Genomic DNA, 54,684 nt, shown 5'->3' with positions numbered 1-54,684 from the left:
CGCCGGGATGACCGGAGAGCAGCTGAAGACCGTGCTCGACGCGCTCGTGGCCAGGCACGACATGCTGCGCGCGCGGCTCGACCGGTCGGGCGACGGCTGGGTGCTCCGGGCGGCCGAATCGGCCGAGACGCACGTCGAGCGGGTCGACGCCGAGGACGGCGATCTGTTCGCTCTGATCGAGAAGCACGCGGTGCCGACTCGTTCCCGGCTGAACCCGGACGACGGCGTGATGCTGAGCGCGACCTGGTTCGACGCGGGCTCGTCGGGACCAGGCCGGTTGCTGCTGATGATCCATCACCTGGCCGTCGACGGCGTCTCGTGGCGGATCCTGCTGCCGGACCTCGCTTCCGCGTGGGAATCGGTCGCCCGCGGTGAAGCGCCGACGTCGCCCTCTGTGGACACCTCGTTCCGGCGATGGTCGCGGGCACTGTCCACACAGGACCGTTCGAGTGAGCTGGGCCGGTGGAAGTCGGTGCTGGGCGGCGGGGATCCCATCCCGCTGGAGCGACCGCTCGACCCGGCTCGGGACGTGCAGGCGACCGTGCGGAAGGTGTCGCTGCGGCTGCCCGCCGAGCGGACGGCCCCGCTGCTGTCCCGGGCGACGATCAACGACGTCCTGCTCACCGGTCTCGCGCTCGCCGTCGCCCGCTGGCGCCGGGATGGGGGACAGGCGGTGCTGGTCGACGTCGAGGGGCACGGCCGCGAAGAGGAACTGGCGGACCTTTCGCAAACCGTCGGGTGGTTCACCAGCGTCGTCCCGATGTGCCTGGACCTGGGCGACGTCGACGTGGAGGACGCGTTCGCGGGCGGGCCCGCCGCCGACCACGCGCTGAAGCGGGTCCAGGCTCACCTCGATGGGTTGCCGGACGGCGGCATCGGGCATGGCGTGCTCCGCTACCTCGACCCTCGTACCGGGCCTGAACTCGCGAAGTTCGCGAAGCCGCAGATCGAGTTCAACTACCTGGGCCGGATCGGCGTCCCCGAAGCGACCGACTGGTCGTACGCGGCGGAGGCCGAGGCGGCCGAACTCGGCGCCGACGACGGCATGCCGGTCTCGCACGCGCTGACGGTCAACGTCGTGGCCGAGGACCGCCCCGGCGGTCCCGAACTGAGCGCACACTGGTCGTGGCCGGAGGCCGTGCTCACCGAAGACGCGGTGCGGGAACTCGCGGAAGGCTGGTTCCTCGCGCTGGACGCGCTCACTCGCCGGGCTGATTCACCGGCCGTACAGAAGGAGAACAAGGAATGACGAACCCGTTCGAGAACCCCGACGGCACGTACCTGGTGCTCGTCAACGACGAGGGGCAGCACAGCCTGTGGCCCGAGTTCGTCGAGGTCCCGGCGGGCTGGACCACGAAGTTCGGCCCGGCCTCGCGTCCGGAGTGCCTCGAATACGTCGAGACCAACTGGACGGACCTGCGGCCCGCTTCGCTCGTCAAGGCCATGGAGTCCTGACCCGCTTCGGTCCGTGAAGGCCTCCTTGAGGGACTCCGGGTCCCTCAAGGAGGCCTTCACGGACTTGCGTTGTTCAGAAGCGCGACCGAATCCGGCCATAAAACGTGAGTAGCGTTCGGGTTATGGATCGAAGAGCGTTCATGGTGGCCGCCGGTGGCGCGGCGGCGGGGGCGGCGATGCTGCCGGGACAGGCCGAGGCACAGGAGAAGCGGGGTCCGCGCGGGCCTGTCGTCCGCTTCAACATCCTGAGCGACATCCAGGGTGACCTCACCGACTTCGGCAAGGCGCTCGACGACCTGAACGCGGTCAACCCGCGCAGTGCGGGACTCGGTATCGCGGGTGATCTCACCCCGCGCGGCTACGACTTCGAGTACGCCCAGCTTCGCTCGACCTTCGACAAGCATCCGCATCCGCGCGAGGTCGCGTGGGCCATCGGCAACCACGAGTTCTACGTCCCGAAATGGCGGGATCCCGACACGCTCGCCCAGGAGACCTGGCCCAACGGGACGACCGAGGACTCGCTGTTCCGCAGCTTCTACCGGTTCGCGGGCCGCAACACCGTCTACAGCGAGACGTCGTTCGGCGGGGTTCCGGTGCTGTGTCTCGGGACCGAGCGGTACGCGAAGTACCACGACCCCAAGCTGTGGGACGAGGTCTGGATGAGCGACAGCCAGTTCACCTGGCTGGAGCAGCGGCTCCGGTACTGGTCGAACCGGCGCAGCCCGGTGATGGTGCTGACCCATCATCCGTTGCCCAACACGGTCTCCGGTACGCACAACAAGCTCTACCGGTCCGATTACCTGCAGCCCGACAGACTGCTTTCGATCCTCGGCCGTCACCGCGACGTGTTCCTGTTCTCCGGGCACACGCACTGGGATCTCAACCTGTCGGACTGGGTGGTCCGCCGGGTGGTCCCGGGCACCGGCAACCTCGAAGGGTTCACCGTGGTGAACACCGCGGCCGTCCAGACCGGCTGGACGGACGACGGCAAGGGTGGGGAAGTGTCCCTCGGCGGCGCGTTCAATCAGGGACTGCAGGTCGAGGTCTCGCCCGGCTCGGTGGTGATCAAGGCGCGCGACTTCACGACCAAGACCTGGCTGAAGCAGATCACCGTGCCGCTGCACAACTCCCGGGGTTTCCCGCACTGAGCGAGCACGTGAAGGCCCCCTTCCCTCGGCTCAGCCGAGGGAAGGGGGCCTTCACGCGCAACCGCCAGACTCAGCTGGCCGGCTTGACCTCGGTCTGCGGGTTACCGTCGACCGCGGCGGCCAGCTGCGGGACGATCCGGTCGATCACGTACGGCAGGCTCAGCACGGTCACGAAGGAAACCGCGCTGCCGTAGTTGCCCTCGTTCTCGATGAAGACCTCGCGCTTTTCCTTCGCCACCTTGAGACCGGTGTAGAGCGCGTCCTTGCCGAGGATCTCCTGCGCCTTGGCCGGGGTGTCGATGAGCCACACAAGCGCGTCGCGGTCGAGCAGGTCGGTCCGTTCGGCGCTGAGGCTCTTGCCGAACTTGTCACCGATGACGGCGTCGAGGTCGGCGGGCAGCTTGAAGCCGAGCGATTCGAGGATGTGCGAGCGGCCGTCCTGGCTGCCGTAGACGAAGTAGCCCTCGTAGGTCGACGCCATCAGCGCCGACTTGCCCGCGAACTCCGGGTGCTCCTTGCGAGCCTGGGCGAACTTGTCCTCGACGGCCTTGACCAGCTCGTTCGCCTTGGTGGCGCGCCCGACGGCCTGGCCGACCTTCTTGGTCGCCTCGTTCCACGGGATGCCGTAGTCGTTGTACTCCTTGGGCTGCGCGACGACCGGGACACCGATCTGGCTCAGCTTGTCGTACTGCTCCTTGGTGAGCCCGGAGTACAGCGCGATGATCAGATCCGGCTTCAGCGCGGCGATCTTCTCGTACTGCGGCCCGTCCACGTCCTTGAGGACCTCGGGCAGCGCGGCGCCGCCGAGCTTGTCGGTGGCCCAAGGTCCGATCGTGCCGGGGAACTTGCCGAGCCACTCGGTGACCCCGACCGGGACCACGCCGAGGGCGAGCAGCGCGTCCTGTTCGGTCAGGCCGACCGTGACGACGCGCTTGGGCTCCTGGGTGATGGTGGTGCTGCCGTACTTGTGCTCGATGGTGGTCGGGAACGCGTTCGCGTCGACCGCGGAGCCGGCGGAGTTCTGCGCGGCCGGGCTGGCCGACTCGCCGCCTCCTCCGCACGCGGTGAGCGAGGCGGCCAGCACCAGGGTGGACGCCAGCAGGCCGGCGGTCTTCAGGCGCCCGCGCACGGCGGAGAGGGTGGGGATTCGGGCCATCATCCGTCCTTCGTGATCGGAGGTCCGGCGGGATGCCGGATTAATCGAGAATCAGGTTTGGCTAACCTAAGACGCCGACGGGTCGATTGCAACCGGTGACGGTGCGTCCCGGGTCACGTCTGTGAACGGTTGTCCGACCAGGCCGCCCAAAGCGTTGCGTATTGACCGCCCGAGGCCACGAGTTCGTCGTGTGTCCCGCTTTCGACGATCTCGCCCGCGTCGAGCACGACGACGCGGTCCGACGCGGCCGCCTGCGTCAGCCGGTGCGCGACGACGAGACCGGTCCGCCCCTCCAGAGCGGCGGCCGCGGCGGCTTCGAGGACTTTCGCGCCCGCGCTCCCGGCCTCCGCGGTCGCCTCGTCGAGGATCGCGATCGGCGGATCCGCGAGCACCAGCCGCGCCAGCGCCAGCTGCTGCGCTTGGGTGACCGTCAGCTGATGGCCGCCCTCGCCGACGATCGTCGCGAGACCCAGGGCCTCGGCCCAACCTCGTGCGCCGACCTTTTCCAGTGCCGCCAACAGATCCGAGTCGGACGCGGCCGGGCGCGCCAGACGGAGGTCGTCCGCCAGCGAACCGGCGAAGACGTGCACCTCCTGGCTGATCAGCGCGACCGCCCGCCGCGTCTCGGACGGCCCGAGCTCGTCGAGCGGGACACCGCCGACAGAGATCGTTCCGGAAGCCGGGGCGTGGATCCCGGCGATCAGCTTGGCCAGCGTCGTCTTCCCGGCCCCGCTCGCCCCGACCAGCGCGACCCGCTCACCGGGGGAGAGGTCGAGGTCGACGTCCCGCAGTACCGGGTGTCCGTCCACATAGGAATGAGAGATCCCGGCCGCCTTCACCGACGCGTCGACGGGCCTCGCGGGCCGCTCGGGTTCGCGTGGCGCGGGCAGGTCGGCGACCCCGATCAGCCGGGCGAGGCTCGCGGCGGCCGCTTGCGCGTCGTCCACCAGCGCGAGCGCGGTGTTGATCGGGCCGAACAGGCTGTGGAAGTACAACGCCGCCGCCGTCGCGGCACCGACGGTCACCGCGTCCGCGCCCACCAGCAGGAAACCGGCCGCGAGCACGGCCGAGAGACCGATGAACTCGGCGAGGTTGAGGCGGGCGAAGAACTTCGTCATCAGCCGGACACCGCGCAGCATCAGGTCCATCGCGCCCTCGGACCGCTGCCGGACGCGCTCCACGTGGGCGTCGGCGAGCCGGAACGCGCGGACGGTCTTCGCGCCGCCGATCGTGTCGAGCAATTGCTGCTGCTGCGAGCCCGTCGCGATCCGCTGCTTCGCGTACAACGGGACGGCGTTGCGGACGTACCAGCGCACGGTGTGCAGCTGAATCGGCGCCGCCAGCAGCGCGGCGAGCAGGAATCGCCAGTCGAGCACGGCGAGCGCGCCGAGGGTCAGCACGATGGTGAGCACCGAGCGGCCCAGTTCGGGCAGGGCTTCGCGGACCGCACGCGCGACCACCGTGACGTCGTTGGTGACGCGGGCGGTCAGGTCGCCGGAGCCCGCGCGTTCGATCTGCTCCAGCGGGAGCCCCAGCGCGCGGTCGACGAACCGTTCACGCAGTTCCGCCAGCAGGGTTTCGCCGAGCTTCGCGGTGAGCGAGACACCCAGCGCCGTCGCGATCGCCTGTGCGACGGCGACCAGGACCAGCGCCACCACCGGCGTCGCCAGTTCGGTCGCGGGCCGTTTCTCGATGACCAGGTCGACGATGTGGCCGAGCAGGCGGGCGGTGAGCAGCCCGATCGCGGTGGCGCCGACGAGCAGCGTGAGCGCGCCCGCCGCGCGGGCCTTCGACGTGCGGAGCAGTTCGCCGAGGACCGCCCGGATCCGTTTGCCGTCGGCGGTGGGCAGGAGTTCGCGGGTCATGACAGCACCGCCGCGCGGTAGTCGGCGCGATCACGGACGAGTTCGGCGTGGCCGCCCTCGCCGGTGATCCGGCCGCCGTCGAGGACGACGACGCGGTCCGCCACGGCGAGCAGGGCAGGGCTCGTGGTCACCAGGATCGTGGTCCGTCCTCGTCGTAGCCGGGCGAGCCCGGTGGCGATCTTCGCCTCGGTCACCGTGTCGACCGCCGTCGTCGGGTCGTGGACGACGAGCACCGGCGCGTCCGCGGCGAGCGCGCGGGCGAGCGCGACCCGTTGCCGCTGGCCGCCGGAGAGGGAACGGCCGCGTTCGGTGACCGCGGTACCGGTGCCGTCCGGCAGCGCCGCGGCGACCTCGTCCGCCGCCGACGCGGCCAGCGCCTCGTCGAGCGGGCGATCCCCGGCGCGGACGTTCTCCGCGAGCGTCCCTTCGAACAGGTCCGCGTCGTGCGCCGCGACCAGGACGACCTCCCGTACCCGTTCGGGGTCCACAGTGGACAAATCCACGCCGTCGACGTGTACGCGGCCCTCGGCGGGATCGGCCGCGCGGCCGAGGCAGTCGAGCAGATCGGTCGCCGCGGCCGGATCCGCGGCGACGACGCCGATCAGCTGCCCGGCCGGGACGTCGAGGTCGACACCGCGAAGGCTGCCGTACGAGACCGCGTCGAGCCGCACGTTCCCGCCGGCGGGTGACGGGAGTTCGCCGTCGCCCGGTTCCACCGCCGCGGGCGTGGTCAGCAGATCGGCGACCCGGGACGCGGACGCGCGGCCCTGTGCCAATTCGCCGTTGACCCACGAGAAGATCAGGAACGGCGTGAGCAGGAACTGGGCGAGCCCGACGGCCGCGACGAGATCGCCGACGCTGATCGACCCCGACGACGCGAGATGCCCGCCGACCAGGGCGACGATCGCGATGAAGACGCCGGTCAGCGCGAGCACCGCGCCGTCGTGCCAGGCCTTGGCCCGCGCGGCGCGCAGTGTCGCCTTGAGCGAGTCCTGGCTCGTGTCGCGGTAACGGGCGACGGCGGCCGGTTCGGCGCCGATGCCCTTGAGCACCCGCAACCCGGAGACCAGATCCGTGGCGACCCCCGAGGCGTGCGCCGACCGCTCCTGCTCCGCCTCGCTGCGGCGTTCGAGCGGTTTGCCGATGAGATGCGCGAGATACAGCAGCGGTGGCGTGCCCAGCAGCACGAGGAGCCCCAGCGGAAGCGAGATGCGCAGGAGGGCGACCGCGCTGACCAGCACCCCGGCCAGCGCCGCGATCCCGAACGGCAGCACGGCGTTCACCACCCCGACGCGTTGCGCGTCGCTGGTGCCGATGTTGACCAGTTCCCCGGCGAGCTTGCCGTTCTCGGCGCCGCCGCCGGGATGCAGGACGCGACGGCTGATCGCGATGCGGAGGTCGTGCGCGGCCCGCAGCGACGCGCCTTCGGCCGCCCGCGCGGCGAAGCGGTAGCTGTAGGACAGTCCCGCGAAGACCACGGCGAGCACGGCGAGCCAGAACACGAGCGTGCCCACGGACCCGCCGTCGACCGCCTGGTCGATCACCACGCCGATGATCACCGGAACGAGTGCTTCGCCGCCTTGGTGCCCGGCCGCGAGCACGGATGCGAGCGTGACCTGCCGTCGTTGCCCGGAAATCGCCTGGCGCAGGACGCTTCGGCTGGTGGTGGCCGTTGCGGTCACCGGCGCCTCCGATTCTCTTCGTCAGTTCGTGAACCCGCGTCCGCGATCGCGTCGACAGGGCGTTCACGCGTCGGTCCGTTGTCCGTGCGACCTCAGCTCCACCCATGGGGTTCGGGGTAGGTAAGGCTAGTCTAAGTAGGTAGCTCGTTGAGGTGAACTCCGGCGTTCGGTTAGCCTCGCCTCACTCGAAGGAGGTCCCGTGGTCGTCACCGAACGCCCGCCCGAAGCGGCGTCCCCGCCCAGCACGGCGGCACGGACGTTCCGCGCCGGCGGTCTGGTGGTCGGGCTCGCGCTGCTGGCGCTCGTGTTCCTGCTCAGCATCTGGGTGGGGTCGAAGAGCATCCCGTTCACCTCCACCTGGTCGGTGCTGTGGCACAACGACGGCTCGACCGACGCGGTGATCATCCACGACCTCCGGATCCCGCGGACCCTGCTGGGTGTGGTCGTCGGCGCGGCGCTCGGGCTCGCGGGCGCGGTGATGCAGGCGCTCACCAGGAACCCGCTCGCCGACCCCGGCCTGCTCGGCGTCAACACCGGTGCCGCGGCCGCCGTCGTCTCGGGGATCGCGTTCGTCGGTGTCACCAGCGTGCTCGGCTACATCTGGTTCGCCTTCGCCGGCGCCGCGATCGCCTCGATCGTGGTCTACGTCCTCGGCTCGGCGGGCCGCAGCGCCACGCCGGACCGGCTGGTTCTCGCCGGTTCGGCCGTGATGGCGGTGCTCCAGGCGTACATCGTCGGTGTGCTGCTGCTGATGCCGGAGACGTTCAACCAGTTCCGGTTCTGGAACGTCGGCTCGCTCAGCGGCCGCAAATGGGACGTCTTCCTGCAGATCTCGCCGTTCGTCGTACTCGGCGTGATCATCGCGCTGCTGCTCGCGCGCCCGCTCAACGTCCTCGCGCTCGGTGACCAGACCGGCAAGGCGCTCGGCGCCCACGTGGGCCGCACCCGGGTGCTGGGCGCGGTCGTGGTGATGCTGCTCTGCGGCGCGGGCACCGCGGCGATCGGGCCGGTCCTGTTCCTCGGGCTCGCCGTGCCGCATGCCGCGCGGATGCTGGTCGGCCCGGATCAGCGCTGGGTGCTGCCGTATTCGATGCTGCTCGCGCCGATCGCGCTGATCGGCGCGGACGTCGTCGGCCGCGTGCTGAACCCGCCGGAGGAATTGCAGGCGGGGATCGTCGTCGCGTTCCTCGGGGCGCCGGTGTTCATCGCGCTCTGCCGCCGCCGGAAGCTGGCCCGCCTGTGACCGCGATCAAGGAGCACCCACGGATGAGCACCCGCGTCCTGCGCACCCCGGGCGGCGGGCTTTCCCTGCGCGTCACGCCGCGGGCCGCGATCGTCGTCGCCTTGCTGGCGGTCGCCGTGTTCTTCGTCGGCGCGGTCAGCATGACCACCGGCGACTACCCGCTGTCCGTCGGCGAGGTGATCCAGACGCTGTTCGGCTTCGGCGACCGGGCCACCGAGTTCATCGTGACCACGCTGCGGCTGCCCCGGCTGCTGACCGCCCTGCTCGTCGGCGGCGCGGTCGCGGTCAGCGGCGCGATCCTGCAGAGCCTGTCCGGGAATCCCTTGGGCAGCCCCGATTTCATCGGCTTCACCGAAGGCGCGGCGGCCGGTGCGCTGCTGACGATCATCGTGGTGCACGGCGGCATGCTCCAGGTGTCGCTGGGCGCGCTGGTCGGCGGCGTCGCGACGGCGGCGTTGATCGCGCTGCTCGCGCTGAAAGGCGGCGTGCACACGTTCCGGCTGATCCTCGTCGGCATCGGCGTGAACGCGATGCTCATCGCGTTCAACTCCTACCTGATCACCAGGGCCTCCTGGCAGGACGGGCTCGCGGCGCAGGCCTGGCTGGTCGGCGGGCTCAACGGACGCGGCTGGGAGCACGTCGTCCCGGTCGCGATCGCCCTCGCGGTCCTGCTTCCGCCCGGGTTCGTCTACGGCAGAAGGCTTTCGCTGCTGGAGATGGGCGACGACTCGGCCATGGGGCTCGGCGTGCCGGTCCAGCGGAGCCGGATCGTGCTGCTCGCCGTCAGTGTCGGGCTGTGTTCGATCGCGACCGCGGCCGCCGGGCCGATCGCGTTCCTGGCCCTCGCCGCACCTCAGCTTTCGAAGCGGCTCACCCGCTCTTCGGGACCGGGGCTCGCCGCCGCCGCGCTGATGGGCATGCTCCTGCTGGTCACGAGCGATCTGGTCACGCAGCAGTTCTTCGCGGGACTGCCCGTGGGCCTGGTGACCGGGGCGATCGGCGGGCTGTATCTGGCCTGGCTGCTGGTGTCCCGGCGCGGGGTCAGCCCGGCTGCGCGCTGACCGGCTCGATCGGCGCGGGCTCGCCGAAGCGGGCCAGCGCGAGCGCGGCCGAAACGGCGAGCACGAAGCCGACCGCCGCCACGGCCGCGAAACCCGGTCGCGTGGTGTCGCCGAGCACCAGCACGCCGATCAGGGACGGGAAGACGGTCTCGCCGATCACCATCATCGCGGTCGAGGTGGTGACGCTGCCGCGCTGCAACGCGGTGGCGTAGAACAACATCGCCAGCGCGCCCGCCACACCCAGCGTGTACGTGGCCGGGTCGGTCAGCAGATCCAGCGGGGCGAGGCTGGTGAGCGCGCGGCCGGAAAGCGCGACCACGCCAAAGCACAGTCCGGCGATCAGGCCCAGCGACGGTGTCCGGATCCGCCGCGACGCGCGGCCGGCGAACATCCCGGCCGTGCCGAGGACGACCACCGCACCGATCAGCACGAGCCGGAAGCCCAGGCCGGTCGGCTCCGAGCCCTCGCTCTCCGCCGACATCCCGAGCAACGCGAGCCCGGCGCAGACGACCGCGACCGCCGTCCATTCGCGACGGCCCAGCCGGACACCGAGGGTCCGCGCGGCGACCGCGGTCACCGCGAGACTGCCCGCCAGCGCCGCCTGGACCACGAACAGCGGCAGCACGCGCAAGGCGGCCACCTGGGCGACGAACCCGATGACGTCCAGCGCCAGTCCCGCGACGAACTTCCACTGCCGCAGCACCCGCACGAGCAGCCGGGGATCGACGCGGTCTTCGGCGCCCGAAGTCGCCTTCGCGGCGATCGCCTGCATCACCGAAGCGACGCCGTAGGCACAGGCCGCGAAGAACGCGCAAATCAATCCCCACCACATGGATCCTGAGCCTAGCCCTGCGGCGCCCACCCCGAGATTTCGCGAGTTCCGCCTTCAATCACGCGAGATCGCCGCTCAATCACGCGAGATCGCCGTCTGATCACGCGAGATCGCCGTATGTGTAGAGTGAGTCCATGTCGAACACGAGTTCGAGTCGCGCCGAGCCGGTGGAGCGGGCCTGGCCGGACGGGATCGCCGAGGACGAAACCGGGATCCAGTGGGACTTCCTGCGTTTCCTGCGCGCCACGGCGGTCAACAAGGTCGCCGGGCTGACCAGGGAGCAGGCCGCTGCGACCCCCTTGCCGTCGTCGCCGCGGATGAGCGCACTGGGGGTGCTCAAGCATCTGACCGCGGTGGAACGCTGGTGGCTTTCGATCGAGGCGGGCGGTGCCGATCTGCCGTCGCTGTGGGAAGGCTCACCGGATCCGAGCTGGGACCTGGCCGAGGACGACGACCCGCGCTCGGTCGTCGAGGCGTACCGCGCCGAGTGGGCGTTGTCGGAGTCGTCGCTGGCCGGCGTCTCGCCGGACGACCGGGCGCGCAGGTCGGGGAAGTTCACCGTGCGCTGGGTGCTCGCCCACGTGCTTCAGGAGACCGCGCGCCACGTCGGGCATCTGGACGTCCTTCGGGAGCTGGCCGACGGAACCACGGGGGAGTAGCGCCGTAAGGTGTGCGCCATGGCTGACAGGCTGTACTTCCGGCAGTTGCTCGCGGGCCGTGACTTCGCGGTCGGGGATCCCATCGCGACGCAGATGGTCAACTTCGCGTACCTGATCGGCGATCGGGAGACGAACGAGGCCGTCGTCGTCGACCCGGCGTACGCCGTCGGTGATCTGCTGGACCTCCTGGAAGCCGACGGCATGCGGTTGACCGGCGTCCTCGCCACGCATCACCACCCCGACCACGTCGGCGGCGAGATGATGGGGTTCTCGCTGCCGGGGATCGCGCAACTGCTGGAGCGTGTCCAGGTGCCGATCCACGTCAACGGCGCCGAAGCGGAGTGGGTCCGCCGCACCACGGGCGTGTCCGGCACTGATCTGCGTTCGCACGAGCACGACGAGGTTCTCGAGGTCGGCGCGGTGCCGATCCGGCTGCTGCACACGCCGGGCCACACCCCGGGCAGTCAGTGCTTCCTGGTCGACGGGAAGCTCGTCTCGGGGGACACGCTGTTCCTCGAAGGCTGCGGCCGGACCGATTTCCCCGGCGGCGACGCGGAAGCCATCTACCGGAGCCTGCAGTGGCTTGCCGGGCTGGACGGGGATCCGGTCGTCTATCCGGGGCACCAGTACTCCGCCGATCCGTCGGCGAACCTGTCGCGGGTGAAGGGCACGAACTTCGTGTTCCAGCCGAAGTCGCTGGAGGAATGGCGGCTGATGTTCGGCGGCTGAGGCGCATCCAGAGGACTAAACGCGTCCAGATCGCGGGACGCCGAGCCCGCCGATTGACCCGGCCCGCCCCGGAAGCCGAAGCTCGGAACCGTGACGCTCAAGCTGCATTGGTTCCTGCCCACCACCGGGGACGGCCGGACGATCGTCGAGCACTTCCACGCCAGCCGCGCCGCCGGGGCGTCCTCCGCGCGTGAGCCGAGCCTCGACTATCTCGCGCAGGTCGCCCGCGCCGCCGAGGCCAACGGTTTCGAAGGCGTCCTGACGCCGACCGGCACCTGGTGCGAGGACGCCTGGCTGACGACGGCCGCGCTGATCCGCGAAACGCGAAGCCTCAAATTCCTGGTCGCGTTCCGTCCCGGGACGATCTCGCCGACGCTGGCCGCGCAGATGGCCGGGACGTTCCAGCGGATTTCACAGGGGCGTGTGCTGCTCAACGTCGTGACCGGCGGCGACGCCGTCGAGCAGCGCCGGTTCGGCGATTGGCACGACCATGACGAGCGGTACGCCCGCACCGGCGAGTTCCTCGAGATCGTGCGCGGCGTATGGAGCGGCAAGCCGTTCGATTTCGACGGCGAACATGTCAAGGTCGAAGGCGCGACCACGCGCGAGGCGCCGGATCCGGTCCCGCCGATCTACTTCGGCGGGTCGTCCGCGGCGGCGCTGCCGGTCGCGGCGAGGCACGCCGACGTCTACCTGACCTGGGGCGAGCCGCCCGCGCAGGTCGCCGAGAAGATCGCGAAGGTCCGCGAACTCGCCGAGGAGCAGGGTCGCAAGATCCGGTTCGGCATCCGGCTGCACACGCTTTCCCGTGACACGTCGGCGGAAGCCTGGGCCGAGGCGGGAAAACTGCTGGACGCCATCGACCCGGAGCGGATCGCCCACACCCAGAAGCAGTTGTCCGCCAGCGAATCCGTCGGCCAGCGACGAATGGCCGCGCTGCACGGCGGGAAGACCGACGGTGGTGTCCGCGGCCTGGAGGTGTACCCCAACCTGTGGGCCGGCATCGGCCTGGTGCGCGGCGGGGCGGGCACCGCGCTGGTCGGCAGCCACGGCGAGGTGGCTGACCTCATCGAGGAGTACCACGCGCACGGCATCGAGGAGTTCGTCCTGTCCGGATACCCGCATCTGGAAGAGGCGTACTGGTTCGGCGAAGGGGTGCGGCCGGAGCTGGTCCGCCGCGGGCTCGTCGCGTAAAGCCCTTACAGGGTGCGGGAAAGAGCCAAGGCCGCGGTCCGGACCGCCGGCGCGACGCGGTTGGTGTGCATGCGATTCGCCCAGCCGGAGATCGACAGCGCCGCCACCGCGACACCGTGCGCGTCGAGCAGCGGGCTCGCGGCGCAGACGACGCCGACGCCGGACTCCTCCCGCTCGAACGCGATTCCTTCGCCGTGGATCTTGGCCAGCTGGCGGCGGAGCAGGCCGGCCGCGGTGATCGTCCGCACGCTGACGCGAGGCAATCCGGCTTCGATCACTTGTGTCACCACGGATTCCGGCGAGAACGCGAGAATCGCCTTGCCGACGCCGGTGGCGTGCGCGGGGAACCGGCCGCCGATCCGGGACGGCAGTGACGGCGCGTCGGGCCCTCGCAGGATGTCGAGGTAGACCACCTCGGTGCCTTCCAAGACCGCGAGGTGCACGGTGTTGCGGGTCGCCTCGCGCAGATCCGCGAGATACGGCCGTGCCGCCTCGACGAGACCCCGGCGCCGGACCGCCAGCTGGCCGATCTCGAACAGCTTGAGCCCGAGCCGCAACGCCGCGCCCTCGCGTTCGAGCAGACCGGTCGCGACCAGATGCCCGGTGAGCCGGTGGACGGTCGACTTCGCCAGCCCTGTCCGCCGTGCCAGCTCGGAGACGCCGAGCGCGTCGTCGCCGGGGCGGAAAGCGGAGAGCAGCGCGGAGATACGGGCGGCGACGAGGCCGTCCGCTCCGGTTCGTTCCGGGTCGTCGTTCCGCCCAGCGGCACGCATGGGTTGAGTATGCCCTATCCGCTCGGGGAGCGTCACCTGGCATGGCGCAACGGAAAGCGGTGGCCGCGATCGTCGGTCCCGGGAACATCGGCACCGACCTGCTCGCGAAGCTGAGGCGCAGCGAGCACGTCGAGGTGCGGTACATGGTCGGCGTGGACCCGGAGTCGGACGGGCTGGCGAAGGCCGCGGAGCTGGGGTTGGAAACCTCCGCCGGGGGTGTGGACTGGCTGCTGTCGCGGGACGAGCTGCCGGACCTGGTCTTCGAGGCGACTTCGGCGAAGGCGCATCTGGCGAACGCGCCGCGCTACGCCACCGCCGGGATCCGCGCGATCGACCTGACCCCGGCCGCGGTCGGCCCGTTCACCTGCCCCGCGGTGGGCCTGCCCGAGCGGCTCGACGTGCCCAACGTCAACCTCATCACCTGCGGCGGCCAGGCCACGATCCCGATCGTGCACGCGGTGTCGCGGGTGACGCCGGTGCCCTACGCCGAGATCGTCGCGTCCGTCTCGTCGCGTTCGGCCGGGCCCGGCACGCGCGCGAACATCGACGAGTTCACCGCGACGACGGCGCGCGGGATCGAACTCGTCGGGGGAGCGAGCCGCGGCAAGGCGATCATCATCATCAACCCGGTCGAGCCGCCGATGATCATGCGTGACACCGTGTTCTGCGCGATCGACCCGGACGCGGACTTCGACGCGGTGAGCGAATCCATCCACCGGATGGTCGAGACCGTCCAGGGTTACGTGCCGGGCTACACGCTCAAGGCGGATCCGCAGTACGACCCGCCCCGGCCTGGCTGGAGCGGGCAGGCGCGGGTCGCGGTGTTCCTGGAGGTCGCCGGGAACGGGGACTTCCTGCCGAAATACGCCGGGAATCTCGACATCATGACGGCCGCGGCCGCCCGTGTCGGCGACCTTCTGGCCACTCAGGAGGTGGCGGCATGAGCTGGGACGACGTGAGCCGTGAGGTCCGGATCGTCGACACGAGCCTGCGCGACGGCAGCCACGCGATGGCGCATCAGTTCACCGAGAAGAACGTGCGCGACACCGTCCGGGCGCTGGACGACGCCGGGGTCTCGCTGATCGAGGTCAGCCACGGCGACGGGCTCGGCGGCTCGACGTTCAACTACGGGTTTTCCCTTGTGGACGAACGGAAGCTGATCGAGGCGGCGGTCGACGAGGCGCGGCACGCGAAGATCGCGGTGCTGCTGCTGCCGGGACTCGGCACGGTCGGCGACCTGCGGGTGGCCGCGGACCTCGGCGCGGGCGCGGTCCGGATCGCGACCCACTGCACCGAGGCCGACGTCTCCGTCCAGCACTTCGGCGCGGCGCGCGAGCTCGGGCTGGAGACGGTCGGTTTCCTAATGCTGTCGCATATGTCCACGCCCGAGGCGCTCGCGAAACAGGGCCGGATCATGGTCGACGCCGGATGTCAGTGCGTCTACGTCGTCGACTCGGCCGGGGCGCTGATCCTGGAGGACGCGAGTGAACGCGTCGCCGCACTGGTCGCGGAATTCGGGGACGAGGCGCAGGTCGGCTACCACGGGCACCAGAACCTGAGCTTCGGCGTCGCGAACTCGGTGCTCGCCTACCGGGCGGGCGCGCGGCAGATAGACGGTTCGCTGGTGGCACTCGGCGCGGGCGCGGGCAACTCGCCGACCGAGGTCCTCGCGGCCACTTTCGAGCGGCTCGGGATCCGCACGGGCGTCGACAAGGACGTGCTGATGGAAGCGGCCGAGAACGTCGTGAAGCCCTACATCACCCGGCTGCCGGTGATGGACCGGTCGTCGATCGTGCAGGGCTTCGCCGGGGTGTACTCGAGTTTCCTCCTGCACGCCGAACGCGCGGCGGAACGCTACGACGTCCCGGCGCACGAGATCCTCTACCGCGTCGGCGCCGCGAAGTACGTGGGCGGGCAGGAGGACATGATCATCGACATCGCCCTGCAACTGGTCGCCGAACGCGGTCAAGGTTGACGGTCGGCGCCGAGCACGAGGCGGACGCAATGCTCGATCAGGCGCTCGCGGCTCACCTTGAGCGAGCCGTCGAGGTAGGCGATGAACACGTTGCTCAGCGCGCCCACCAGCCCGATCGAGGTCATCTGCCGCTCGGCCGCGTCACCGTGCGACAGCTGACCGCTGACCAGCTCGGCGAAGGAGGGGAGGAGCGCGATCCCGCGCGTCGTCAGCGCGGGATCGGTGATCGGCGCGAGCAGGAGCACCCGGCCCTTGCGCGGGTCGTCGAGCATCAACTCGACGAACGCGCGGACGGCGGCCTTGGCCCGCTCGGCGGGTTCGGCCGTGTCGCTGACCGCGTCGACGAGCGCCTGACGCGCCTGCTCGCCGATGTGCTCGTAGACCGCGACGACCAGTTCCTCGCGGTCGGTGAAGCTCTCGTAGAAGTACCGCTCCGTCAGCTTGGCGTGGCGGCACACCGCGCGGACGCTCACCCCCGCGCTGCCCTGGGTGCCGAGCAGGTCGAGGCCCGCGTCGACGAGTTGTCCCCGCCTCGCGGCCTTGCGGTCGTCCAGGGTCGTGCCTGCCCAGCTTCGGCCGGCCATGATCGGCTCCTCTTGTTGACTACGGCCGTTGTCAACTTTAACCTGACAACAGTTGTGGTCAATTTAACCAGCTCATTGAGGAGACCGGGGATGACGCAGCCACGGCCGCTGGGACCGGATTCGCTGACCTGGAAGTACTTCGGCGACTGGCGCGGGCTGCTCATCGCGCTCTGGGCCGGATCCATGCAGAACATGCACCCCGAGCTGGGTGCGGGCGTCGAAGAACACTCGCGGTTCTTCGAGGAGCGCTGGCAGCGGCTGTTCCGCTCGCTGTACCCGATCGGGGGAGTGATCTACGACGGCCCGCGCGCCCGGCAGACCGCGCTGGAGGTGCGCGGCTACCACGATCGGATCAAGGGCGTCGACAAACACGGGCGGCGCTACCACGCGCTCAACCCGGACACGTTCTACTGGGCGCATTCGACGTTCTTCGTGACCGCGATCCTCATCGCCGACAACTTCTGTGGCGGCATCGGCGAGGCCGAGAAGCGGAAACTCTTCGACGAGCACGTGCAGTGGTACGAGATGTACGGGATGAGCATGCGCCCGGTGCCGGAGTCGTGGGAGGACTTCCAGCTGTACTGGAAGCGCATGTGCGAGGACGTGCTGGAGGACAACAAGGCCACGCGCGACGTCCTCGAGATCGGGGACATCGCCAAACCGCATTTCCTGCCCTGGCTGCCGGATTTCGCGTGGAACCTCGTGCGCGGGCACGTGGCGCGGAACTTCGTCTGGCTGACGATCGGCCTGTACGACCCGCCGATCCGCGAGCGGCTCGGCTACACCTGGACCGAACGCGACGAGCGACGGCACCGCCGGGTGGGGAAGCTGATCAACGCGGCGTTCAAGCTGGTCCCGCGCGATCGCCGCTACCACCCGCGGGCCAGGGCCGGCTGGCGCCGCGAGCGTGGCGAACTGGCCCCGGACGCGCCGTTGGTCGAGACTCCCGTGAGGAACCTTCCGCCGCTTTCGGAGCGGGGCAAACCCGAGCACTACTCACCGAACGTCTGACGAGGAGCCTCGATGAAGCTTGGTTACCACCTCGGTTACTGGTCCTCCGGCCCGCCGGAAGGCGCGCTGGACGCGATCCTGCGGGCCGAAGAACTCGGCTTCGATTCGGTGTGGACCGCCGAGGGCTACGGCTCGGACGCGTTCACCCCGCTCGCCTGGTGGGGCGCGTCGACCAGCCGGATCAAGCTCGGCACCAATATCGTCCAGATGTCGGCGCGCACCCCGACCGCGACGGCGATGCACGCGCTGACGCTGGACCATTTGTCCGGCGGGCGGTTCGTGCTCGGGCTCGGCGCGTCCGGGCCGCAGGTGGTCGAAGGCTGGTACGGGCAGCCGTATCCGAAGCCGCTCGCGCGCACCCGAGAGTACGTCGACATCGTGCGGAAGGTCGTCGCGCGTGAGGCGCCGGTGACGCACGACGGGCAGCATTTCCAGTTGCCGTTGCAAGGCGGCACCGGGCTCGGCAAACCGCTGAAGTCCACAGTGCACCCGTTCCGCAAGGAGATCCCGATCTTCCTCGCCGCGGAGGGGCCGAAGAACGTGGCGCTGTCGGCGGAGATCTGCGATGGCTGGCTCCCGTTGTTCTTTTCTCCCAAGAGCGACGCCTTCTACCGGACGGCGTTGGAGGAAGGCTTCTCGCGTCCCGGTGCCCGGCACGGTTTCGACGACTTCGAGGTCGCCGCGTCCGTCCCGGTGCTCGTGCACGACGACGTCGAGGAGGCCGCGAGCTGGATCAAACCGTCGCTCGCGCTCTACATCGGCGGTATGGGCGCGAAATCGGTCAACTTCCATCACGACGTCTTCGCCCGGATGGGGTACGAGGACGTCGCCGACAAGGTCCAGGAGCTGTACCTGGCCGGGCGCAAGGACGAGGCGACGGCCGCGATCCCGACGTCACTGGTGGAGGACACGTCGCTGATCGGGCCGGCGGAGAAGATCCGCGACGAACTGGCGGCGTGGGAGGAGACCGTGGTGACGACGCTGCTGCTGCGGGGGGATGCCGCGACGCTCACGAAGGTCGCCGAGACCCTCGGGTAATGCCCGGCATGCATTTAGTCCTCTAAATGCGAAAGGTTGTGTGGAGGATTTGGGACGTCGAGTGTCCCCACTGCTCCGTTGATCAAGATCGAGACGCGAGCGTCCCCTTGACGATGTGGGAATTGGGACACTGAACGTCCCGATTCCCACATCGTCAACACTCGGCATGCCGAGCAGTCGGCCCTCGTGCCGGTCAGGTGACTCGAGTGTGGAGGATTTGGGACATTGAACGTCCCAAATCCTCCACACTCGACCGTGCCCGCGGCGCTAGTCCGATGCCATCGAACTCTGAGGCCTCACTAACGACCCGACATGGACTCCTGCATATCAGGAAATTAGTTGCTCAACCGTCGTGGAACGTCCTTTGTGGACACGCCGAGCAGGGTTCGCGGGTGCGAGGCACCCTCGCATCCCGCATGGACAATCCCGGGGTCGCTTCGCCACTGGCCCGCCTTTCGTGGGGTTGCGGCAGTGAGCCCCATCACGTAGCGTCCCGGCCACGAACATGAAGTCGGTTCATGTTCGTGGCCGGGAGGTGCGACTCATGACGGTGAGCCGGAGGCGGGTTCTCGCGGGTGCGGCGGCGTTGCCCGTCGCGGCGAGCGTGCTCGGCGCCCAGCAGGCGCAAGCGGCGCCGGCGAGGGGTTTCCGCGTCGGCGTCGGCCTTTCCGACGTCACCGGCCCGGCGGCCGAGAACGGCATGATGGGCTACTCGATGCCGCAGCAGCAGACCGCCGGCATCCACCTCCGCACCCGGGCGCGGGCGTTCGTGGTCGACGACGGGGCCAAGCGGATCGCCTTCGTCACCGCCGACCTCGGCGCCCTGTTCCAGTCTGTCCACCAAGGCGTGCTGCGCAAGCTCCAGGCCGAGTACGGCGACCTGTACACCGAGCAGAACGTGCTGCTCAACGCCACGCACACCCACTCCGCGTGCGGCGGGGATTCCCATTACGCCGCTTACGATCTGGCGATCCTCGGCTTCCAGCAGCAGGTGTACGACGCGCACGTCGACGGGATCGTCGAGGCCATCGGCCGCGCGCACTCGGACCTCGCGCCCGGGTCGATCCGGCTCGGCCGCGCCGAGCTCACCAAGGCGAGCGTCAACCGGTCCCGCAAGGCCTTCGACCTGAACCCGCAGGCCGACAAGGAGCACTTCCCGCAGGCGATCGACCCGGCCGTCACGGTGCTGCGGTTCAGCCGGAACGGCGTCGACGTCGGCGCGATCAGCTGGTTCGCCACGCACGGGACGTCGATGAGCAACGGCAACCACCTGATCAGCGGCGACAACAAGGGTTACGCCGCCTACGAGTGGGAGCACGACCACGCCGGCGTGCGCTACCTCGACGGGAACCCGCGGTTCGTCGCCGCCTTCCCGCAAACCAACACCGGCGACATGAGCCCGAACCTCAACCTCGAACCCGGCACGCCCGAGACCGAGTTCGAGAACACCCGCACCATCGGCGACCTCCAGTTCCGCGCGGCGAAGAGCGCCTTCGACGCCGCCGCCGAGGCCTTGACGGGCGGCGTCGACCACCGGATGTGCTACGTGGATATGTCCGACGTGGCCGTCGACGCGAAGTACACGCCGAACGGACGGCCGCAGCGCACCTGCACCGCCGCGATCGGCGTCTCGATGCTGGCGGGCAGCCGCGAGGACGGCCCCGGCCTGCCGCTGCCGGAAGGGGTCAAGAACCCGTTCATCGACTGGCTCGGCGGCATCGACGCGCCGATCCCGCAGGCACTCGCCGACGCGCACGCGCCGAAGGTGATCGCGGTGCCGTTCGGCGCGATGAAGCCGTATCCGTGGACGCCGGAGGTCCTGCCGCTGCAGCTCGTCCGGATCGGGCAGCTGCATCTCGTTGCGGTGCCCGCCGAGCTGACCATCGTCGCCGGGCTGCGCCTGCGCCGGACCGTCGCCGCCGAACTCGGTGTCCCGCTGGAGAACGTGCTCATCCAGGGCTACGCCAACGCCTACAGCCAGTACGTCACCACGCCCGAGGAGTACGACTCGCAGCAGTACGAAGGCGCGTCGACCCTCTACGGCCGCTACACGCTTCCGGCGTACCAGCAGGAATTCGCCAAACTCGCGGTGGCGATGAAGGCGGGGACATCGGTCCCGCACGGCCCGACGCCGCGTGATCTGCGCGGCAAACTGATCAATTTCCAGCCTGGCGTCGTCTTCGACAGCCCGCCCGCGTTCAAGAGCTTCGGTGACGTCCTGACCGACGCGAAGAGCACCTACGCGCGCGGCGAACAGGTCGCGGTCGAGTTCGTCACCGGGCATCCGAAGAACGATCTCCGGCGCGGCGGCACCTTCCTGGAGATCCAGCGGCTGGTCGACGGCAAGTGGGTCCGCCACGCCGACGACGGCGACTGGGACACGAAATACCACTGGGCGCGGACGTTCGTCGCCGAATCGAAAGCCGTCGTCCACTGGAAGATCCCCGCGAACGCCCCGATCGGCAAATATCGCGTGGTCCACTTCGGCAACTGGAAGAACGGTTGGAACGGGGCGATCTCCGCGTTCAGCGGGACTTCGCGGACATTCGTCGTTTCCTGACACCGAAAGGGGCTTTCGTGCGGAAGCTTGCCGTACTCGCCATCGCCGCCGCCCTGTTCGCCGGATCCGCCGTCCCCGCCCAGGCGGCGGTCTCGGTGAAGGTCATGGCGTTCAACATCTGGCAGCTGCCCTGGATCGCCAGCCCGAACACTTCGGACAAACAGGCCAGGGCTCGCGCGGCGGAGGATGTCATCCGCGCGAACGATGCCGACGTCGTCGTCCTGGACGAGGCGTTCAGCGCCCAGGCGGAGGAACTGCGGAACCGGCTGAAGGACGTCTGGCCGCATCAGACCCCGCTCGTCGGCCAGTACTGTTCCACGTCACCAGGCTGGACCACGGTGAACGGCAACTGCTCGAATTCCCCGATCGTGGTCAACGGCGGCGTCACCGTGCTGAGCAAGGCGCCGGTGACCGAACAGCACCAGCTGGTCTTCCGCAATTCCTACTCCGGTACCGCGGACTATCTGTCGAACAAGGGTGCCGCGCTCGCCCGTCTGGTCGTCGCCGGGAAGCCGGTCTGGATCGCGGGCACCCACATGCAGGCCGACGAGGAGCCGGAGACGCTGCCGAAGGCGCATGACGTCCGGATGGCGCAGCTCGGCGAGATCCGGGACCTGGTCACGAAATACGCCCCCGCCCGCGAGCCGGTCGTCATCGCGGGCGACCTGAACATCGAGTACTGGGCGGGACAAACGCGCAAGGATTCCCTCGGCCGGACCCAGGTCCAGCAGGGCGAGGCCTTCCTCGACGGCGTTCTCCGCACGACGGGCGAAGGCGCGTACACCTTCGACGCGGCGACGAACTCGAACGCGGCGAAGTCCGTTCCGGCGACCTACCGCGACTCGCTGGACTACGTCGGGGCCGTACGCGCGGGCGGCCGTCCACTCGCCGCTGTCGGCCCGGTACAGCTCGTGCATTACGACGGTGGCACGATTCCCTCCGACCACTACCCGGTGGTGGCCAAGATCCAATACTGAGGCCTTCATCGGGAGAACCGCCTCGAGGAGGATCATGGCAGCCCTGCCAGCACGGACGAGGTACCGCTACTCGCTCGGCTCGTTCGTCACCGGCCCCTTCGGCACGGTTCCCGGCCTGCTCCTCCTGAAGTACCTCACCGACACGATGGGTGTCGCCGCGGGCGTCGCCGGCGCGATCGTGTTCATTCCCAAGGCGTGGGACGTGCTCTTCAACCCGATCGCGGGAAGGCTGTCGGACGCGGACATGGTCCGCACCGGCAGCCGCCGCCGGTTCCTGCTCTTCGGCGGTATCGGCGTGTCGATCCTCTTCGCGGCCCTGTTCGCCCACCCCGGCTTCGGCGGCCCGGTGCCCGACGCGATCTACGTCGTCGTCGTGTTCCTGTTGTGCGCCACCGCGTACGCGTTCTTCCAGGTGCCGTTCAACGCGTTGCCCGCCGAACTGACCGACAACGCCGACGAACGCACGAAGCTGACCAGCATCCGGATCGGCTTCCTCGCGGTCGCCATCCTGATCTGCGGCGGTGGGGCCCCGGCGATCACCGAACTCGTCGGCGGCGTCACCGGCTACCGCGTCATGGGCGTGTTCATCGCCGTGATCATCCTGCTGGCGACGCTCGGCGTGTACTTCGGGCTGAAGGACGCGCCCGTCGGCGCACTGCGGCCGAACACGGTAAGCCCGCGTGAACTGCTCCGGACGCTCGCGCAGTGGCGGCCGTTCCGCTGGCTGCTCGGCGTCTACTTCGTGCAGGCGCTCGGTATCGGCACGGTGCTGGCCGCGATCCCGTTCTTCGCCGAGCGGATCCTCGGCAGTTCCGGCTACGCCACGGTCCTGTTCGTCGGTTTCGTCGGTCCGGCGCTGCTGACGATGCCGTTGTGGCCCAAGCTCGGGGCGAGTGTCGGGAAACTGGTCGGGTTCCGGCTCGCGACCGCCGCGTTCGGCGTCGGTCTGTTCGGGCTTCTCGGCGCGAAGGTGTTCCCGTTCCCCGTCACGATGGTGTTCGTCGCCTTCTGCGGCGTCGGCTACGCGGGGATCTCGGTGTTCCCGCTGGCGATCCTGCCGGATCTGATCAGCGACGAAGAGGAGCGGACCGGGGAGACCAGGGCCGGGGTGGCGGCCGGGGTGTGGACCGCGTCCGAAACGCTGGGACTGGCGCTGGGCCCGGGGATCTGGGGACTGGTGCTGCAGTTCGGCGGCTACCAGTCCAGTCTCGCCCCGGGGGCCGCGCAGCCGGACAGCGCGCTGACGGCGATCCTGCTCGGCGCGTCGATCCTCCCGGCGGTGCTGATCCTGTTCGGCATCCCGCTCCTGCGGAGGTCGGTCCTGGAGCGCCGGTCGTGACCGCCGAGGACATCCTGAAGGAGCTCCGGGAACTTCGGGCGGGCGACCTGCCGACCCACGGCGGCCGGACGCTCGCGTACGTCTACGACAGCGGTCTGTCCGAAGTGGACGAACTCGGCGCGGCCGCGCACGCGCTGGCCTCGTCGGCCAACGGGCTCGATCCGACGGCTTTCCCCAGCCTGCTGCGGATGGAGAACGACCTCGTCGGCACCGCCGCGCGGCTCCTGGGCGGCATGGCGGAGACGGTCGGTTCGGTGACCTCGGGCGGTACGGAGTCGTGCATGCTCGCCGTCCTGGCCGCGCGCGACGCGCGTCCGGAGGTGACCTCGCCGAACATCGTGCTGCCCACGACCGCGCACGCAGCGTTCCACAAGGCGGCGCATTTCTTCGGTGTGCGCGTGGTTGCGGTGCCGGTCGATCCGGTGACCTTCCGCGCCGTCCCCGAGGCGATGGCCGCCGCGGTCGACGAGAGCACGGTGCTCGTCGTCGCGAGCGCGCCGTCGTACGCCCACGGCGTCCTCGACCCGATCCCGGAGATCGCCGCCCTGCTGGACGGCGTCCGGTTCCACGTCGACGCCTGTATCGGCGGCTGGGTGCTGCCGTACCTGGGGCTCGGCCCGTTCGGCTTCGACGTTCCCGGTGTCACCAGCGTCTCGGTGGACCTGCACAAGTACGCGTACTGCCCGAAAGGCGTGTCGGTCCTCCTGCACGCCGACGCCGGCCTGCGCCGTTCGCAGTACTTCGCCAGCGCGGACTGGCCCGGCTACACGATGCTGAACACCACGCTGCAGAGCACGCGCTCCGGCGGACCGCTCGCCGCCGCGTGGGCCGTCGTGCGTCATGTCGGCGAAGAGGGTTACCGGACGCTGGCTTCCGCGGCGCGCGAGGCGGCCGTGGACCTCCGTGCCGGGATCGAGGCGCTGGACGGGTTGCGGGTCCTCGGTGATCCGGTGTCGACCCTGCTCGCGTTCACCGTGGCGGATGACGCCGGGTTCGACCTGTTCACCGTCGCGGACGAGATGCGCGAGCGCGGTTGGTACGTCCAGCCGCAGTTCGCCCACGAGTCGTCGCCCGCGAACCTGCACCTGACCGTGACGGCCGCCAACCGGGGGAGCGAGAAGGAGTTCCTGGCCGATCTCGCTGGTTCGGTCGCGGCCGCCCGGGCGGCCGGGCCGGTCGTCGTCGATCCGCAGGTGGCCGAGTTCGTCGCCGCGCTGGATCCCGCGACGCTGACGCCGGAGCAGTTCGCCGGACTGCTGGCGGCGGCGGGTCTGGGCGGCGGCGCGGGATTGCCCACCCGGATGGCGGAGATCAACGCCCTGCTGGCCACGGCGCCCGGTCCGCTGCGGGAGCGGCTGCTGCTCGAATTCCTCGGCGCGCTGTACACGGCCTCCTGACCTCCCCTTGACGCAATCAGTCGGTTGCTATACAAATTTATAGCAACCGATTGATTGCTACTTGAGGAGGCTGTCGTGGGATTCCCCGACCGGATCGAACGCACCGTCGAGATCGCCCACCCGCCCGCGAAGGTCTGGGCCGCGCTGACCACGGCCGAAGGGCTGGGCACCTGGTTCGGCAACCAGGCCAGCATCGACCTGCGGCCCGGTGGCGACGCCGAGATGAAATGGGACGAGGGGCACAAGGCGACCATGCGCGTCGAGCGCGTGGAAGAGCCCGAGATCTTCGGCTTCACCTGGAACATCTACGGTCTGCCCGACGACGACCCTCGTCGTACCTACGTCGAGTTCACCCTCGCCCCGAACGGCGGAGGCACGCGGCTCACCGTCGTCGAGACCGGTTTTTCCCAGCTGCCGGACGACGTCCACCAGGTCGCTTTCGAGGGAAACACGAAGGGGTGGGCGGCCGAAATGGGCGAACTGATCGAATACCTCGATGCCGCCTGACATCGAAGCGATCGCCGAACAGGTCTTCGTCGCCTTGGCCGACCCGAGCAGGCGGAGCATCCTCGCCACGCTCGCCTCGGGCGGCCCGGCCACGGCGACCGACCTGGCCGAACGCCTGCCGATCACTCGGCAGGCCATCGCCAAGCACCTCGCACTGCTCACCGACGCCGGCCTGGTGACCCCGGAACAAGGGGAGCGGCGCCGTGTCCGCTACCGGCTGCACTCGGCGCCGATGCAGGTCGCCCAGCAGTTCCTCGCCGCGCTCGCCCGCGATTGGGACGGGCCGCTCGCGGCTCTGAAAGACCATTTGGAGGGTTCAGCATGAGCTTCACGACGAGCTTCACCGTGGACCGGACGCCGCAGCAGGTCTACGACGCCTTCACCGACGTCCGCCGGTGGTGGCCGGAAGAGATCGGGTACAGCCTGCGGGACCTGATCACCACCGCCGGGGGACAGCCGAACCGGCAGAGCGTGCTTCCCGCGGAGCTGGCGCGATGAACACGGTGTCCGCGGCCGAATGGGAGGAAGCGCGCCTTCGGTTGCTGGTGAAGGAAAAGGAGCTGACCCGTGCCCGCGACGCGCTCGCGGCCGAGCGGCGGCGGATGCCGTGGCTCGCGATCGAGAAGCCGTACGAGTTCGAAGGACCGTCCGGGACGGTGAACCTGCTCGACCTGTTCGAGGGACGCCGTCAGCTGATCGTCTACCGGGCCTTCTTCGATCCCGGCGTGGAGGGCTTCCCCGACCACGCCTGCAAAGGCTGCTCGCTGGTGGCCGACCAAGTCGCGCACGTCGCGCATCTGAACGCCCGCGACACCACGCTGGCCTTCGCCTCGCGAGGCACGCAGCCGGACATCGCGCGGCTGAAGACGCGGATGGGCTGGACGATGCCGTGGTACACGATCACCGGTGACTTCGACGTCGATTTCGGCGTCGACGAGTGGCACGGCACCAACGCCTTCATCCGCGAGGGCGACCAGGTGTTCCGGACGTATTTCGTCAACGATCGCGGCGACGAGACGATGGGCAGCACCTGGAGCTACCTCGACATCACCGCGCTGGGGCGGCAGGAGGAGTGGGAGGACTCGCCCGAGGGCTACCCGCAGACGCCGCCATACGAATGGTGGAACTGGCACGACGCGTACGAGGAACCCGCGTCGTCCGGCGGCGGGTGCTGCTCGGGGTCGTGAGCCTGGGCTAGGGTCCGGCCGGTGGAGAGTCTGTTTCTGACCCGGGTGCTGGACGCGCTTCGATCGGGTGGCGACGAGGTGCTGTTCGTCCAGGACGGTGTGGAGACCGGTTACGGGCAGGCGCTCGAACTGGTACGCCGGATGTACGCGGGGCTGCCGGAGGGCGGGGTGGTCGCCATCGACGCCGGCAACCGGCCCGAAACCGTCCTCCTGCAGATCGCCGCCCAGCTGCGGGGTTCGACGGTTCTGCTCGTCGCCGCGTCGGTGAGTGCGCCGGATCGCCTCGCCGCGGTCGAGGCGGCCGGGGTCACGACCCTGGTGGCCGAGCGCGCGGCGGACTGGCCCGCCGGCGACGCGAGGGTGACCACGCTCGGCGAACTGGTGGATCGCGACGGTACCGACCCGGCGGAACTGCCGGCGTCGGTCACTGTCGTGTTCCCCACCGGTGGCACCACCGGAACGCCGAAACTCATCCGGCACAGCGGGATCTACGACGGGATGGCCCATATCTTCGCGCCGGATCCGGCCGGGCCGGGACGTACCCTGCTGATCGCGCCGATGACGCATATGACCGGCAACGCCACCGTGCTGGGCGCGATCCTGCGGCGGGAAAGCGTGGTGCTGCTGCGGGGTTTCGACGCGGGTGCCGTGCTGGAGGCGATCGCGGAACACCGGATCACCTCGTTGTCCCTCACCCCCGCGCGGCTGGCCGCGGTGCTCGACCATCCGGTCATGACGTCGACCGACGTCGGCAGTGTGCGGCAGCTTTCCCTGGGCGCCGCCCCGCTGCCGCCGCGGCGGCTGGCCCAGGCGCTCGACGTGTTCGGGCCGGTGGTCGGGCAGGGATACGGGCTCACCGAGGCGCCGATGATCGCGAGCATCTCCGCGGCGGAACTCGACGGGCGGCCGGAGCGGCTCGAGTCCGTCGGCCGGATCGTCCCCGGCATGGAGGCGCGGATCGACGACGGGGAGGTGCTGGTGCGCGGACTGTCCATGATGGACGGCTACCACGGTTCGGCGCCGATCGGGGACGGCTGGCTGCGGACCGGCGATCTCGGGCGGTTCGACGACGAGGGCTATCTCTACCTGCTGGACCGGGCGAACGACGTCATCATCACCGGCGAGCACGGCACCAAGGTGTACTCGACCGTGGTCGAGAACGCGCTCGCACGGCATCCGCTGATCCGTTCCGTGGCCGTGTTCGGCGTGCCGGGCGACGACGGCGAGGGCGAACGGGTCCACGCCGTGGTGGTCGCCTCGGGAGAGCTGTCGGCCGAAGAAGTCCGGGCGCATGCCAGGGAGTTCTTCGGGCGGGAGCATTTCGTACCGTCCGATGTGGACTTCACCGGCGCGCTGCCGCTGACGGCGATCGGCAAGATCGACAAGCGGGCGTTGCGGGCACCGTTCTGGAGCGGGCACCGCCGCGGTATCGCCTGAGCCGGGAAGGGTTGCGAAAGCCACTTTCGCAACCTTCAACGTTGCGGAAGTGGCTTTCGCGACACACCGCCGGCAGCAGAACCGGCCTCACTCACGAGGCGTACTTCAGTGGACGTGTACCGCTTCCCACTCCGGGAACGGATCCGCGCCCGCCGGGCCGCCCGCCAGACAGGCCTGAAGCGAGTCCAGCAGCGCGTCCTTCTCCAGCCCCACGCCGATGAACACGAGTTCCTGCCGCGGCGCCTCCTCGACCCCCTGCGGCTCGAACCGGGCGACCGAACCGGCCTGCGACCACAGCCCGGTCACCCCTGGCCGTGACGCCAGCGAGAAGAATCCCTTCGACCGCAGGACCGTCCCGAACTCTCCGGTGTCGAGCCGCCCGACGAAATCCCACAGCCGTTCCGGATCGAAAGCGAGCGAGGCACGGAACACGACGCTGGAGATCCCGTACTCCTCGGTCTCCGGCACGTGATCACCGTTGAGCTCCGCCACCCACCCGGGTGCTTCCTGCGCCTGCTCGACGTCGTAGCGCCCGGTGCCGAGCACCCGGTCGAGCGGGACGCGGCCGTGCGTCGAAACGACGACCTCGGCGGCCGGGTTGAGCCGCCGCAGCACCGCCGTCAGCCGGTCGAGGGAGGGAGCCGGGACCAGGTCCGCCTTGTTCAGCAGGAGGACGTCCGCGAACTCGATCTGGTCCATCAGCAGGTCGCTGACCGTCCGCTCGTCCCCGTCGTACTGGTCCAGCCCGCGTTCGGTCAGCCCGTCCCCGGCGGCCAGTTCCCGCTCGAAGTTCACCGCGTCGACCACGGTCACCATGGTGTCGAGCCGTGCGGAGTCCAGGAACGAGAACGTCGCCGCCACCGGCATCGGCTCGGAGATCCCGCTCGATTCGATGAGCAGGTAGTCGAACCGGCCGTCCTCGCCCAGCCGCGAGACCTCCTCCAGGAGATCGTCGCGCAGGGTGCAGCAGATGCAGCCGTTGGTCATCTCGACGAGCCGTTCCTCGGTGCGGGACAGGCTGTTCCCGTCCCGCACCAGCGCGGCGTCGATGTTGACCTCGCTCATGTCGTTCACGATCACCGCCACCCGCAGCCCGTCGCGGTTGGCGAGGACGTGGTTGAGCACGGTCGTCTTGCCCGCACCGAGGAACCCGGACAGCACCGTGACCGGCGTCGTCACTTCCCACCTTCGTGAAAATGCTTCATCAGCTTGCGCGGCACGAGTTTCGTTTCGCCGTTCACCTTGATCGGCACCAGATCCGGCACGGCCGCCTTCCACTGCGAACGCCGGGACCGGGTGTTGCTGCGCGACATCTTCCGCTTCGGGACGGCCATTACTTCGACCCTCCGCGACGGCCGTAGCGGCGGTGGAACTTCTCGACCTGTCCGGCGCTGTCCATGATCCGCTGGTTGCCGGTCCAGAACGGATGCGACCACGAGCTGATCTCGACGTTCACCAGCGGATAGGTGTTGCCGTCGGTCCACTCGATGGTCTGCTCCGAGGTGGCGGTGGAGCGGGTCAGGAAGGCGTCCCCGGTGGAGAGGTCCTTGAACACCACAGGGTGGTAGTCGGGGTGGATACCCGGTTTCACTGCGTTTCGTCCTTTCGGTTCGACGCGTTCACGTCGTGCTTCTCGGGGTCGGTTTCCGTGTCCTCGCACGGTTCTTCGTGCCACTCGCCGAACGGATCCGGATAGCGGAGCCATTCCTGCTCGCCGGCGGCGAGTTCCTCCTCGGTCAGCAGCGCCCCGTTCAGGGCGGCTTCGATCTCGTCGGGGGTGGCCTGATCGGTGACGACGACCAGTTCCTGCGCGCGGTCGCCGAACAGCGGGTCCCAGCGCAGGGACGCGAGGGTGCGGCGTTCGGGGGAGACGGCGGCCCAGTCCGGGCCGTCCGGTGCGGCGAGCCACGGCCCGGCGTGCCCGACGCCGAGGCCGCCGCCCGCGGATTCGATCCACAGCGCCATGTCCGGCTGGCTCGCCACCCAGAGCCGTCCCCGGGTGCGGACGACGCCGTCGAGCAGGACGTCGATCGCGTCGTGGAGGCGTTCCGGGTGGAACGGGCGCTGTGAGGTGAAGGTGAGCAGCCCGATCCCGCAGTCGGTGTGCAACGGCGGCTGGCCGCGCAACAACGGTCCGTGCATGTCGGTGACCTCGCCGCGCCGGGCGTCGGCGGGGACGGCGTCGAGCACGGTCTTCCCGTCCACTGAGGACAGTTCGACGCGGGGGATCGACGGCGCGACCCGGTCGAGCACGGCCGAGGCCTTCGCCGCGGACCACGCGTCGGTCGCCGCTCCGGCGAGGACGAGCAGATCGGCGAACTCGACCTGGGACAGCGCGACCTGCGCGACGGTGCGCTCGTCCTCGGGGCTGGCGAGCAGGTTCCGCTCGGCCAGCGTGTCGTCGCCGGTGCTGTCGGCCAGCCAGCCCGCGCAGTCGACGACCGTCAGCACGGCACGCAGGTCGACGTCCTCGATCACCGGCCGCTCGCCGACGAGGACGTTGTGCAGCGCCCAGCTGACCGGCTCGGGCTCCATCGCCTCGTCGAGCCGCACCACGATCCGCCGCACCTGCGGCATCCGGGAGAGCTTGCGCAGCAACGGCAACAGGTCTTCGCGCAGGGTGCACGAGACGCAGCCGTGCGCCAGTTCGAGAACCGTCAGCTGGTCGCGGTCGGCGAGCCGGATGCGCCGCCGGACCACACCGGAGTGAATCTGCCTCAGGTCGTGATGCACGACGGCGGTGCCGGGTTCGGCGAGGCGCAGCCGCTCGGCGAGGTCGGCGTTCGGTCCCGGTGCGAGGCCACTGATCAGGACGAGGGGCACGCGGGGGTTGTCGGTCACTGAAGCTCCGGGGCGTCGAGGGCGTTCGGGTTCGGCTGTGTAGAGTAAATGAAAACGACAACCGATATCAACTTGGGAGGGTATATGTCCGCCGTGTGCCAGGTCACCGGCCGCAAACCGGGTTATGGGAAGCAGGTGTCGCATTCGCATCGGCGCACGTCCCGGCGCTGGGAGCCGAACCTGCAGGCCAAGCGGTACTTCGTGCCGAGCGAAGGGCGCTGGGTCCGGCTGCGGGTCTCGGTCAAGGGCATGAAGACCATCGACAAGCGGGGGATCGAGGCCGTCGTCGCCGAGCTCCGCGCGAAAGGGGTGAAGCTCTGATGGCCAAGAGCACCGACATCCGGCCGATCATCAAGCTCCGCTCGACCGCCGGCACCGGCTACACCTACGTCACCAAGAAGAACCGCCGGAACGACCCGGACCGCATGGTGCTGCGCAAGTACGACCCGATCGCGCGCAAGCACGTCGAGTTCAAGGAGGAGCGCTGATGGCCAAGAAGTCGAAGATCGCCAAGAACGAGCAGCGCAAGGTCGTCGCCGCCCGCTACGTCGAACGTCGTCGCGAGCTGAAGGCCACCATCGCCTCGCCCTCCGCGTCGCCGGAGGAGAAGGCGGCCGCCGTGTCGGCCCTGCAGGCGATGCCGCGGGACGCCAGCGCGACCCGGATCCGCAATCGCGACGCCGCCGACGGCCGTCCTCGCGGTTACCTGCGGAAGTTCGGGCTCTCACGCGTCCGGATGCGGCAGATGGCGCACAACGGCGAACTGCCCGGCGTCACGAAGTCGAGCTGGTGAGCGCGATGGGCAAGCCGAACCGCGACCGTCCGTACAAGCGCAAGACGAACCTGTTGCACGCCAACAAGATCACCGAGGTGGACTGGAAGGACGCCGATCTGCTGCGGAAGTTCATCTCCGACCGCGGCAAGATCCGCGCCCGCCGGGTCACCGGGCTGACGCCCCAGCAGCAGAAACAGGTCGCCACGGCGATCAAGAACGCCCGCGAGATGGCGCTGCTGCCCTACCCCAACGCGGGACGCTGACGCCGCCGGTCCGGGTGGTGCGACGCGCCGCCCGGACCGCGGCCCTGTGGGAGAATCGGCCCCATGACGGAGAACCCCGGACAGGCCGAGGAATTCGATCCCGAACTGCTGGAGTTGTGGGCCAAGGTGTTCGGCTTCGCCCGCTCGGGCGCGACGGCCGAGCTCGCCGTGTACGTCGACGCGGGGATCTCGCCGAACCTGACCAACGACCGGGGCGACACGCTGGTCATGCTCGCCGCCTACCACGGCCACGCGGACACCGTCGCGGCGCTGATCGAGCGCGGCGCCGACCCGAACCGCGAGAACGACCGCGGCCAGAGCCCGCTCGCCGGCGCGGTCTTCAAGAACGAGCCCGAGGTCGTGAAGGCGCTCCTCAAGGGCGGCGCGGACGCGACGGCGGGGGAGCCGTCGGCGATCGACGCGGCCAGGATGTTCGGCAACACCGAACTGCTGGCGCTGCTGGAGAGCTGAGGCGGTTCTCACTCGGATCGCGGTCCGGGGCGCTGAATCCTTACACTGCCCCGCATGGATGACCCGCATTACCTCTCCGGCCTCGACCTGGCCGGCCGTCGTGTCGTGATGATCGGTGGCGGGACGGTCGCCCAGCGCCGCCTGCCCCGGCTGATCAGTGCCGGCGCGCGGGTCGAACTGGTCTCGCCGCACACCACGCCGTCGGTGAGCGCCATGGCCGACGCCGGCGAGATCGTCTGGCACGAACGCCGCTACACCGAGGGCGACCTCACCGACGCCTGGTACGCGCTGGCGTGCACGAACGACCCCGAGGTCAACGCCGCCGTCTGCGCCGAGGCCGAACGCGCGCGGGTGTTCTGCGTCCGCGCCGACGACGGGGACCTCGGCAGCGCGGTCACCCCGGCCTCCGGCAGGCACGGCGGGCTCCTGGTCGGCGTCCTTTCCGGCGGTGAGCCGCTGCGGTCGGCCACCGTCCGGGACAGCATCCTCGACGGCCTCCGGGCCGGCACCGTCGCCGACGGGCGCGTGCCGGACGCCCACGACGACCTCCCCGGCGTCGCCCTCGTGGGGGGAGGCCCCGGCGACCCGGAACTGATCACCGTCCGCGGCCGCCGTCTCCTCGCCAGGGCCGACGTCGTCGTCGCCGACCGGCTGGCCCCGCGCGAACTGCTCGACGAACTCGCGCCCCATGTCGAGATCGTCGACGCCGCGAAGATCCCGTACGGCCGTGCCGCCAGCCAGGACGTGATCAACTCCACCCTCATCGAACGGGCCAAGGCCGGGAAGTTCGTCGTGCGGCTCAAGGGCGGCGATCCGTACCTATTCGGCCGCGGCTTCGAAGAAGTCCTCGCCTGCGCCGAAGCGGGCATCCCGGTGACGATGGTCCCCGGGATCACGAGCGCGTTCTCCGTCCCCGCCGCGGCGGACGTCCCGGTGACCCACCGCGGTGTCGCGCACGAGGTCGTCGTGGTGTCCGGTCACGTCGCGCCGGACGACGAGAAGTCGCTGGTGGACTGGGATCAGCTGGCGAAGATGCGCGGCACGATCGTGCTGATGATGGGGGTCGAGCGGTTGCCGCTGTTCGCCAAGGCGCTCCAGGCGGGGCGGCCGGGTGACACGCCGGTGGCCATCATCGAGGACGGCACCATGCGCACGCAGCGGGTTCTCCGCTCCACTTTGGACAAGGTGGTCGAGGACGCGGCGACGGCCGGGGTGCGGCCGCCCGCGGTGATCGTCTTCGGCCCGGTGGCGGGGCTGGCTCAGCCTTCGTAGCCGGGGTCCGAGACGAAGAACCAGTCGGTCCCGTCGTCGCCGGGGGTGTCGAGGTGCTCCGCGCGGACCAGCCCGGCCCGCAGCGCCACCCGCTGTGACGCGAGGTTCTCCGGCCGGACGCGGGCGATCACGAGGTCGTCCGGCCGGTGGGCCCGGGCCCAGTCCACCGCCGCGGTGGCGGCCTCGCCGGCGTATCCGGAACCCCAGGAAGCGGGGAACAGGCGGTAGAAGAGGTTCAGCACCGGGCGGCTCCGGAAGCCGACGATCTTGATTCCGCAGAACCCCAGCGGCTCCGCCGAGTCGTGGCGACGGACCGTCCAGTACCCGAAGCCGTACCGGTTCCACTGGTGCGACCAGCGGAGCAACAGCAGCTCCGCTTCCTTGCGTGTCTCCAGCAGATCCGAAGGGTTGTGCGCGCACGCCTCCGGATCGGTGTGAAGGGCGAAGATCGCGTCGAGGTCTCCGGGGTCCGGGCGGCGCAGGAGCAGCCGCCCGGTCCGCAGTTCTTCCGCGCCCGTGTCCCGGGCCGGGGAAGGCTCAACGGTCATGACAGCGCGCGGAGAAGTCGGCGATGGTGTCGGTCAGGCGGGTGGGGTCGAAGCGGAGTTCGACCGGGCTGCGGGCCTGGACGAACTCGGCCGCCGGCATGTCCGCGGCCAGCGTGTCCGCGTCGCCGAAGGGGTGGATCGGGTCTCGCTCGTGCCCGATGACCAGCGCCGGGGTCTCGATCTTGCACCGGACCGATTTGGGCGGCGCGATCCGGCCGAAGAGCACGCCGTGCAGGAGCGCGGCCATCGGCGCGGGCTGCTGGGACAGCGTGTCGGTGACGACGTCGACCCACTGGTTGCCGTGCGGGACGAGTTTCGCCGCCAGCGCCACGCCCTGCACGGTCACCGGCAGGAACCGGGCGGCCATGAGCAGCGGCGCGAACGTGATCAGCCCGGCGACGATCGCGTTGTCCAGCACGGGCATCTCGATGACCAGGCCGAGCGCGCGCTCCGGCGCGGCGACGCCGACTTCGAGCGCGACGTTGGCGCCCAGCGACGTCCCGCCGATGACGGCGGCGTCGATCTCCAGGTGGTCGAGCAGCGCGACGGTCTGCTCGGCGAACGCGGGCATCGAGTACAGCCAGGAGTCGGTGGGCCGGTCCGAATCGCCGTGCCCGAGCAGGTCGAGGGTGACCGCCCGGAATCCGGCGCGGGCCAGCCTGCGGGCGAGCGGGGCGTGCATCCGCCGCGTCAGCATGATGCCGTGGGTGAGCACGACCACCCGGTCGCCGGAGCCGAACTCGGTGTAGGCGAGCCGGTGACCCTCATGGGTGAAGGATCCCGACAGTTCGATCGGCCGGGAGGATCGTTCCCGCCGCCGCCCGGGGGTCGGCGCGGGCAGGTCGGCGACCGCGGTGGCGCTGCTGGCCGGGCTCATATCCCACCGTCCTTCGTCGATCGTCGGTACTCACCGGTAGTACTCGCTGGTACCAGGAAAGCATCTCAGGGGCGGCCGGGCACAGTGGCCGTTGGCAGCCTGTCAATCACATGAGTCAAGATGACCTCATGACCGCTACAGCTGACAGTCTTCCCGATCTCGTTTCGCTCAAGGTGGAGATCGACGGGCACGTCGCCGAAGTGACGCTGCTCGGTCCGTCCAAGGGCAACGCGATGGGCCCCGATTTCTGGCGCGAGCTGCCGATCGTCTTCCGCGCGCTCGACGCGGACCCGCAGGTCAGGGCGGTCGTGCTGACCGGGAGCGGCAAGCACTTCTCCTACGGGCTCGACCTGCCCGCCATGATGCCCAGCTGGGGCGAAATGCTCGGCGGCGACGCGCTCGCGGGCCCGCGGACCCGGTTCCTCGACGAGGTCCGGGCCCTCCAGGCGAGCGTGTCCTCGGTCGCGGAATGCCGCAAACCGGTCATCGCGGCCATTTCCGGCTGGTGCATCGGCGGTGGTGTCGACGTGATCGCGGCCGCGGACATCCGGCTGGCGAGCGCCGACGCGAAGTTCAGCGTGCGCGAGGTCAAGGTCGCGATCGTGGCCGACCTCGGCAGCCTCCAGCGGCTCGCGCCGATCATCGGCGAGGGGCACCTGCGCGAGCTGGCCCTGACCGGCAAGGACATCGACGCCGCCCGCGCGGAGAAGATCGGACTGGTCAACGACGTCTACGCGGATCAGGACACCCTGCTGGCCGAGGCCCGCAAGCTGGCGGCGGAGATCGCCACGAACCCGCCGCTGGTCGTGCAGGGCACCAAGAACGTCCTCTCGGCCAACACCGAACGTCAGGTCGCGGACGGCCTGCGCTACGTCTCGGCCTGGAACGCGGCCTTCCTGCCCAGCAAGGACCTCGGCGAGGCCGTCCAGGCCTTCCTCGAGCGCCGCGCGCCCGAGTTCAAGGGGGAGTAGAAAGAACCGGCGGCCCAACCAGCGGACCAGGAGGACGATCGTGAGCGCTTCGGAGGCATACCGCACGTTCCGCGAGGCACGGGACTATCTGCAGGCCCATCGCGAGGACTACGAAACCGCTTATCGGGACTTCACCTGGCCCCGGCCCGCCGAGTTCAACTGGGCGCTGGACTGGTTCGACGTCGTCGCGGCGGATCCGGCCAATCAGGACCGGTACGCGCTGTGGATCGTCGAAGAGGACGGCATCGAGAACCGCTGGACCTATCCGGAGATGGCGCGGCGGTCCAACCAGGTCGCGAACTGGCTGCGCTCGCTCGGCGTGGCCAGGGGTGACCGGCTGATCCTGATGCTGGGCAACCAGGGCGAGCTGTGGCAGACGATCCTCGCCGCGATCAAATTGGGCGCCGTCATCATCCCGGCCTCGACCCTGCTCGGCCCGGCGGACCTCACCGACCGGGTCGAGCGGGGCGCGGCGAAACACGTCGTGATCCGGTCCGCCGACGCGCACAAGTTCGAGAACGTCGAGGGCGACTACACGCGTATCGCCGTCGGTGAGCGGGTCGAGGGCTGGAAGTCCTTCGTGGACGCCTACGAGGAACCCGACACCTTCACGCCCGACGGCCCGACGGCGGCGGAAGACCCGCTCCTGCTGTACTTCACCTCCGGGACCACCGCGAAGCCGAAACTGGTGCAGCACACCCAGGTCTCGTATCCGGTCGGCCATCTGTCCACAATGTACTGGATCGGTCTCGAACCGGGCGACGTCCACCTCAACATCTCCTCGCCCGGCTGGGCGAAACACGCGTGGAGCAACGTCTTCGCGCCGTGGAACGCCGAGGCGACGGTGTTCCTCTACAACTACGCGCGATTCGACGCGGTCTCGCTGATGGCGCAGATGGAACGGTGCGGTATCACCAGTTTCTGCGCCCCGCCGACGGTGTGGCGGATGCTCATCCAAGCGGATCTGACCGTGCTGAAGACCCCGCCGCGCAAGGTGGTCGGCGCGGGCGAGCCGCTCAACCCCGAGGTGATCGACCAGGTCGAAAAGGCTTGGGGTGTCACGATTCGGGACGGTTTCGGGCAGACGGAGAGCAGCGTCCAGATCGCCAACACCCCCGGACAGGACGTCGTGCCGGGGTCGATGGGCCGCCCGCTGCCGGGCTTCACCGTGGCACTCGTGGACCCCGTGACCGGGGAGCGCGCGCAGGAGGGCGAGATCTGCCTCGACCTCGGCAAGCGGCCGGTGGGGCTGATGGCCGGATACGCCGACGACGAGGAACGCTCCGCCGCGGCCTTCGCGAACGGCTTCTACCACACCGGCGACGTCGGTTCGATCGACGAACGCGGCTACATCACCTACGTGGGCCGGACGGACGACGTCTTCAAGGCGTCGGACTACCGGATCTCGCCGTTCGAGCTGGAAAGTGTCCTGCTGGAACACGAAGCGGTCGCCGAAGCGGCGGTCGTCCCGGCGCCGGACCCGATCCGCCTGGCGGTACCGAAGGCGTATGTCGTCCTGACGAACGGACATGAACCGACGGCCGACACCGCGGTGTCCATCCTGGCCTTCTGCCGGGAACATTTGGCCCCGTACAAGCGAATCCGGCGGCTGGAGTTCACCGAACTGCCCAAGACGATCTCCGGCAAGATCCGGCGCGTCGAACTGCGCGGCCGCGAGAACGAGGCCGACGGGCGCCCGGCGGGGGAGTTCCGCGAGGAGGACTTCCCGCAGCTGAAGGGCTGATGACAGGGGCCTGAACTCCGAACTCGCGTGATTGGACACGGAACTCGCGTGATCGGGGGCGGAACTCGCGTGATCCGGCGCGTTCCGGCTCCAATCACGCGAGTCACGTCTCCAATCACGCGAGTTCCGGGTTCGGGCGTGTGGGTCGAACGACCCACAGCGCGGTAACCGGAACCGCGTTAGCATCCTCGGCAGTGAATCGTTGACAACCCGTGGGGGTCACGGGTCTCACCTTCCCTGCTTTGAAAGGTGTTCCTGTCATGCGCATTCGTTTCCTCCTGCCGATGCTCGCCCTGGTGGCGGGGCTCGGTACCGCGGTGGCCACCCCGGCCGCCGCCGATCCAGGTCCGGTGACGGCGGGCGATGTGTCCGTCGCCGACGCCTGCTACTCCTGGGGACGCACGTTGTCGGAAGGCGCGTCCGGTGAGGACGTCCGGCAGCTGCAGATCCGCGTGGCCGGGTACCCCGGTTACGGCGGCGTGCTCGCCCTCGACGGCCAGTTCGGCGCGGGGACCAAGGCCGCGGTCACCCGTTTCCAGCAGGCGTACGGGCTGGGGGCGGACGGCATCGCCGGTCCGGCCACGTTCTCGAAGCTCTACGCGTTGCAGGACGACGACTGCACGCCGATCAACTTCACCTACGCGGAACTGAACCGGTGCAACTCCGACTGGTCGGGCGGCAACGTCCCGCCGGCGACGGCGAAGGCCAACGCGCTGGTCTCGATGTGGAAGCTGCAGGCGATGCGGCACGCCATGGGCGACCGGCCGATCGACGTCAACGGCGGTTTCCGCAGCGTCGCCTGCAACAACGCGGTCGGCGGCGCGACCAACAGCCGTCATCTCTACGGTGACGCCGTCGATCTCGGTGCCGGCTCACAGGGTTTCTGCGGGCTGGCGAAGCAGGCCCGTAACCACGGGTTCGCGGAGATCCTCGGGCCGGGCTACCCCGGCCACAACGATCACACGCACGTGGCACACCGGTCGACGCGGTTCTGGTCGGCGTCCTCCTGCGGGATCTGAGTCACTCCCAGCGCCACAGCGACGGCGGCCGTCCTCCCTTGGGGAGGGCGGCCGCGTGTTCGGTGGTACGCCGCAAACCGGGGACCCGCTCCATCGTCCGGCCGAGGTTGGCCGGATAGGGGCGGTCCCCGGTCAGCGCTTCGGTGGCGTCCAACGCCTGTGCCGTGGTGAAGATCGGGCCCAGCAGCCCGGCGGTGAAGGCGACGTCCCGCCACAGCCGTTCGGCCAGCATCGGGCGGCAGTCCGCGACGATCCGGTCGTGGTCGAACGCCAGCGGCGGGACCTCGTCCAGCGGCACCCAGACGACGTTCCCCGGATCGTCGAGCGCGGGACTCACCGTGGCCCACAAGGCGATGGAGAGCGTGGGACCTCGGGGATCGCGGTTCGGCTCGTCGAAGGTGGCGAGCTGTCCCGTCGCCGAGACCGCGTCGGGCGGGAGGCCGAGTTTGCCGACCACCGCCCGGCTCGCCGCCTCCCGCAACCGTTCACCGAGCCCCAGCAGCACCCCGGGCAGGGCGAGCTCCCCCTCGAAGGGCTCGGCCGCCCGCGGCGCGATTCCCAGCAGCACGTTCCGGGTGCCGGGGGCGAACCGCACCACGAGCACGTCAACGGACACCGGCGTCGAATCGATCACGCGTTGATTGTCGACCTTGCCTCCGCGACCCGGTAACCCGCCCTGTCCGGGCCGTACCCCATGACGGCCACCGGCAGCCGCGCGCCGAACCACGCCAGCGGATCCGGCAGATCGACGGCGGCCGAACCGTCCCGGGGCACGACCTTCAGCCCGGTCGCGTCGAGGTGGGTCACCGCGAGCGCGTCCACGCCGTCGCAGGCCGCGATCGCGTAGTCCAGCAGGGCCGCGTCGAGATGGCCCGCCCGCCACGCGCCCTGGAACTCGCCGGTTTCGTTGTGCGCCTCGGGAAAGCGGGCGAGCACGGCGGCGGACTCGGTCGGCAGCGGTCCCGCGCCGTGCCGGGTGAGGTACGTCCGCGTCACCCCCACGACGGTGTGCGGACGCCCGCCCAACAGGGCGCGGGCGTTGTGCGGCGTGGTCGTCGACCAGGTCGTATGCGGATGGAACCCGTGGTACTGGTCGAGGAGAGCCCCCTGCGCTCCCTCGAACACCAGCCGCCCGGAATCCGCCAGCCGCCCCGTTTCGTCCCCGTCGGTGATCCGCACCGCGTCCGCGAAATCGCGGTACAGCGCCACCAGTTCGTCCACGCTGTGCGGTGGCGTGGCGAGCGGCGCGTAGAACCGCGCGAGCGCGTCCAGCTTGCGCCGCAACACCGACGGCCGGGCGCAGTCGGCGACCGTCGGCGCTTCCCCCGGCGTCCCGATCACCTCCTGGCTCTCCACGACGTCCCCCGGGGAGGCCCCGGGCAACAGCGAGTACCAGACGGTCTCGCCGATGCCCTTGCCGCACGAACCGTGCCGGTTCACGCCACGGGCCTCCTCCCTGGCCCGGTTGGCGTGGATGTGGAACGGCGTCGTGAGCAGAGCCCGGCCGTCCACACTCAGCAGCGAGAGCGGATTCCGGACGCCGACCGCTTCGAGCCGCCGGGCTTCCGCGGCCAGCGCGAACGGCTCGACGAGCACGAACCGCGACAGATGGGTGGGCACGCCGGCGAACGTGCCCGCCCCGAACTGGCTGAAGGTGTGGTGCCGCCCGTCCACGACGACGTTGTGCGCGGCCTGCGCGCCCCCGTTGAAGCGGACCACCGCGGTGGTGGGCCGGGCGGCGCAGAGCGCGTCGATCACCGCGCCCTTGCCTTCGTCGCCGAAGCCGAGCCCGACCACCACCACGTGACCGTCCAGCAGACTCATCGCAGCACCACGTCGCTCGGCCCGTCGGCGTCGGGCACCGCCGACGTGACGACCGATTTGGTACCGAGCCTCGCCAGCGCCTTGCCGACCGCCTTGCTTTCGGCGACCGAGCCGACGTCCGCGAGGTCGGCGAGCGCGCGGTCGACGTCGACCACCCGCTCTTCCAGCCCGATGGTGGCGGCGATCAGTTCGCACACCGCGCCCGGGTCGTCCAGCTTCAGGAAGTTCTGGCCGAGCAGATCGCTCCAGTGCTCACCGATCTGCGGGTCGTTGTAGTACGAAGACTGGTTCGGCAGCACGAAGTACACGTGCCACTTGCGGGCCAGCTCCCGGTACACCGAGGCCGGGTCGATGTCCTCCCGCACGTCGTCCCCGATCACGCGGCGGATGTGGCGGGCCTCCAGCGCGGGCTTGTTCAGCTCGTCGCCGATGATGAACAGATAGCCCTTGCGGCCGCGGTTCTGCCAGGCGTCGGTCACGACGTGCCGCGCCATGAAGTACGCGGCCAGCTCGTAGGACTCGCTCTTCTGCCCGCCGCCCCCGCCTTCGAGGAAGATCGTGCGCAGCTGCTCGTCCATCCGGTTGTCCGATTCGAACTGCCCGACCTGCAAGGGAACCCGGTCGCTGTCGGCGTCGCCGATCGCGCCGAACAGCACCTGCGGGTCGGCCAGGTAGCCCCGGCGCTTCAGCAGGCCGTGCAGCTTGCCGAGCTTGCCCTGCATGATCCGCGGCACCCGGCGCATCGACCCGGTGACGTCGAACAGCACCGCGATCGGCGTCGAATCGGTGTGGTCGGCCGAATCCCGGCATTCCCGCACGGCGTTCAGCGGGTCCAGCGCGGGTGCGACCTTCCATTCCTTCGCGGGCTTGGAGCGGAGATCGGCGGTGTAGCCGAAGTCGTCCTCGCCCTTGGCCTTCCGGAAGGTCTTCGCGGCGGCGTAGGCGTTGTCGTCCCAGTGTCCGTGTCCCATGGTCAGGCTCCTGTCTCGGGGATGATGAACGGTCGGAAGGTGCGGGGGCCGTACAGGTCGGCGAGCAGTTCGTCGTACTCGTCGAGCAGATCGACGGCCTCGGGTCGGTGTGCCGGGATGTCCTGGAGGCATCCCTCGGCGAACCGGCGTTGGCGGATTTCGTCCGGTGCCAGCAGTTCCAGCATCAAGCTGTGGAGCATGTGGACGTCGGTGGCCGCGGTCATCGGCAGTCCTTTGTGGACTTCCGGTGGGTAGTGGACGGATTTGTCGGCCGCCAGCGGAAGCGCACCGTCTTCGACGGCGAAGGACCATCCGGCGACGACGATGCCGTGCTGTGCCGGATGAACGAGCACGTTGTCCGCGGTCAGGTGGCCGTGGACGACGCCCGCCCGGTGCGCGCCTGCCATGGCACGCAGGAGGCGACGGTGCATCCAGGCGTAGTCGCGGCCGTCGAGCCCGCCGGGGAAGGCCTTCCCGATGTCGGCGAGGGTGAGGAAGCCGTCGACGAGCGGATCGAGGACGCTGAACGCCCGATCGCCCCTCGCGACCGGCCCCGACGTGTCGAGCAGTCGCGGGTAATAGGGGCGCAGCCACCGGTGCCGCTCGGTGAAGCCGTCGAGCGCGCGCAACGCCTCCCATTCGGCGTGGATCAGCGGGTTGAGCGCCGGATCGCGGACGAGTTTGACCAGATGCGGGCCGGTGGTCCGGTAGGTCGTGGCGACACTGCCGACCGCGTGGGGAGCGACGAGCGTGTACGCCGACGTGGCCGTGGTGACCGTCTGACGCCGGGACCGTTTCCACTCGTCGTGGAGGCGGTTGAGCATGGCCGCCGCGCGGTGGGCCCGCGCGTCGCCGGGATTGCGGTCGGGGTGGAGCACGGCCGCCAGTTCGCGGTAGCGATGGCGGGCGAACAGCGCGGCCGGGCCGGCCGCGTCCTCGACCGCCTTCATGGCGTCTTCCCTGGTGAGCATAGTTTGAGTCTAGACGACTCTTACTTCGCCTGGCAAGGGGGTGGGTACAAATCCCGTATCACTCCGTCGCCTCGGCGAATAGCCTGGAAGGGTCGGGAAGAAGGGACTTTCTTGTCAGGTGAACCGGGGACTTCCAGGTTTCTCTTGCTGATGCTGCTGGGCGGGATCCCGCTCGTTTTCCTGTTGTGGGTGACCGGGGGAGCCCTCGGCGACCGCGTGCGCGAGCTGGACACCGGAGAGGACGTCACGGTCACCGCCGTCTCCGGATGCGTCGAGGAGGGGCCGCCGATGAGCGGCACCTTCCCCTATTGCTCGGCCGGGTGGCGATTCGACGACGGGCGAACCGGTCACGGGAGGATCGACGGTGAGAGGGTCGCGGAGGGCGACAGGATCTTCGCCGGTGACGGATTCGCCTACCGGTCGAAGACTTCGCGGGTCTTGAGCCTGGTGGTCGTCGCGCTCGTCGGCTTGGTCCTGCTCGGAATGCTGATCGGGCTAGGCGTCCTGTACCGGCGGCGTCGCGCGAAGTGACGCCGCCGGCCGTGCTCAGCTCCGGGTGGCGTCGATCTGCCGGTCGTCCTCGGTCGAACAGCTCGTCACCGGATCGTTCGGCCCACTGCCACAGGTCCAGGCACCGATCACCACCGGCCCGGGGCCTTGCGGCGACGCCGCTTCGGCGGGTGTCAGCTTGGCGAAGTAGTCCGTGAGCACCTGTGTCGCTTCGCCGCAGTCGGTTTTCCCGCGTGCCACGACCTTGTTCTTCGCGCCTTGAAGTCCGGCGATCTCGCCGCAGGGTGTTCCGGCGGGTGCCGGCGTGGAAGCGGGGGAGGACGGCGGCGGTGCGGCCGCGGGTGCGGGATCGGCGCCGCAACCGCTCAGCAGGACGACGGCGAGCGCGGCGGGAAGCACGGCGAGACTCTTCATGGGCCCTTCTTCTCGGGGATGGTTCATTCGACGGGGACGACGGCGGCGAACACGTTCTGCTCGCCCTTGCTGCAACTGGTGCCGCCTTGGGCGGCGGGAGCGCCGGAGACGCACAGCCAGCCGTCCACGGTCTCGCTGACCGGCTCGTCCGAGCCCGCGGACTGACGTCCGGCGATCCTCTTGTGGAACGAATCGACGATCCCGGTCGCGTCCGCGCACGAGACGCCCGGCCCGTTGAGCACCTGCAGGGTCAGCCCGCTCGCCGCGGTCACCGTTCCGCAGGAACCCTGTACCGGTTCAGCGGGTTTGGGTGCGGGGGCGGAAGTCGGGGCGGCGGACGGACTCGGCGCGGTTTGGGACGGGATCGGCGGCACCGACACGGGGGAGGCGCTCAACGAGAGTGAAGGCGGTGAGACCGACATCGAAGTGACTGGCGGTGGCGGAGCTTCGCCCGAACAGGCGGCGAGCGTTCCGGCGACGGCACAGACCGCGATCAGGCGCCGCCACGTTCCCGTGGTCGTCGAGACGGGCAAGGCGATCCTTTCGTCGGCCGGTCGTGGCCGGCCCATTCTGACCCGGCCGGGCCCGATGTCGTGGCATTGAGCCACGTTCGATTCGCGGGAGGCTATCGCGACCGCGCCGCCGCGATACGCGAGGACCGCCCGATCACTGTCCACTGTGGACAATTAATATGCCGTTCACGGCGCGGCAACACCCTGCTGTCGTCGCGAACCGATCGGACGAATCCGGCGCCGAGCCGTTAACGCGCGGCCCCGTTCTGCCGAAAAGACAAGTAGCGCTCCGGCGTGTCCCAGTCCCCGTCACCGAAACCGTGAGAGCGATGAAGACCGACGAACAGACCGACCCCGCGTCACCCCAGGCCACCGCACCGGCGAGCACGGAGCTTCCCCCGACGGCCCCGTGCACCGTCGTCTGGTGTGGCGGCCGCCCGTACGTCCTGGAGAACTCGGCGGGCCACCATCGCTGGATGGGCACCGACCACCGAGGCAGGCCCGTGGCGCTGACCAGCGCGGACCTGCAACGCCGCGGCTGGACGCACACCCGGGCCAGCTGACGCGGAAGGACCTGCCGCCGCTGGCTAGGCTGAGCGGGTGAGTACGCCCCCCGAACCGAGCGTGACCAGCGAAGAGCCTTCCCTGCTGCGGCAGGCCTTGAACGTCCCCAACATGCTTTCGATCCTCCGGCTCGCCGGGGTGCCGGTCTTCCTGTGGCTGCTCCTCGGCCCGAAGGAGGACGGCTGGGCGCTCGCGCTGCTCGTGTTCAGCGCGCTCACCGACTGGCTCGACGGCAAACTCGCCCGCTGGCTCAACCAGATGTCGCGGCTCGGCCAGCTGCTCGACCCCGCCGCCGACCGGCTCTACATCCTCGCGACCCTCGTCGCCTTCCTGATCCGCGACATCATCCCGTGGTGGCTGGTGGTCCCGCTGGTCGTGCGGGAGGCCGTCCTCGGCGTCTGCGTCCTGCTGCTGCGCCGCCGGGGGTTCGCCCCGCCGGAGGTCACCTACATCGGCAAGGGCGCCACCTTCGTGCTGATGTACGCCTTCCCGTTCCTGCTGCTCACCCAGGGCGGCTCCGACATCGCCGCGATCGCCCGGCCGATCGGTTACGCCTTCACGGCGTGGGGTGCGGTCCTGTACGTCTATTCGGGCGTGCTGTACATCGTCCAGACCGTGCGCGCCTTGCGGGAGGCGCCGGGCGCGTGACCCGGCGGGATGCGAAACTGCGCGCGTCGGTTTCGAGTGAGGGCATCAGAAAGGGGAGCGGCGTTGTCCACTCCAGAAGAACTGCGGTACACCGAGGAGCACGAGTGGGTCTCCGTGCGCGACGGCGGGCTCGTGCGCGTGGGCATCACGGAGTACGCCCAGGACCAGCTCGGTGACGTCGTGTTCGTCGAACTGCCCGAGGTCGGCAAGCAGGTCGGTTCGGGTGACGCGTTCGGCGAGGTCGAATCGACCAAGAGCGTCTCGGAGCTGTTCGCCCCGCTCGACGGCGAGGTGGTCGCGGTCAACGACGCGGTGACCGAATCGCCCGAGCTGATCAACAGCGACCCGTACGGCGAGGGCTGGCTGATCGAGCTCCGTCTCGACGACGCGAGCTCGGTGGAATCCCTGCTGGAGGCCGAGGCGTACCAGGCGCTGATCAAGGAATAGCCGCAGGCCGTGGCCCTTCGGGAGGACAAGGGGGAGCCGCGGGCCGGAGATTCGATCAGGCACGGTACGTTTGACCTCCACACGTTCTTGAGTAGTGGCAACACACATGCGTTAGGAGAGCTCAGGTGAGCACGAACGACGGGCCCGGCGTTCCCCCGGAGCAGTCTCCGGAGCGGACTTCTGTCTTCCGGGCCGACTTCCTGGCCGACGTCGAAGGCACTGAGGCTCCTCCGGCTGCCGAGGCCCCCGTCCAGGGTGTGGACGCGCTGCCCGCGGGTTCCGCGCTGCTGGTCGTCAAGCGGGGCCCGAACGCGGGTTCGCGCTTCTTGCTGGACCGCGACACCACCAGCGCGGGGCGGCACCCGGACAGCGACATCTTCCTCGACGACGTCACGGTCTCCCGGCGGCACGCCGAGTTCCGCCGTGAGGGCGGCGAGTTCGTCGTCATCGACGTCGGCAGCCTCAACGGCACCTACGTCAACCGCGAGCCGGTCGACCAGGCCGTCCTCGCCGGTGGCGACGAGGTGCAGATCGGCAAGTTCCGCCTGGTCTTCCTGACCGGCCCGGGATCCGGGGGCCAGGGGGCACGGTGACGGCGGCCGGGCGGCCTGATCGGGATGCGTCGCAGCGCGATGGGTTGAGCATCGGGGCCGTGCTGGCACAGCTGCGCGGCGACTTCCCCGATGTCACCATCTCCAAGATCCGGTTCCTCGAGGCGGAGGGTCTGGTCCAGCCGGGCCGGACCCCGTCGGGGTACCGGCAGTTCGCTCCGGCGGACGTGGAGCGGTTGCGGTTCGTCCTGTCCGCCCAGCGGGATCACTACCTGCCGCTGAAGGTCATCAAGGAACAGCTGGACGCGGCGGATCGGGGTGCCGCGCCGGAAGCGGCGATGCCGAGGCTGCCGCGGAAACTCGTTTCGCTCGAAGCCCCGGGGGAGAACGGCGGACTGCCGTCCCCCGGGGACTTCGAGACCGATCGCGAGATCAGGCTGACCGAGGAAGATCTGCTCCGCCAGGCCGGCATCGACGCCGCCACCCTGGCTGAGCTGCGGCAATACGGTCTGGTGCGCCCAGGTGCGGCGGGGTTCTTCGACCCCGACGCGGTCCTCGTGGCCAAGACCGTGAAGGCGATGACCGAATTCGGTATCGAGCCGAGACATCTGCGTGCCTTCCGGGCGGCGGCCGACCGCGAGGTCGGCCTGCTGGAGCAGATCGTGACCCCGGTGTATCGGCATCGTGACGAGGACGCCAAAGCGAGGGGCGACGAGGTCGTCCGGGAGCTCGCGGCCTTGACCGTGGCGTTGCACACGCTCTTGGTGAAGGCCGGAATACGGGCTGTCACGGGCGGTTGAACGGTTCCACGGGGCCGGGAGCCGTTGTGGGGCCACTTGTCAATGCCTGAATGTTCGGCACCCTATGCCGTACCGTGAGAGTCGGGTTTGCCACGGGCGAACCGAGAATGTCGGAGACAGCGAGCACAGCGCTCGGAAGACGGGTAGCGTCGGGACTACCGTCGCTTGGTCGTCGAGACAAGCGTTGCGGCCCGTGCGCACGAGAGGGAGGCGAAGCCCGATGAGCGAGATGCGCGTCGTCGGCGTGCGGGTGGAGCTGCCCGCGAATCAGCCGATCTTGTTGCTGCGGGAAACCGAAGGCGAGCGTTACCTGCCGATCTGGATCGGCTCGGTCGAGGCCACCGCCATCGCCTTGGAGCAGCAGGGAGTCCGCCCGGCCCGTCCGCTGACCCATGACCTGCTCAAGGAGGTCATCGGCGCGCTGGGCCGTGAGCTGGAACAGGTCGTGATCACCGACCTGAAGGAAGGCACGTTCTTCGCGGAACTGGTCTTCGACGGGGACATCCGGGTTTCGGCGCGGCCGAGCGATTCGGTGGCGCTGGCACTGCGGGTGGGGGTGCCCATCCACGCCGTCGACGCGGTGCTGGAGGAAGCGGGCCTCATCATCCCCGACGAGCAGGAGGACGAGGTCGAGAAGTTCCGCGAGTTCCTCGACTCGGTCTCGCCGGAGGACTTCCGCGGCGCGGACACCTGATCCCGGGAACTTGACCGAAGGGGCGGCGCCTGCTGGTGCCGCCCCTTCTTCATGCGCGTTTAGTCCTCTGAATGCGGATCAGGCCGCGGTCGCCTTGAGGAACAGGTCGGCCAGCTCACGGCCGTACCGCTCCAGGTCCAGCTTCGGATCGGCCGCGAACTTCGCCGCGACGCCGTCGATGGCCTGCGCGATCGACAACGCCATCACGTCCGCCGCGAAGTCGCCGAAAGCGCCTTCCTGCTGGCCCTGGCGCAGCTGGCGTTCGAGCCGCCCGGTCCGGAACTCCTCGACGAGCGGCGCCGACATGAACCAGCCCTCGGCGTCCGAGCCGCTGGACGCCATCTCGACCATGACCCGCACCAGTTCCGGGTACGAGCCGAGGAAGGCGATCTCCGCCTCGATGTAGCCGCGCAGCAGCCCGGCACGGTCGGTCTTGCCCTCGATGCGGTCTTCGAGGAACTTGTCCTTCATCCCGGTCGCGGTGGTGACCACGGCCTGCATCAGGCCGGCCTTGTTGGTGAAGTGGTAGGAGATGATCCGGGTGCTGGACAGCCCGGCCCGCTCCTTGATTTTCGCGAACGACGTCTTGTGATAGCCGAAGTCGGCGATCGTCGCGATCGCGGCCCCGACGATCTGGGCCCGCCGGGCCGCCTCGGTGACCGACAGCCCCAGCTCCGCCTGGACCTCTTGCAGGGCACTCTGGGTGGAGGGATTTACTTGCATGAGTAAAAATTAACACGGCTGAGTAAATCAGGCAACCATGCGGCCGAACGGGGGACTGTCCTCGACAAGCCTCAAGAAGAGCTTGAGGCCGACCGCGCGTCGCGTTGACCGGTTTGCCGGACGCGCTTACCGTCAATGAAGGTGAATCGCCAAGGTGTGATTCGGATGTCTGGGGCATTCGTCTTGACGAGGAACTCCGGTGCGGACTCCCGTGGGTCCGCGCGGCTTTGTTCGCCGGCCGCCAGGTCGGGCGAGGGGAGGCATGGCGTGGTCGAGGCTGGTAGCCCTCAAGAGCCGCTCGTTCCGGTCGCTGACGGCGAGCAGGGCGAGCTGTTCCCCGACTCTTCCCTCCCGGACGAACTCGTCGGCTACCGCGGCCCCGCCGCCTGCCAGATCGCCGGGATCACGTACCGGCAGCTCGACTACTGGGCCCGCACGAAGCTGGTCGCGCCGAGTATCCGCACGGCGCACGGTTCCGGCTCGCAGCGGCTCTACTCGTTCAAGGACATCCTCGTCCTGAAGGTGGTCAAGCGGCTGCTGGACACCGGCGTCTCCCTGCAGAACATCCGCGTCGCCGTCGACCACCTGCGCCTGCGTGGCGTCCGCGACCTCGCCAAGGTCACCCTTTTCTCGGACGGCACCACCGTCTACGAGTGCACCTCGCCCGAAGAGATCGTCGATTTACTCCAGGGCGGGCAGGGTGTCTTCGGGATCGCCGTCAGCGGCGCGATGCAGGAGATCAGCGGCACCATCCACGAGTTCCCGGCCGAACGGGCCGACGGCGGCGTGATCGAAACGGTCACGCCGGACGAGCTCACGCAGCGCCGTAACGCGCGTCGCACCGGCTGATCATGAGGCCGCGGGAGCGGCAGGGTAGGCTCACTTCCGCGGTCGACGAATCCGCGCGGGAGAGACCGAGTCGATAACCGTTGAGCTCGGCGCCGAAGGAGCAAGTCCTCCCCGGAACCTCTCAGGCACCCTGGACCGCGCGGAAGAGACGCCTCTGGAAAGTGGTTCGCCAGGTCACAGCCTGGCGGCCCCGCCGACGGTGCAAGCCCGGCTCAACACTCGGGCGAAACTCTCAGGCGCCCCCTCGGGGGTACGGACAGAGTGGGGAGGGCCAGGACAATCCGTCCCGGCCCCACCCCCGCGTCTTGGGAGGTCCCCGATGGAGCCCGTGTCACTGGCCGCTCTCGAATCCGGAACCCCCTTCGCGGACCGGCACATCGGCCCCGGTGCCGAAGAGCTCGCGCGCATCCTCGACGTCGTCGGCGTCGCCTCCCTCGAAGAGCTCGCCGAGCGGGCCGTCCCCGCGTCGCTGCGGGAGTCCGCGACCCCGCCCGACCTGCCGCCGCCCGCCACCGAGACCGGCGCGCTCGCCGAACTCCGCGCGCTGGCCGCGCGCAACCGGCCGATGGTCCAGATGATCGGCCTCGGCTACCACGACACCGTGACCCCGCCGGTGATCCGCCGCGCCGTGCTGGAGAGCCCTGCCTGGTACACCGCGTACACGCCGTATCAGCCGGAGATCTCGCAAGGGCGCCTCGAAGCGCTGCTCAACTTCCAGACCATGGTCGCCGACCTGACCGGCCTGCCGATCGCCAACGCGTCGATGCTGGACGAGGCGACCGCCGCGGCCGAGGCGATGACCCTGGTCCGCCGGGCGGGCAAGGCGAAGTCGAACCGGTTCGTGGTCGACGAGGACACCCTTCCGCAGACGATCGAGGTGCTGCGCACGCGCGCCGAACCGCTCGGCATCGACCTGGTGACCGCGGACCTGTCCCAGGGCATCACCGGACTCGGGCTCGGCGGCGACTTCTTCGGCGTGCTGCTGTCGTATCCGGGCGCTTCGGGGGTCGTCCGCGAATGGGAGCACACCATCGCCGAGGTCAAGGCGCTGGGCGCGGCCGTGGTGATGGCCGCGGATCCGCTCGCGCTGACCCTGCTGCGGCCGCCCGGTGAACTCGGCGCCGACGTCGCGATCGGATCGACGCAGCGCTTCGGCGTCCCGATGGGCTTCGGCGGGCCGCACGCGGCGTACCTCGCCGTCCGGCAGGGGCTCGAACGGCAACTGCCCGGCCGGCTGGTCGGGGTGTCGAAGGACGCCGACGGCGCGCCCGCGTACCGGCTCGCGTTGCAGACCCGTGAACAGCACATCCGCCGCGAGAAGGCGACGAGCAACATCTGCACCGCGCAGGTGCTCCTGGCGGTCATCGCGTCGATGTACGCGGTGTACCACGGCCCGGAAGGGCTGCGCGCCATCGCGAACCGCGCGCACCGGATGGCCACGGTGCTCGCGGCTGGCCTCGCCGAAAGCGGTGTCGACGTCGTGCACTGCGAGTTCTTCGACACGGTCACGGTTTCCGTCCCGGGTCGAGCGGCGGGGATCGTCGGCACGGCACGGGAACTCGGGGTCAACCTGAGGCTCGTGGACTCCGACCACGTCGCCGTCGCCTGTGACGAGACGACCACCCGTGAGCATCTTTCCCTGGTGTGGAAGGCGTTCGGGGTCGCGGTGTCCGATGTGGACTCGCTCGACGCGGACACCGCGGACGGCTTCCCGCCGGATCTGCGCCGCACCAGCGACTACCTGACCCATCCGGTCTTCCACGCGCACCGCTCGGAGACGGCGCTGCTGCGGTACCTGAGGGCGTTGTCCGACAAGGACGTCGCGCTCGACCGGAGCATGATCCCGCTGGGCTCGTGCACGATGAAGCTCAACGCCACGGCCGAGATGGAGCCGATCACGTGGCCCGAGTTCGCCGGGCTGCATCCGTTCGCGCCCGCCGAGGACGCGGGCGGTCTGCTCACCGTCGTCAAGGATCTGGAGCGATGGCTCGCCGGGATCACCGGCTACGACGCGGTCTCCCTGCAGCCGAACGCCGGAAGCCAGGGTGAGTTCGCCGGTCTCCTGGCGATTCGCGCGTATCACCGCGAGCAGGGGAACGCCGCGCGTAACATCTGCCTGATCCCGTCCAGCGCGCACGGGACGAACGCGGCCAGCGCGGTCATGGCCGGGATGCGGGTGGTCGTCGTGAAATGCGACGACGAAGGCAATATCGACCTCGGACACCTCAAGTCCACTGTGGACGAGCACGCGGACGACCTCGCCGCGATCATGATCACCTACCCCTCCACGCACGGTGTGTACGAGGACACCGTCCGAGAGGTCTGCGCGCTGGTGCACGACGCGGGCGGCCAGGTGTACGTCGACGGCGCGAACCTGAACGCCCTGATCGGGGTGGCGCAGTACGGGAAGTTCGGCGCGGACGTCTCGCATCTCAATCTGCACAAGACCTTCTGCATCCCGCACGGTGGCGGCGGACCGGGCATCGGCCCGATCGGGGTCCGCGCGCATCTGGCGCCGTACCTGCCGAACCACCCGCTGCAGCCGGACGCGGGCCCCGCCACCGGGGTGGGGCCGATCAGCGCCGCGCCGTGGGGGAGCGCGTCGATCCTCCCCATCTCCTGGGCCTACGTCCGGATGATGGGCGCGGAAGGCCTGAAGCGGGCGACGCTGACCGCGGTCGCGAACGCCAATTACGTCGCCAAGCGTCTCGCCGCGCACTACCCGGTGCTGTACTCCGGGCACGACGGCCTGGTCGCGCACGAATGCATCCTCGATCTCCGCGCGCTCACCAAACGGACCGGCGTCACCGTGGACGACGTCGCCAAGCGGCTGGCCGACTACGGGCTCCACGCGCCGACGATGTCCTTCCCGGTCGCGGGAACGCTCATGGTCGAGCCCACCGAGAGCGAGGATCTCGGCGAACTCGACCGGTTCTGCGACGCGATGATCGCGATCCGCGGCGAGATCGAGAAGGTCGCCGCGGGGGAGTGGCCGCTGGAGGGCAGTCCGCTGCGGAACGCCCCGCACACCGCGCGTTGTCTCGCGGGCGAGTGGGATCGCCCGTACAGCAGGGAGATCGCAGTGTTCCCGGCCGGGTTCACCGCGTCGAAGATCTGGCCCCCGGTGCGGCGGATCGACGGGGCCGCGGGTGACCGCAACCTCGTCTGCTCCTGTCCGCCGCCGGAGGCCTTCGCGTGATCGTCAGCCGGGCATCTTGTCGAGAAAGCCCAGCACCTGCTTGATCCGTCCGCCTTCGACGGTGATGACGTCGAAACCGATCGCCAGCGGCTCCTCCGCGCCCTCCGGGCCGAGGTACCACTGGAACCGCGCGATGTCGTGGTGCGCGTCGGGCGCCGCGGGCAGGCTGAACTTCAGTCCCGCGAACTGGGCCTGCGCGCCGGCGATGAAGCCGTCGACACCGTCGTGGCCGGTGACGGCGCCGAGCGGGTCGGTGTAGGCGGCGTCCTCGGTGAAGACTTCGGCGATCAGGGCGCGGCGCTTGTCCGCGTCGGTTTCGTTCCACACGGCGATGTACTGCTCGGCGACGCGCTGGATGTCCGACATGGTGTCTCCTCGTTTCGTTGTGGGATAACCGATGCCGCAACTCTGTCGGCCGGGGGCGGGTCCCGTCGATTACGCGGGAGGTAATGGCGGTGCGGCACCCGGGGCCGTAGGTTCGTGATCGTGACGACCACAGTGAGCGCGGGCCGCCCCGTCGGGGAACTCCTCCGTGAATGGCGTGACCGCCGCCGGATCAGCCAGCTGGATCTCGCCATTTCGGCGGACATCTCCACCCGGCACCTGAGCTTCGTCGAAACCGGCCGGTCCAAGCCCAGCCGCGAGATGGTGCTGCGGCTCGGCGAACATCTGGAGGTGCCCTTGCGGGAACGCAATCAGCTGCTGCTGGCCGCGGGGTACGCGCCCGCGTACGCCGAAACCGGTCTCGCCGCCCCGGAGCTGGCGGCCGTCCGCAAGGCGGTGCGCCAGCTGATGACCGGCCACGAGCCGTACCCAGCCGCCGTCGTCGACCGCTGGTGGAACCTGGTCGACGCCAACGCGAGCATCTCGCTCATGACCGGCCTGGTCTCGCCGGCCTTGCTGACGCCGCCGGTCAACGTCCTGCGGGTGACACTGCATCCGGACGGGATGGCGCCGTACGTGCTGAACCTGGGGGAGTGGCGTGCCCATCTGCTCGGCAGGCTGCGGCGGCAGGTGATCCAGACCGCCGACCCGATGCTGACCGAGCTGCTGGAGGAACTGCTCACCTATCCGTGCGCGGATCCCGTTCCCGAGGTGGAGGTCCCCGGACCGGGTGACATCTTCGTCCCGCTGAAACTGCGGCACGAGGAGGCCGAACTCACCTTCTTCAGCACGGTCTCCACCTTCGGGACGCCGCTGGACGTCACGGTCGCCGAGCTGGTGATCGAGTCCTTCTTCCCGGCCGACGCGGACACGGCGGAGTATTTGCGCGCGTACGCCGCGCGCGGGATGGAATGATGCGGGGCAAGAAGCCCTGCCGCAGACCCCAGTGAGGATTTCCCTTCCATGGCCGTGCCTTCCGTCGTCCTGAACAACGAGGTAGCCATCCCCCAGCTCGGTTTCGGCGTCTGGCAGGTGCCCGCGGCCGATACGGCCAAGGTCGTCCGGACCGCCATCGAGGCCGGGTACCGCAGCATCGACACCGCCGCGTCGTACCGGAACGAAGCCGGGGTCGGCGAGGCGATCCGCTCGGCGGGAGTGCCCCGCGACGACCTGTTCATCACCACGAAGCTGCCGAATCCGGGCCACGGTTACGACGAGGCGCTGCGGGCGTTCGACGCGAGCCTCGCGGAGCTCGGGCTGGACCACGTCGACCTGTACCTGATCCACTGGCCGATGCCCGCCCGCGGGAAGTACGTCGAAACCTGGCGGGCGCTGGAAAAGCTCTACGCGGACGGCCGGGCGCGGGCCATCGGGGTGTCGAACTTCCACGTCCCGCATCTGCGGCGGCTGTTCGACGAGACGGGGATCGTGCCCGCGGTCAACCAGGTCGAGCTGCACCCCCGGCTTCAGCAGAAGGCTTTGCGGGAGTTCCACGCCGAGCACGACATCGTCACCGAGGCGTGGAGCCCGCTCGCGCAGGGATCCCTGCTCTCGGACGCGACGCTGACCGCCCTCGCCGCCAAATACGGCAAGAGCCCGGCGCAGCTCGTGCTGCGCTGGCATCTGCAGCTCGGCACCGTCGCGATCCCGAAATCCGTGACCCCGTCCCGGATCCGCGAGAACTTCGACGTCTTCGACTTCGAACTCGCCGAAGACGATCTCGCTGCGCTCGCCGAGTTCGACGACGGGACGCGCACCGGCCCGGACCCGGACACCTTCTCCTCGTGAGTGTTAAGGACGGTTCTAACCGTCCTCACCACTCACGAGGACGTGGCACCGCACTCACGTGATCGAAGCCGGATTTCGCGTGATTGAAGGCGGATATCGCGTGCTTAGGGGCGGAACACGTGGGGTTGCCCCTTGGGGCCGGACATCTTGATTCCAGACAGGGGTCTGGAGGGAGGATGTCTTGGTGTCGCGTTCGTCGAAGTATCCGGAGCAGTTCCGTCGGGATGCGGTGGAGCTGGTGGAGT

The 54,684-nt window shown here is 69.6% G+C and carries 62 protein-coding genes and 1 riboswitch (1 of these 63 only partly in view); of the genes, 42 read left to right on the top strand and 20 right to left on the bottom strand.

Annotated features, from left to right (window positions below; genetic code table 11):
* From DMC61_RS19695 to DMC61_RS19685, 3 genes are all read left to right on the top strand, one after another.
* Nucleotides 1–1,249, top strand: partial view of a non-ribosomal peptide synthase/polyketide synthase gene (locus DMC61_RS19695; protein WP_255431564.1) — the end only. 20,978 nt of this gene lie to the left of the window's left edge; 1,249 of the gene's 22,227 nt are visible here — the last part of the coding sequence; its start codon lies off the left edge, out of view; its stop codon occupies nt 1,247–1,249.
* On the top strand, nt 1,246–1,455 hold the full coding sequence (locus DMC61_RS19690; RefSeq protein WP_007029404.1) for an MbtH family protein: 210 nt from the start codon (nt 1,246–1,248) through the stop codon (nt 1,453–1,455). The genes DMC61_RS19695 and DMC61_RS19690 overlap by 4 nt, the downstream gene beginning before the upstream one ends.
* Before the next feature lie 122 nt (nt 1,456–1,577).
* The gene (locus DMC61_RS19685) at nt 1,578–2,603 is read left to right on the top strand and encodes a metallophosphoesterase (protein ID WP_233594867.1); all 1,026 of its coding nucleotides are present in this window, start codon (nt 1,578–1,580) and stop codon (nt 2,601–2,603) included.
* A 70-nt stretch (nt 2,604–2,673) separates the two neighbouring features.
* On the opposite strand, the gene DMC61_RS19680 is transcribed toward DMC61_RS19685, so the two are convergent.
* From DMC61_RS19680 to DMC61_RS19670, 3 genes are all read right to left on the bottom strand, one after another.
* Nucleotides 2,674–3,759: an iron-siderophore ABC transporter substrate-binding protein gene (locus tag DMC61_RS19680; RefSeq protein WP_125690523.1), complete on the bottom strand. Its 1,086-nt coding sequence runs from the start codon at nt 3,757–3,759 to the stop codon at nt 2,674–2,676.
* A 113-nt stretch (nt 3,760–3,872) separates the two neighbouring features.
* The gene (locus DMC61_RS19675) at nt 3,873–5,624 is read right to left on the bottom strand and encodes an ABC transporter ATP-binding protein (protein WP_125690522.1); all 1,752 of its coding nucleotides are present in this window, start codon (nt 5,622–5,624) and stop codon (nt 3,873–3,875) included.
* The gene (locus DMC61_RS19670; RefSeq protein WP_125690521.1) at nt 5,621–7,306 is read right to left on the bottom strand and encodes an ABC transporter ATP-binding protein; all 1,686 of its coding nucleotides are present in this window, start codon (nt 7,304–7,306) and stop codon (nt 5,621–5,623) included. The genes DMC61_RS19675 and DMC61_RS19670 overlap by 4 nt, the downstream gene beginning before the upstream one ends.
* Nucleotides 7,307–7,505: 199 nt before the next feature.
* Between DMC61_RS19670 and DMC61_RS19665 the strand changes: the two genes are divergently transcribed.
* Nucleotides 7,506–8,549 carry an iron ABC transporter permease gene (locus DMC61_RS19665; protein ID WP_125690520.1) on the top strand — a complete coding sequence of 348 codons (1,044 nt, stop codon included), beginning with the start codon at nt 7,506–7,508 and terminating at the stop codon, nt 8,547–8,549.
* 23 nt (nt 8,550–8,572) lie between these two features.
* Nucleotides 8,573–9,610: an iron chelate uptake ABC transporter family permease subunit gene (locus tag DMC61_RS19660; RefSeq protein WP_125690519.1), complete on the top strand. Its 1,038-nt coding sequence runs from the start codon at nt 8,573–8,575 to the stop codon at nt 9,608–9,610.
* Here the strand turns inward: DMC61_RS19660 and DMC61_RS19655 are convergent.
* Nucleotides 9,591–10,442 (bottom strand): DMT family transporter, encoded by an 852-nt coding sequence (locus tag DMC61_RS19655; protein ID WP_125690518.1) that lies wholly within the window; start codon nt 10,440–10,442, stop codon nt 9,591–9,593. The two genes, DMC61_RS19660 and DMC61_RS19655, sit on opposite strands and share 20 nt — an antisense overlap.
* Before the next feature lie 134 nt (nt 10,443–10,576).
* Here DMC61_RS19655 and DMC61_RS19650 point away from each other — a divergent pair, with 134 nt between their 5' ends.
* The 3 genes from DMC61_RS19650 (at nt 10,577) to DMC61_RS19640 (ending at nt 13,024) form a co-directional block, all read left to right on the top strand.
* Nucleotides 10,577–11,101: a DinB family protein gene (locus DMC61_RS19650; RefSeq protein WP_199750042.1), complete on the top strand. Its 525-nt coding sequence runs from the start codon at nt 10,577–10,579 to the stop codon at nt 11,099–11,101.
* An 18-nt stretch (nt 11,102–11,119) separates the two neighbouring features.
* The gene (locus DMC61_RS19645) at nt 11,120–11,830 is read left to right on the top strand and encodes an MBL fold metallo-hydrolase (protein WP_125690517.1); all 711 of its coding nucleotides are present in this window, start codon (nt 11,120–11,122) and stop codon (nt 11,828–11,830) included.
* A gap of 90 nt (nt 11,831–11,920) precedes the next feature.
* Nucleotides 11,921–13,024, top strand: coding sequence for an LLM class flavin-dependent oxidoreductase (locus DMC61_RS19640; RefSeq protein ID WP_125690516.1), 1,104 nt, complete (start codon nt 11,921–11,923; stop codon nt 13,022–13,024).
* Nucleotides 13,025–13,029: 5 nt separating this feature from the next.
* Here DMC61_RS19640 and DMC61_RS19635 read toward each other — a convergent pair whose 3' ends face one another.
* The gene (locus tag DMC61_RS19635; protein ID WP_125690515.1) at nt 13,030–13,797 is read right to left on the bottom strand and encodes an IclR family transcriptional regulator; all 768 of its coding nucleotides are present in this window, start codon (nt 13,795–13,797) and stop codon (nt 13,030–13,032) included.
* Nucleotides 13,798–13,838: 41 nt separating this feature from the next.
* Between DMC61_RS19635 and DMC61_RS19630 the strand changes: the two genes are divergently transcribed.
* Nucleotides 13,839–14,741: an acetaldehyde dehydrogenase (acetylating) gene (locus DMC61_RS19630; protein WP_063273523.1), complete on the top strand. Its 903-nt coding sequence runs from the start codon at nt 13,839–13,841 to the stop codon at nt 14,739–14,741.
* A complete protein-coding gene (gene dmpG, locus DMC61_RS19625) occupies nt 14,738–15,772 on the top strand; it encodes a 4-hydroxy-2-oxovalerate aldolase (RefSeq protein WP_125690514.1) in 1,035 nt (344 codons plus the stop codon). Before DMC61_RS19630 ends, dmpG begins: the two co-directional genes overlap by 4 nt.
* On the opposite strand, the gene DMC61_RS19620 is transcribed toward dmpG, so the two are convergent.
* Complete coding sequence (locus DMC61_RS19620) at nt 15,763–16,356, bottom strand: TetR/AcrR family transcriptional regulator (protein WP_016334041.1); 594 nt, start codon at nt 16,354–16,356, stop codon at nt 15,763–15,765. The genes dmpG and DMC61_RS19620 overlap by 10 nt on opposite strands.
* Nucleotides 16,357–16,446: 90 nt before the next feature.
* Here DMC61_RS19620 and DMC61_RS19615 point away from each other — a divergent pair, with 90 nt between their 5' ends.
* The 11 genes from DMC61_RS19615 (at nt 16,447) to DMC61_RS19570 (ending at nt 27,809) form a co-directional block, all read left to right on the top strand.
* Nucleotides 16,447–17,367: an oxygenase MpaB family protein gene (locus tag DMC61_RS19615; protein ID WP_125690513.1), complete on the top strand. Its 921-nt coding sequence runs from the start codon at nt 16,447–16,449 to the stop codon at nt 17,365–17,367.
* A gap of 12 nt (nt 17,368–17,379) precedes the next feature.
* Nucleotides 17,380–18,405, top strand: a complete 1,026-nt coding sequence (locus DMC61_RS19610; protein ID WP_125690512.1) for an LLM class F420-dependent oxidoreductase — start codon at nt 17,380–17,382, stop codon at nt 18,403–18,405.
* Nucleotides 18,406–18,949: 544 nt separating this feature from the next.
* Entirely contained in the window at nt 18,950–20,965 is a 2,016-nt protein-coding gene (locus DMC61_RS19605; protein WP_125690511.1) for a neutral/alkaline ceramidase, read from the top strand.
* Between the two features lie 17 nt (nt 20,966–20,982).
* Nucleotides 20,983–21,942: a sphingomyelin phosphodiesterase gene (locus DMC61_RS19600; protein WP_125690510.1), complete on the top strand. Its 960-nt coding sequence runs from the start codon at nt 20,983–20,985 to the stop codon at nt 21,940–21,942.
* A 34-nt stretch (nt 21,943–21,976) separates the two neighbouring features.
* A complete protein-coding gene (locus DMC61_RS19595; RefSeq protein WP_016334046.1) occupies nt 21,977–23,281 on the top strand; it encodes an MFS transporter in 1,305 nt (434 codons plus the stop codon).
* The gene (locus DMC61_RS19590) at nt 23,278–24,678 is read left to right on the top strand and encodes an aminotransferase class V-fold PLP-dependent enzyme (RefSeq protein ID WP_125690509.1); all 1,401 of its coding nucleotides are present in this window, start codon (nt 23,278–23,280) and stop codon (nt 24,676–24,678) included. The genes DMC61_RS19595 and DMC61_RS19590 overlap by 4 nt, the downstream gene beginning before the upstream one ends.
* Before the next feature lie 75 nt (nt 24,679–24,753).
* Entirely contained in the window at nt 24,754–25,185 is a 432-nt protein-coding gene (locus DMC61_RS19585; protein ID WP_125690508.1) for an SRPBCC domain-containing protein, read from the top strand.
* Nucleotides 25,175–25,510, top strand: coding sequence for a helix-turn-helix transcriptional regulator (locus DMC61_RS19580; protein WP_016334049.1), 336 nt, complete (start codon nt 25,175–25,177; stop codon nt 25,508–25,510). Before DMC61_RS19585 ends, DMC61_RS19580 begins: the two co-directional genes overlap by 11 nt.
* A complete protein-coding gene (locus DMC61_RS41165; protein WP_158634116.1) occupies nt 25,507–25,683 on the top strand; it encodes a hypothetical protein in 177 nt (58 codons plus the stop codon). The genes DMC61_RS19580 and DMC61_RS41165 overlap by 4 nt, the downstream gene beginning before the upstream one ends.
* Nucleotides 25,680–26,372 (top strand): DUF899 domain-containing protein, encoded by a 693-nt coding sequence (locus tag DMC61_RS19575; protein ID WP_016334050.1) that lies wholly within the window; start codon nt 25,680–25,682, stop codon nt 26,370–26,372. The genes DMC61_RS41165 and DMC61_RS19575 overlap by 4 nt, the downstream gene beginning before the upstream one ends.
* Before the next feature lie 21 nt (nt 26,373–26,393).
* A complete protein-coding gene (locus DMC61_RS19570) occupies nt 26,394–27,809 on the top strand; it encodes an AMP-binding protein (protein WP_125690507.1) in 1,416 nt (471 codons plus the stop codon).
* 105 nt (nt 27,810–27,914) lie between these two features.
* Here the strand turns inward: DMC61_RS19570 and DMC61_RS19565 are convergent, their stop codons facing one another.
* Genes DMC61_RS19565 through mrf form a run of 4 tightly spaced genes read right to left on the bottom strand, consistent with a single transcriptional unit; the run spans nt 27,915 to nt 30,650 of the window.
* A complete protein-coding gene (locus DMC61_RS19565; protein ID WP_125690506.1) occupies nt 27,915–28,988 on the bottom strand; it encodes a GTP-binding protein in 1,074 nt (357 codons plus the stop codon).
* Nucleotides 28,985–29,143 (bottom strand): 50S ribosomal protein L32, encoded by a 159-nt coding sequence (rpmF, locus tag DMC61_RS19560; protein WP_016334054.1) that lies wholly within the window; start codon nt 29,141–29,143, stop codon nt 28,985–28,987. The genes DMC61_RS19565 and rpmF overlap by 4 nt, the downstream gene beginning before the upstream one ends.
* On the bottom strand, nt 29,143–29,400 hold the full coding sequence (locus DMC61_RS19555; protein WP_016334055.1) for a type B 50S ribosomal protein L31: 258 nt from the start codon (nt 29,398–29,400) through the stop codon (nt 29,143–29,145). The genes rpmF and DMC61_RS19555 overlap by 1 nt, the downstream gene beginning before the upstream one ends.
* On the bottom strand, nt 29,397–30,650 hold the full coding sequence (gene mrf / locus DMC61_RS19550) for a ribosome hibernation factor-recruiting GTPase MRF (RefSeq protein WP_125690505.1): 1,254 nt from the start codon (nt 30,648–30,650) through the stop codon (nt 29,397–29,399). The genes DMC61_RS19555 and mrf overlap by 4 nt, the downstream gene beginning before the upstream one ends.
* A gap of 84 nt (nt 30,651–30,734) precedes the next feature.
* Here mrf and rpmB point away from each other — a divergent pair, with 84 nt between their 5' ends.
* From rpmB to cobA, 6 genes are all read left to right on the top strand, one after another.
* On the top strand, nt 30,735–30,971 hold the full coding sequence (gene rpmB / locus DMC61_RS19545) for a 50S ribosomal protein L28 (RefSeq protein ID WP_005149951.1): 237 nt from the start codon (nt 30,735–30,737) through the stop codon (nt 30,969–30,971).
* Nucleotides 30,971–31,138, top strand: a complete 168-nt coding sequence (rpmG, locus tag DMC61_RS19540) for a 50S ribosomal protein L33 (RefSeq protein ID WP_016334057.1) — start codon at nt 30,971–30,973, stop codon at nt 31,136–31,138. The genes rpmB and rpmG overlap by 1 nt, the downstream gene beginning before the upstream one ends.
* Nucleotides 31,138–31,443 (top strand): 30S ribosomal protein S14, encoded by a 306-nt coding sequence (rpsN, locus tag DMC61_RS19535; protein ID WP_016334058.1) that lies wholly within the window; start codon nt 31,138–31,140, stop codon nt 31,441–31,443. The genes rpmG and rpsN overlap by 1 nt, the downstream gene beginning before the upstream one ends.
* Nucleotides 31,440–31,688, top strand: coding sequence for a 30S ribosomal protein S18 (gene rpsR, locus DMC61_RS19530; RefSeq protein ID WP_016334059.1), 249 nt, complete (start codon nt 31,440–31,442; stop codon nt 31,686–31,688). Before rpsN ends, rpsR begins: the two co-directional genes overlap by 4 nt.
* Before the next feature lie 63 nt (nt 31,689–31,751).
* The gene (locus DMC61_RS19525; RefSeq protein ID WP_125690504.1) at nt 31,752–32,159 is read left to right on the top strand and encodes an ankyrin repeat domain-containing protein; all 408 of its coding nucleotides are present in this window, start codon (nt 31,752–31,754) and stop codon (nt 32,157–32,159) included.
* Nucleotides 32,160–32,213: 54 nt separating this feature from the next.
* On the top strand, nt 32,214–33,431 hold the full coding sequence (cobA, locus tag DMC61_RS19520) for a uroporphyrinogen-III C-methyltransferase (protein ID WP_125690503.1): 1,218 nt from the start codon (nt 32,214–32,216) through the stop codon (nt 33,429–33,431).
* Here the strand turns inward: cobA and DMC61_RS19515 are convergent.
* Together DMC61_RS19515 and DMC61_RS19510 are read right to left on the bottom strand one after the other, a co-directional pair.
* Nucleotides 33,419–33,979, bottom strand: a complete 561-nt coding sequence (locus DMC61_RS19515) for a GNAT family N-acetyltransferase (RefSeq protein WP_125690502.1) — start codon at nt 33,977–33,979, stop codon at nt 33,419–33,421. The two genes, cobA and DMC61_RS19515, sit on opposite strands and share 13 nt — an antisense overlap.
* Complete coding sequence (locus DMC61_RS19510) at nt 33,969–34,856, bottom strand: alpha/beta fold hydrolase (RefSeq protein ID WP_199750041.1); 888 nt, start codon at nt 34,854–34,856, stop codon at nt 33,969–33,971. Before DMC61_RS19510 ends, DMC61_RS19515 begins: the two co-directional genes overlap by 11 nt.
* 128 nt (nt 34,857–34,984) lie before the next feature.
* Here DMC61_RS19510 and DMC61_RS19505 point away from each other — a divergent pair, with 128 nt between their 5' ends.
* The 3 genes from DMC61_RS19505 to DMC61_RS19495 all read left to right on the top strand — a co-directional run bounded on the left by DMC61_RS19505 (nt 34,985) and on the right by DMC61_RS19495 (nt 38,590).
* The gene (locus DMC61_RS19505) at nt 34,985–35,827 is read left to right on the top strand and encodes a crotonase/enoyl-CoA hydratase family protein (protein ID WP_125690501.1); all 843 of its coding nucleotides are present in this window, start codon (nt 34,985–34,987) and stop codon (nt 35,825–35,827) included.
* Nucleotides 35,828–35,867: 40 nt separating this feature from the next.
* Complete coding sequence (locus DMC61_RS19500) at nt 35,868–37,571, top strand: AMP-binding protein (RefSeq protein ID WP_125690500.1); 1,704 nt, start codon at nt 35,868–35,870, stop codon at nt 37,569–37,571.
* Nucleotides 37,572–37,831: 260 nt separating this feature from the next.
* The gene (locus DMC61_RS19495) at nt 37,832–38,590 is read left to right on the top strand and encodes a D-Ala-D-Ala carboxypeptidase family metallohydrolase (protein ID WP_125690499.1); all 759 of its coding nucleotides are present in this window, start codon (nt 37,832–37,834) and stop codon (nt 38,588–38,590) included.
* Between the two features lies 1 nt (nt 38,591).
* Here DMC61_RS19495 and DMC61_RS19490 read toward each other — a convergent pair whose 3' ends face one another.
* The 4 genes from DMC61_RS19490 to DMC61_RS19475 are packed head-to-tail and all read right to left on the bottom strand — an operon-like array spanning nt 38,592 to nt 42,356.
* Entirely contained in the window at nt 38,592–39,224 is a 633-nt protein-coding gene (locus DMC61_RS19490) for an NUDIX domain-containing protein (RefSeq protein ID WP_016334067.1), read from the bottom strand.
* Nucleotides 39,221–40,414: an adenylosuccinate synthetase gene (locus tag DMC61_RS19485; protein WP_125690498.1), complete on the bottom strand. Its 1,194-nt coding sequence runs from the start codon at nt 40,412–40,414 to the stop codon at nt 39,221–39,223. Before DMC61_RS19485 ends, DMC61_RS19490 begins: the two co-directional genes overlap by 4 nt.
* Nucleotides 40,411–41,385 carry a hypothetical protein gene (locus DMC61_RS19480; RefSeq protein WP_125690497.1) on the bottom strand — a complete coding sequence of 325 codons (975 nt, stop codon included), beginning with the start codon at nt 41,383–41,385 and terminating at the stop codon, nt 40,411–40,413. Before DMC61_RS19480 ends, DMC61_RS19485 begins: the two co-directional genes overlap by 4 nt.
* Before the next feature lie 2 nt (nt 41,386–41,387).
* Complete coding sequence (locus tag DMC61_RS19475) at nt 41,388–42,356, bottom strand: adenylate cyclase (RefSeq protein WP_125690496.1); 969 nt, start codon at nt 42,354–42,356, stop codon at nt 41,388–41,390.
* A 150-nt stretch (nt 42,357–42,506) separates the two neighbouring features.
* On the opposite strand from DMC61_RS19475, the gene DMC61_RS19470 reads away from it, so the two are divergent.
* Nucleotides 42,507–42,887 (top strand): hypothetical protein, encoded by a 381-nt coding sequence (locus DMC61_RS19470; RefSeq protein WP_125690931.1) that lies wholly within the window; start codon nt 42,507–42,509, stop codon nt 42,885–42,887.
* A gap of 15 nt (nt 42,888–42,902) precedes the next feature.
* Here DMC61_RS19470 and DMC61_RS19465 read toward each other — a convergent pair whose 3' ends face one another.
* Entirely contained in the window at nt 42,903–43,280 is a 378-nt protein-coding gene (locus DMC61_RS19465) for a hypothetical protein (protein WP_016334072.1), read from the bottom strand.
* A 23-nt stretch (nt 43,281–43,303) separates the two neighbouring features.
* Nucleotides 43,304–43,552: a hypothetical protein gene (locus DMC61_RS19460; protein ID WP_016334073.1), complete on the bottom strand. Its 249-nt coding sequence runs from the start codon at nt 43,550–43,552 to the stop codon at nt 43,304–43,306.
* A gap of 34 nt (nt 43,553–43,586) precedes the next feature.
* On the opposite strand from DMC61_RS19460, the gene DMC61_RS19455 reads away from it, so the two are divergent.
* From DMC61_RS19455 to DMC61_RS19425, 7 genes are all read left to right on the top strand, one after another.
* A complete protein-coding gene (locus tag DMC61_RS19455; protein WP_233594866.1) occupies nt 43,587–43,883 on the top strand; it encodes a hypothetical protein in 297 nt (98 codons plus the stop codon).
* A 238-nt stretch (nt 43,884–44,121) separates the two neighbouring features.
* Nucleotides 44,122–44,355, top strand: a complete 234-nt coding sequence (locus DMC61_RS19450; protein WP_016334075.1) for a hypothetical protein — start codon at nt 44,122–44,124, stop codon at nt 44,353–44,355.
* A gap of 37 nt (nt 44,356–44,392) precedes the next feature.
* Nucleotides 44,393–45,004 (top strand): CDP-alcohol phosphatidyltransferase family protein, encoded by a 612-nt coding sequence (locus DMC61_RS19445; protein WP_125690494.1) that lies wholly within the window; start codon nt 44,393–44,395, stop codon nt 45,002–45,004.
* Nucleotides 45,005–45,067: 63 nt separating this feature from the next.
* The gene (gcvH, locus tag DMC61_RS19440) at nt 45,068–45,451 is read left to right on the top strand and encodes a glycine cleavage system protein GcvH (protein WP_005150021.1); all 384 of its coding nucleotides are present in this window, start codon (nt 45,068–45,070) and stop codon (nt 45,449–45,451) included.
* A 125-nt stretch (nt 45,452–45,576) separates the two neighbouring features.
* Nucleotides 45,577–46,044: a glycogen accumulation regulator GarA gene (gene garA, locus DMC61_RS19435; protein WP_016334077.1), complete on the top strand. Its 468-nt coding sequence runs from the start codon at nt 45,577–45,579 to the stop codon at nt 46,042–46,044.
* Nucleotides 46,041–46,802: a MerR family transcriptional regulator gene (locus DMC61_RS19430; RefSeq protein ID WP_043848101.1), complete on the top strand. Its 762-nt coding sequence runs from the start codon at nt 46,041–46,043 to the stop codon at nt 46,800–46,802. Before garA ends, DMC61_RS19430 begins: the two co-directional genes overlap by 4 nt.
* 220 nt (nt 46,803–47,022) lie before the next feature.
* A complete protein-coding gene (locus DMC61_RS19425) occupies nt 47,023–47,496 on the top strand; it encodes a bifunctional nuclease family protein (protein ID WP_005150031.1) in 474 nt (157 codons plus the stop codon).
* Nucleotides 47,497–47,574: 78 nt separating this feature from the next.
* Here DMC61_RS19425 and DMC61_RS19420 read toward each other — a convergent pair whose 3' ends face one another.
* Entirely contained in the window at nt 47,575–48,219 is a 645-nt protein-coding gene (locus DMC61_RS19420; protein ID WP_199750040.1) for a TetR/AcrR family transcriptional regulator, read from the bottom strand.
* 267 nt (nt 48,220–48,486) lie between these two features.
* Here DMC61_RS19420 and DMC61_RS19415 point away from each other — a divergent pair, with 267 nt between their 5' ends.
* Nucleotides 48,487–49,068 (top strand): MerR family transcriptional regulator, encoded by a 582-nt coding sequence (locus DMC61_RS19415; RefSeq protein ID WP_005150040.1) that lies wholly within the window; start codon nt 48,487–48,489, stop codon nt 49,066–49,068.
* 46 nt (nt 49,069–49,114) lie between these two features.
* A riboswitch (glycine riboswitch) is annotated at nt 49,115–49,216 on the top strand.
* 171 nt (nt 49,217–49,387) lie between these two features.
* A complete protein-coding gene (gene gcvP, locus DMC61_RS19410) occupies nt 49,388–52,267 on the top strand; it encodes an aminomethyl-transferring glycine dehydrogenase (RefSeq protein WP_125690493.1) in 2,880 nt (959 codons plus the stop codon).
* Between the two features lie 3 nt (nt 52,268–52,270).
* Here gcvP and DMC61_RS19405 read toward each other — a convergent pair whose 3' ends face one another.
* Nucleotides 52,271–52,633 carry a nuclear transport factor 2 family protein gene (locus DMC61_RS19405; protein ID WP_125690492.1) on the bottom strand — a complete coding sequence of 121 codons (363 nt, stop codon included), beginning with the start codon at nt 52,631–52,633 and terminating at the stop codon, nt 52,271–52,273.
* Between the two features lie 114 nt (nt 52,634–52,747).
* Here DMC61_RS19405 and DMC61_RS19400 point away from each other — a divergent pair, with 114 nt between their 5' ends.
* Both DMC61_RS19400 and DMC61_RS19395 read left to right on the top strand, forming a co-directional pair.
* Nucleotides 52,748–53,566, top strand: coding sequence for a helix-turn-helix domain-containing protein (locus tag DMC61_RS19400; RefSeq protein ID WP_199750039.1), 819 nt, complete (start codon nt 52,748–52,750; stop codon nt 53,564–53,566).
* A 48-nt stretch (nt 53,567–53,614) separates the two neighbouring features.
* Entirely contained in the window at nt 53,615–54,439 is an 825-nt protein-coding gene (locus DMC61_RS19395) for an aldo/keto reductase (RefSeq protein WP_125690491.1), read from the top strand.
* Nucleotides 54,440–54,684 lie beyond the last annotated feature (245 nt).

The sequence above is a fragment of the Amycolatopsis sp. WAC 04169 genome, assembly GCF_003947535.1.
GTDB classification, from domain to species: domain Bacteria; phylum Actinomycetota; class Actinomycetes; order Mycobacteriales; family Pseudonocardiaceae; genus Amycolatopsis; species Amycolatopsis keratiniphila.
The sequence above is the reverse complement of the archived record's forward strand: the minus strand, read 5'-3'. Positions and strand labels throughout refer to the sequence as shown.

Bases quoted from the DNA above. Each gene is read 5' to 3' on its own strand.
- DMC61_RS19690 (WP_007029404.1), top strand. From the start codon at position 1,246: ATGACGAACCCGTTCGAGAACCCCGACGGCACGTACCTGGTGCTCGTC.
- DMC61_RS19685 (WP_233594867.1), top strand. From the start codon at position 1,578: ATGGATCGAAGAGCGTTCATGGTGGCCGCCGGTGGCGCGGCGGCGGGG.
- DMC61_RS19680 (WP_125690523.1), bottom strand. From the start codon at position 3,759: ATGGCCCGAATCCCCACCCTCTCCGCCGTGCGCGGGCGCCTGAAGACC.
- DMC61_RS19675 (WP_125690522.1), bottom strand. From the start codon at position 5,624: ATGACCCGCGAACTCCTGCCCACCGCCGACGGCAAACGGATCCGGGCG.
- DMC61_RS19660 (WP_125690519.1), top strand. From the start codon at position 8,573: ATGAGCACCCGCGTCCTGCGCACCCCGGGCGGCGGGCTTTCCCTGCGC.
- DMC61_RS19655 (WP_125690518.1), bottom strand. From the start codon at position 10,442: ATGTGGTGGGGATTGATTTGCGCGTTCTTCGCGGCCTGTGCCTACGGC.
- DMC61_RS19650 (WP_199750042.1), top strand. From the start codon at position 10,577: ATGTCGAACACGAGTTCGAGTCGCGCCGAGCCGGTGGAGCGGGCCTGG.
- DMC61_RS19645 (WP_125690517.1), top strand. From the start codon at position 11,120: ATGGCTGACAGGCTGTACTTCCGGCAGTTGCTCGCGGGCCGTGACTTC.
- DMC61_RS19635 (WP_125690515.1), bottom strand. From the start codon at position 13,797: ATGCGTGCCGCTGGGCGGAACGACGACCCGGAACGAACCGGAGCGGAC.
- DMC61_RS19630 (WP_063273523.1), top strand. From the start codon at position 13,839: ATGGCGCAACGGAAAGCGGTGGCCGCGATCGTCGGTCCCGGGAACATC.
- dmpG (WP_125690514.1), top strand. From the start codon at position 14,738: ATGAGCTGGGACGACGTGAGCCGTGAGGTCCGGATCGTCGACACGAGC.
- DMC61_RS19620 (WP_016334041.1), bottom strand. From the start codon at position 16,356: ATGGCCGGCCGAAGCTGGGCAGGCACGACCCTGGACGACCGCAAGGCC.
- DMC61_RS19615 (WP_125690513.1), top strand. From the start codon at position 16,447: ATGACGCAGCCACGGCCGCTGGGACCGGATTCGCTGACCTGGAAGTAC.
- DMC61_RS19610 (WP_125690512.1), top strand. From the start codon at position 17,380: ATGAAGCTTGGTTACCACCTCGGTTACTGGTCCTCCGGCCCGCCGGAA.
- DMC61_RS19605 (WP_125690511.1), top strand. From the start codon at position 18,950: ATGACGGTGAGCCGGAGGCGGGTTCTCGCGGGTGCGGCGGCGTTGCCC.
- DMC61_RS19595 (WP_016334046.1), top strand. From the start codon at position 21,977: ATGGCAGCCCTGCCAGCACGGACGAGGTACCGCTACTCGCTCGGCTCG.
- DMC61_RS19580 (WP_016334049.1), top strand. From the start codon at position 25,175: ATGCCGCCTGACATCGAAGCGATCGCCGAACAGGTCTTCGTCGCCTTG.
- DMC61_RS41165 (WP_158634116.1), top strand. From the start codon at position 25,507: ATGAGCTTCACGACGAGCTTCACCGTGGACCGGACGCCGCAGCAGGTC.
- DMC61_RS19575 (WP_016334050.1), top strand. From the start codon at position 25,680: ATGAACACGGTGTCCGCGGCCGAATGGGAGGAAGCGCGCCTTCGGTTG.
- rpmF (WP_016334054.1), bottom strand. From the start codon at position 29,143: ATGGCCGTCCCGAAGCGGAAGATGTCGCGCAGCAACACCCGGTCCCGG.
- rpmB (WP_005149951.1), top strand. From the start codon at position 30,735: ATGTCCGCCGTGTGCCAGGTCACCGGCCGCAAACCGGGTTATGGGAAG.
- rpmG (WP_016334057.1), top strand. From the start codon at position 30,971: ATGGCCAAGAGCACCGACATCCGGCCGATCATCAAGCTCCGCTCGACC.
- rpsN (WP_016334058.1), top strand. From the start codon at position 31,138: ATGGCCAAGAAGTCGAAGATCGCCAAGAACGAGCAGCGCAAGGTCGTC.
- DMC61_RS19525 (WP_125690504.1), top strand. From the start codon at position 31,752: ATGACGGAGAACCCCGGACAGGCCGAGGAATTCGATCCCGAACTGCTG.
- cobA (WP_125690503.1), top strand. From the start codon at position 32,214: ATGGATGACCCGCATTACCTCTCCGGCCTCGACCTGGCCGGCCGTCGT.
- DMC61_RS19515 (WP_125690502.1), bottom strand. From the start codon at position 33,979: ATGACCGTTGAGCCTTCCCCGGCCCGGGACACGGGCGCGGAAGAACTG.
- DMC61_RS19510 (WP_199750041.1), bottom strand. From the start codon at position 34,856: ATGAGCCCGGCCAGCAGCGCCACCGCGGTCGCCGACCTGCCCGCGCCG.
- DMC61_RS19505 (WP_125690501.1), top strand. From the start codon at position 34,985: ATGACCGCTACAGCTGACAGTCTTCCCGATCTCGTTTCGCTCAAGGTG.
- DMC61_RS19495 (WP_125690499.1), top strand. From the start codon at position 37,832: ATGCGCATTCGTTTCCTCCTGCCGATGCTCGCCCTGGTGGCGGGGCTC.
- DMC61_RS19485 (WP_125690498.1), bottom strand. From the start codon at position 40,414: ATGAGTCTGCTGGACGGTCACGTGGTGGTGGTCGGGCTCGGCTTCGGC.
- DMC61_RS19480 (WP_125690497.1), bottom strand. From the start codon at position 41,385: ATGGGACACGGACACTGGGACGACAACGCCTACGCCGCCGCGAAGACC.
- DMC61_RS19475 (WP_125690496.1), bottom strand. From the start codon at position 42,356: ATGCTCACCAGGGAAGACGCCATGAAGGCGGTCGAGGACGCGGCCGGC.
- DMC61_RS19470 (WP_125690931.1), top strand. From the start codon at position 42,507: ATGCTGCTGGGCGGGATCCCGCTCGTTTTCCTGTTGTGGGTGACCGGG.
- DMC61_RS19465 (WP_016334072.1), bottom strand. From the start codon at position 43,280: ATGAAGAGTCTCGCCGTGCTTCCCGCCGCGCTCGCCGTCGTCCTGCTG.
- DMC61_RS19450 (WP_016334075.1), top strand. From the start codon at position 44,122: ATGAAGACCGACGAACAGACCGACCCCGCGTCACCCCAGGCCACCGCA.
- DMC61_RS19425 (WP_005150031.1), top strand. From the start codon at position 47,023: ATGAGCGAGATGCGCGTCGTCGGCGTGCGGGTGGAGCTGCCCGCGAAT.
- DMC61_RS19420 (WP_199750040.1), bottom strand. From the start codon at position 48,219: ATGCAAGTAAATCCCTCCACCCAGAGTGCCCTGCAAGAGGTCCAGGCG.
- gcvP (WP_125690493.1), top strand. From the start codon at position 49,388: ATGGAGCCCGTGTCACTGGCCGCTCTCGAATCCGGAACCCCCTTCGCG.
- DMC61_RS19405 (WP_125690492.1), bottom strand. From the start codon at position 52,633: ATGTCGGACATCCAGCGCGTCGCCGAGCAGTACATCGCCGTGTGGAAC.
- DMC61_RS19395 (WP_125690491.1), top strand. From the start codon at position 53,615: ATGGCCGTGCCTTCCGTCGTCCTGAACAACGAGGTAGCCATCCCCCAG.